Source organism: Paenibacillus endophyticus (assembly GCF_014192395.1).
Classification (GTDB): domain Bacteria; phylum Bacillota; class Bacilli; order Paenibacillales; family Paenibacillaceae; genus Pristimantibacillus; species Pristimantibacillus endophyticus.
In genome coordinates this window covers 1-54,035 of record NZ_JACHXW010000009.1, presented here as the reverse complement: position 1 = coordinate 54,035, position 54,035 = coordinate 1, and the positions used below count along the sequence as shown (strand labels likewise).

The following is a 54,035-nucleotide window of genomic DNA, read 5'->3' as shown; positions in this document are numbered from 1 at the left end:
TTATACTTTCCTATATTTCAAGCGTAAACGGCTGTCGCCATCCTTTGGCGGCTAAGCTTACGTTTCGCGTAGAAATATAGAGAAAGTTGGCGAATTGGTATACTTTCCTATATTTCAAGCGTAAACGGCTGCAGCCGTCATCGGATGGCACAAGCCCGTTTCGCAGCACAATATAAGAAGCCATTTAAGTCATCTCACTAATGTATTCTTATATTTTTTTAAAAAAAGCGAATGTACGCAATCAGCATGATTCGAAGCTGGCATTCGCACATTTAAGGAGGATATGGAAATGTTGTTGAAAAACAAACGCTTTGGCATGATGCTGCTCCTTACTCTCGCATTGGTACTAGTAGCGGCAGGCTGCGGCGGAACGAAAGGCACGAATAACGGTACGACAACGGGATCAGACGGCGGGAATGCCGCTACCGCCACAAACCCGCCTACCGAAGCACCTGCTGAAGACGGCCCTGCGCTTCTTGGATCAGACAAGCACCCTGTCGTAACGATCCAGCTTAGCAATGACAAGATCATCAAGCTTGAGCTTTACCCGGAGGTTGCTCCGAATTCCGTGAACAACTTTATTTCTCTTATTAATAAAAGCTTTTATGATGGCGTTATATTCCACCGCGTTATCCCAGGCTTTATGATTCAGGGCGGCGATCCGGATGGAACGGGAATGGGCGGCCCTGGCTACAGCATACCCGGCGAATTCAACAGCAACGGCTTCGAAAACAAGCTAAAGCATACGCGCGGTATACTGTCCATGGCTCGCACGCAGGATCCGGATACCGGAGGCTCGCAATTTTTCATCATGGTCGCAGACGCGCCTTCGCTCGATAACGAGTATGCAGCCTTCGGCAAAGTAACAGAGGGCATGGAGGCGGTTGATGAGATCGTTAATCAAACGACCGGAGCAAACGATAAGCCGGAATCGCCAATTTCCATGAAAAAGGTGACGGTCGATATGCTCGGCATGACTTTCGAGGAACCAAAGAAAACGGAATAAAAACGAACGACTCTAAACGGGTACCCATAGCCAAGACACTAACTAAAGTGTTCAGGCTGTAGGTACCCGTTTCGTTTAAGCCGTCCTTTTTATAGTCCATGCCTCAACATTTCATTTCACGCCGCGGCCAAGCCCGTGTCGCATACCCCCTGAGCAGGGTGGAGGCATGTTACCGAAATTTCGTCATATGGTGAAGTATAAGTCCGCCGCAAAGGATTGGTGAATCATGTACGGTTATGGGCCTGCCAGCGTAGTCCATGTTGCGAATTCACTCACTCATTCGCTGCAAGGAAAATATTTCGTAGGAGAAACGGATCAATTGAATCCGACTGACGCCAACCGCACTTGGGGAGCGCTAGTCAACCCGCTGCATTCCGATGTTCATCTATACTTAGACCTGTATGTCCTTAGCAACTTATCGGATGACAAGCTCGTTTCACAAATATGCTTCTGTTCAAATCTGCCCTCACATGGCATGCAATCGCATGAGGTAGCATCGGCGAACCTCACCCTGCATCCCGCGCCGCTGCCGCTCGGGCAGATCCAATTCGGTAGCGGCCTCGACACTACTGCACTTGCCGCAACGCCTGTTTCCACTCGGGTAATCCCCTCTTATTCAAGCATATCCAGCGAAAAAGCCGGACACTGGATTATCGGACCCGGCAAGGCGATCTTATTCACACTAACGAGCGCAATGAACCACCCTGCGCCCGCGGTCATTTCGATCGGCTGGTGGGAAGAGCGGCATAACCTGTATTAGCCGTTCAATCTTCTCCATTGACACATTCATGATTAGTACTATATAGTACTAATCATGAATGCCAAACCAAAAAACGCTAACCGCGAAATCGCGCTGCAAGCTGCAACGACCCTATTCCTAAGCAAAGGCTATCTCGTCACAAGCATGGATGATATCGTCACGGAGAGCAAAGTTTCCAAAACGAATATCTATTATTATTTCAAAAGCAAAGAAGAGCTGCTCTCCGCTATAATCGAAAGGTTAACGTCCCGATACGAAGCCCTCATCGCCCATATCGCATCCAAGACGGAGCTGCCTGTCATGGAACGGCTTATGAGGTTGATGCAGGTGCTTATCGAGCAGGACATCGATTGTCTGGGGGGCTGTCCTTTCTTAACGCTCTACACACAGACGCCTCTTGATTCAGGAGCCGTCCGCAGCCAAATCAGCTTATTCTTCACGAAGCAGCTGGCCGTTCTGGAGCAGCTGCTTGCAGAAGGCAAAGAGACCAAAGAATTCAACGATAGTCTGCAGCCGCAGCAGACGGCTGCTTTAATCCTATCTACGATCGAAGGCGGACTTTTCCTGCAGCATGCCCAGCCAGAATCAAAAATAATGCAGCAATCGCTTCATACTTTAGCTTCCATGCTAAAGTAATTTTTTTAACCTAATTAGTACTGATTAGTACTAAATAATCGAAAAGGAGCTGAAACGCCATGGCCCATATATTCATCACCGGAGGGACCGGCTTTGTCGGCACTCAAATCATTAAGCAACTGGCAGCGAACGGTCATCAGATCTCCGCCTTAATGCGCTCGACTCAGCGGCTATCCGCACTCCATGACCAGTTGGACAAAGAGGCCTTCCGCTTGGTAACTGCCATAGTCGGAGATTTAACACAGCCTGGGCTAGGGATATCCAAGGCCGACCATCAAACCATACGCCAAGCCGACATTATTATTCATGCTGGAGGCTCGATGGATATTATGCTGGGCGAGCTGGAAGCCAAGCAGGTATTTCTAGATGCAGCCGATTTTTTGAGCCAGCTTGCCTCAGATGCCTACATAAACGGAAAGCTGCGGCATTTCATACATGTCGTCGGCTTCAAAAGTCCCGTTACCGATCAGAATATGGATAATCCCGCTGCCATCCAAAAGCTGCTTGAGCACGAATCCCCCTATGAACGCATGAAAATAAGGGCTGACCTTCATATTCGGGAACAAGCCAAGCTGAACGGTTATCCACTCTCCGTTGTCAACCCCAGCGTCGTCATCGGAGACTCCGCGACCGGCAATACCGAGCAAACAGGCGGACTCGGCATTCTCGTCGCTGCCGCTCGGCGGAAGCTAATGGGGACCGTTCCCGGAGGCGGCAGCTGTTGGCTCCCGCTCGTCCACGTCGACCACGCCGCAGCATTTATTACAGCCCTCGTCGACGAGCCGCAGCCCGTCAACGAAACGTACTACCTGTTAGACGAGCAAGGCAGCAGCCCTAACATGACCGAACTGATTCAAGGAATGAACAAGGAACTTCGCCTACGAGCGCCTATCGGTTCGATCTCCCTGCCCCTACTGAAAAGACTGTTGGGCGGCCCATTGGGAAGCAAGCTCGGCATCCCGCAGCAATCGCTTAGCTTCATTGTGAATGCAGATTTTCCCACAGAAGCGACAAAGCGCATGCAGCTCGCACACAAGCTGCACGCCTCAATAAATGCCGACATTCTCCCCTATATCGTAGCCGATCTCGATTATCGACTATCGCATAACGAATCTATCCATCCCGGCTTTTCGCGCGGAAAGCGCGGTCCGCTCGCTACGCTGGAGAAAAAGGGAAGCGGCAATCCGATACTGCTGCTGCCCGGCACCTTCAGCGGAGCAGATTGCTTCATGCCGCTCGCATTAGAGCTCCATGAGCGCCATATCTGGATCGCTGATTTGCCTGGCTTTGGACGCAGCCCCTATCATCACCATTCCGAGGGCGTCATTGAGGGCCATGTCCAATCGATTATAACAGCGATTACCGAGCATTCTCAGCCCATTACGCTAGTCGGACATTCTTACGGCGCCCTGCTGGCAGCGAAAGTGATGGAGGCTATCCCGGAACGCATTCAGTCCATGCATTTGCTGCAGCCCGCGCTGCATCCAACCTACGCACGATATCGGCTGCCCGGCATAAACCGGTTCATGCTCTCCAAGCTGTCCCGTCATGCTTTGAATCATTCACTCATTAATCAGGGCTGCTTCGAGTCTCATGAGCAAATCCCTGTCGGCTATACGAACTATATATTAGATGAGCTCAAGTCTCCGCGAGTACGGGCAACGCTAGCTGATACGTTGTCCGCTTTGACCAAGAGCGATACCTTCAAGCTCCAGCCAGCCAACTGGAATACCGTCCCAATCCACATCACTTGGGGCATTCTGGATCGCTATTACAAGTTGCCCCAAGCATACAGCCGTCTGCCCGTTATACAATTAGAGCGTGGTCATCATTTTCCAATTTCACATCCAGCCGAGACTGCAGCGCTGCTGCGCCAAGCCGGATTGTAATGTCCCCTATTCGTTCATGCAAGCGCAAACGGCTGAAGCCGTCCTCTGGCGGCTAAGCTTACGTTTCGCGTAGAAATATAGAGAAAGTATGGTGAAATGATATACTTTCCTATATTTTAAGAAGAAACGCCTGACGGCGTCCTTTCAATAGACGCCATCGTTTCAGCGAAACGCATAGAGAAAGTAGGAGCAAACCCATATCCTTTCCTATACGTCAAAAAAGACAGCTCCACAAGGTCTATTCAGACCTGAGGAGCCGTCTTCTCGCTAGCAGTGCTTATCCGCTATTGGCTTTCGAGCATATTCATAATAACGGTAATCGCATCCGCTCTCGAAGCGGTAGCTTTTGGCGCGAATACGTTGCCAGTCCGCCCTTGTATGATGCCTTTGTCGCTCACGGCTTTCACAGCGCTCATTGCCCAAGCAGGAATTTCCTTGTTGTCGGCAAAGCCTGTAATTGCATCTGGGTCTAGGGTTAGCTTCGATCCCTTGGCAATCATCGACACCATCTCCATCCGCAATATATTAGCGCTCGGACGGAATGTATCGTCCGGATACCCGCTAATAATACCCGCTTTAACCGCTTGTGCAACCGCATCTTTGGCCCAAGCCGCAATGCTCGCTTGATCGGCAAACGCAAGCGTCTCGCCTACGCCCTCCGCTTTCAATGCGCCCATTAGCATAACGGAGAACTCCGCACGCGTAACGGTATTGTTCGGCTTAAAAGTTCCATCCACATACCCTTTCACGATACCTGCAGCAACAGCCTTTTGAATAGCCGCTTCTGCCCAGTGTCCGGATACGTCTGTGAAGCTCGCTCCTATTTCATCTACCGCGAATACGGCAAACTTCGTGAAATGATCGGTTTTCACGGTAATGATGTTTCCACTCACCGTTCCGCCCATTTCTATCCACTGCTTCTTCGTCTCATCGTAGTAGAACACGGAGGCCTTCTTGCCTTCCTTAATGAGCGTCTTATCAAATTTAAAGGTTAATGTAGCTGGAATAATGAAATTGTCCGGAATGGATTTCATTATTTCGAATAGCGGAGATAACAGTTGGCTCGTTGAATCCACAATTCCGCCAGTGCCCGCCAACTTCGTGATGGACAGCTTCATTTGTTCCTTCGTCGCTCCGGCAGGTATAGTTACCGTTACGCTGTCATCAAGGCCTAGCGTACCCGAGCTTCCAGCGCCGATCGTAACCTCGCCCGAATTGGAGACGGCGCCAGAGCCGCCGTTATTCTCTTCTGGAGTTGTAGGCGTTGCAGCCACATCCACAGTAATATCCTGCGTGCCCACCGTCTCGAACCAACCCTTCACGGTTTTGAAATCATTCGAGAAGGCCAATGACAACATCAACATGATGCGTGCATGCTGCGGATTGAGGTTATCCCCGGCAATAATGCCGTTGCTGCCGCCCGTTATCGTACCGGAACCCGTTCTCGTTGTCGAAACGAACGTGACGCCATGATCTTTAATGGCTGCAGCACGCGCGGTGCTCATCTTGGACGAAATGCCCGCGGCGCCAGTACCCGCTGTAACGATGCCTTTTGCGCCTTCCTCAACCAATGCGCGAATCGCTCCGCCGCCTGCCTCTTGATAACTGTAAACAATTTCAACCTTCGGCAAGCTATCCTTCGAAATCGTTTTGAGATTAAACGGCGATTTCCAATCCGCTTCCCCAGCTTTTAACGCCCGAGCATTCATGCGGTAAATGCGTACCGCCGGATCGTCAACATAGCCAAGCGCGCCGAACATTGGCGTTTCAAACGTATCCATCCGGTGCGCGTTGCTTTTGGTTACCTCACGCGCCGCATGAATGACATCATTCAGCATGACAACCGTACCATACCATTTCGTCTTATTGCTTCCTGCAACCTTAATGGCTTGATAAAGGTTAGCGGGCCCATCCGTTCCGATGGCATCCCAAGGCCGCATCGCCCCCGTTACAACAACGGGTTTCTCGCTCTGCACGGTCAGATCAAGGAAATAAGCGATTTCCTCCATCGTATCCGTGCCTGTTGTCACAACCGCGCTGTCGTATATTTCTAGCGCCGCATCTACCGCTAGCGACAGATCATAAAGCTCTTTCATCGTGTACCCGCCCGATCCTTTGTTGCCGAATTGGAAGGTGGACACATCTGCAGTTTTATGTTTCGGAAGCTCTGCTACCATATTCGCTATCTTATAAGTGCCAGCAGCGTAATTTTGAAAATTGGCAGGGTCTTTGTCTCTCACCTGACCGGCAAGCGTGCCTCCTGTCGCCACAACAATGACATTGGGCAGCGCGGAAGCTTTATGCTCCGCAGACAAAGCCGGAATGTCGAAGGTCGGGAGCACCGGCGCTTCCTCCGCACGAGCTGAGCCAGCATAGCCGATCAGCAGCGTACTGAGGAGTGCCGCAATGAGGAGAGGAACAAAAATTTTCTTCGTTGTTTTCGAATGGTTTATTATGTTCATAACCGTACTCCTCTCCGAATTTATGGCGTCACCGGTACTGTTTCAGTCGTTGGCTCTGTTGCAGGCTCCGTAGTTGGATCAATTGTGGAATCTGCTGTTGGTGCTGTTGTCGGCTCCGTTGTTGGAGAAGCAGTAGCCGTTGGAAGCACAGCCTCCGGAGTAGGTTCCGTTACGATCGGCTCTTCCACGGAAGTGCTCAATACCGTATTCTCATCAACGGAAATTTCCACATCCTGCGTACCGAAAGTCGTAAACCAATTTCTGATTGTACTCACGTCATTCGTAAATGCAAGTGATAGCAACAGCATCATGCGGGCATGCGCCGCATTAAGATTGTCCCCGCCAATTACATTACCGCTGCCGCTGTCATAGATGGAACCCGAACCCGTTCTCGTCGTCGATACAAACACGACACCTTTATCTTTAATTGCCGCTGAACGCGCTGTGCTTAGCTGCGAAGAAATGCCGCCAGCACCCGTACCTGCTGTTACGATACCTTTTGCCCCATCTGCTACAAGTCCGCGAATCGCGCCGCCGCCAGCTTCTTGGTAGCTGTATACGATCTCTACGATAGGCAGGCTGTCTTTCGAAATCGTTCTTAGATCAAACGGCGATGCCCAAGTGGATTTGCCTGCTTTCGCCGCTCTTGCAGGAGCACGGTAAATGCGAACCGCCGGATCATCTACATAACCAAGCGCACCGAACATCGGAGCATCAAACGTATCATTGCGGTGTGCATTCGTTTTTGTAACTTCACGCGCCGCATAAATCACATCATTCAGCATGACAACGGTGCCGAACCATTTTGTTTTGTCGCTGCCTGCCACTTTAATCGCTTGATATAGATTGGCAGGTCCGTCTGTTCCGATAACATCCCACGGTCTCATGGCACCTGTCACAACGACTGGCTTCTCGCTGCGTACCGTTAGGTCCAGGAAGTACGCAATTTCTTCCATCGTATCCGTACCTGTCGTTACAACAGCGCTATCGTATATTTTGAGCGCCGCATCTACCGCTAGCGATAGATCATAAAGCTCTTTGATCGTGTATCCGCCTGATCCTTTATTGCCGAACTGGAAGGTGGATACATCTGCAGTTTTATGTTTCGGAAGCTGGGCAACTAGATCAGCCATCTTGAACGTACCCGCTGCATAGTTTTGGAAATTGGTTTTGTCATCGTCTCTCGCTTTACCAGCAAGCGTCCCCCCTGTTGCTACTACAATAACATTAGGCAAACTTGATGTTTGATGTTCAGATGAAAGAGCCGGAATATCAAAGGTTGGCAGTCCCGGCGCTTCCTCAGCACGGACATAGTTGCTTTTCGCCAGCACGCCTACCATCGCCGCTAACAGCGAAAGCACCAGCAATGGGACGAGCACTTTTTTAGCTAACTCACTCTTAACAATTTGTGTCATGTTATTCTCCTCCAATGTTATATATTTCTCTCTTTTCTACTCAATCAGTCTATTTCACGTTATGTTTTATAACAAGTTAAAAATAGTCCAAAAAATCGCATACATCTTCTTTTACCTTCATTTTACCTCTAATTTTACCGATTTCCTCACTATATTAGTTGATACAATTGCTAGATCATCTTCTTAAATTTAGAAAAAAAGGTCATTCGTCCTATTCCGCTAATACTATATTAATACTGTTGATATACCGTTTTATTTATAAATGTATCTGAATATATTTCCCTATTATCCCTTGTCTTTCCGATGAAAGAGAAGAGATTTCCGAGCCTTCCATACCATAAAGTAATTTTAGTAAATATTAGGAAAATTATTATCAAAATATGATTTACATTATATCTAACAACTGAATATATAACATATATGTAACATACATATATGCCTCCAAATCCTTTTCGCGACAATATCGTCCATTCCATACACTACAGTATTCGCCTCATTCCGGTTGACACCCTCATTCCCCAATGCTATGGTGGACGTGAGCAGGCATTCCGCTACTTTGGCGGGGTGCCTATCTGTCTATTTGGAAATGAAGGAGGAGAGAAGTCAGCATGATTCAAGTGAAAGAATTTATTGATACGGATACGGTATTTGCCGAGAAGAGAGCCAACGAGTTTCTAGCGGAGCTAAACGATGATCAAGTCATTAATATTTGTTACGGCTCCATGATCAAGACCGCTACGTCCGGCAATACCTACCAACGGAGCACCATTCTAGTCATATATAAGCAGCATGCAGAAAAGTAATAAGGAAAGCGGGTGATCCATCATTAAGCCCCGTCAGGATCATTTTGAGCCACAAAAGACGCAGGGGAACGAGGAACAGGACATTCGAGGCATCCAAAAAGATAAGTGGGAAGTTTTCTTTCGACTTTTATCTTATACGGCAGCAGTCGGGCTGATAGCGGCAGCGATCGGCTACACCGTTTATCTGGTTATTAAACAATAAGCACGCTGTCATGAAGATGTTAACACTCACTGAAGCTCGGAGGTTAGCCATGAACGACACTACTAACGATAGACTGTTTATGTTGAAAAGCGGAATATTCACAAAGCCATAGTCCCCCTCCCCCTTTTTTAGAAATGCAAAAAGCAAGCTGCTCGTGCCCTTAAGGCACTAACAGCTTGCTTTTTGCATTGCGGCCCTATTATCGTTAAGCATGCCCCTGTACGGCAAGGCGTGCATGACGGAAATGACCTTCAGCCGGATGCTCCAAGCCGAGATGCTCACGAAGCGTATTGCCCGTATAATCCTCTCAGAACAAACCGCGCTCTTGCAAAATCGGCACAACCTGATCCACAAAATCATCAAGTCCGCCCGGTAAAACAGGAGCCATAATATTAAATCCGTCGCAGCCGTATTCCTCGAACCAATGCTGAATCATATCTGCCAGCTGAACGGGCGTCCCAACGAATTGAAGATGCCCCCGTGCCCCCAGCATTCTTCTGCCAAGCTCCAGCATGGACAGCTTTTCATTACGCGCCATATCCATCACAAGCTGTACTCGGCTTTTCATCCCATTGGACGCTTCGACGGGATCCGGAATATCGGGAAGCTGTTCATCCAGCGAATGCTTATCTTCCCGTTCATCCTGCCATTATACATGGAAATACGATGGGCAGTCATTGCTGCTCAACAAGGCGAAGCGACTGTCGCCGTCCTTTGGCTGCGCGGCGTCTTTTCAATCAGACGCCATCGTTTCGACGAAACGTATAGAGAAAGAATGAGCATACCTATATTTTTCCTATACGTCAAAAAATGCTGCCTGAAGGGTCTTTCCACCCATTCGGACAGCATTTTTATTCCGACTCGTTACTTCACGCCCAAGCGCATCCTGTAGCTAAACCTTACGTCCAAGCTTCTTCCTGCAAAATAGTGCTCAACACTGCTTTGGAATTGCCGCAGCTGCTCTTCCAGCTCCGTCGAGCCCAGCTTGAACACCGTCTGAATGCCCCCTTGGCTAACGACTAGCCCAACATACCTCTTGGCGTCGCAGGTCTCCAAGTTATGGAAGACAATTTCCTTCGAGAAGCGGAACAAGCCGCTGTTGTGGATATGCGTCAAATGTTTTTCCTTATCGCGCTTGCTCGCCCGATCCTTCTCCGGCACATGCTTATTGATAATTTCCTCTGATCGGTCAATAAGCTTTTTATATTCCGCTTCGACTGCCCAGTGCAGCGTTGGCGGCCAGTCACAATCGTAAGCTGCGAATATCCCCTCAGGCTTAAGCACACGGGCGAATTCCCGCAGCGTGCTAACCGGCTCCATCCAGTGGAAGGATTGCGAGCAGGTCAGCACGTCAACGCTCTCCGCATCCAAAGAAAGCTTGTCCGAATAACCTTTGACGAACGATATGGACGCTTCGCCGCCTTGCTCCGGCAGCCTCGAAATCGCTTTGCCTCTCATATCGTCATTCGGCTCAAAGCCGATGATCCGATCGGCATGGCCCAGCCACACGTAGGATGACAAGCCCGTCCCGCAGCCGACATCGGCCACCAAGCTAGGTGTACGGCCGAGATAGCCCGTCAAGATATCAATGACGGCTTGCGGCGCTTTCGGCCGATGCTGATCATAATCATTTTCGAAGCCCGAGAATCGGTCTACATTATTTTGCGAATGGCTTCCTGAAGTCATGGCACTGCCTCCATTCCAGCTAAAGGGAGTTAGGCGATTTATTGCCCACTAGCCATAATGATAGCATTAAATTCCGAGTCATGCGCTAGCAGGAAGGTAGCAGCATCCGCCAAATAGTCTGCCTCGACATACAATGCGCCTTTTTCCAATATAACGGTGCGTTTGGCATTTACCTTGAGTGTCAGCTTCCACGATTGCTTTGCAAGCTGCACTTCCTGCGCAGCCGCGTTCCATTTGACCTCCGCACCCCAAGACGCGAATACCGCCCTAACTGGCAAATACGTCTTATCGCCTTTCTTAAACGGCTTTTGGGCGTTCGCGAACTCGACCCGCTTGCCTTCCAGCCATACCTGAACATCCTTGCCAGCAGGGAGCAGTTCAGTACCCTCCACTAACTCTTGTTTGGTGAGAATCGGTTTAAGCGTCTTCGCGTCAACTTCAAGCCGCTTCACGCTGTCGTTCAGCGTGTCAGCAATGTATAACTTGCCTGCTGAATAAAGCAGCGAGGAAGGCTGATTGAATTGCGCAGCGTCTGCGCTCCCAACCACGTTGCCAGGCGCGCTTTGGCCAGCAATGGAAATAACTTTCCCCGCCCGTACGGCCCGAATGCGGTTATTAAGACTGTCCGCAACGTATAACACGCCATCCGCATACGCGAGCCCTCTAGGACGATCGAAACGCGCATCAGCGCTCGTGCCGTTCACGTAGCCGCCTGCCATATAACCTGTGGTTGCATCAACCGTTGTCGGTTTGCCGGCAACCGTTGTTACTTTGCCATCCCGAATATAACGAATCAAATGATTGCCGCTGTCCGCAACGTACAAACCGCCTTTCTCATCAAAAGCAAGGCCCATCGGCTCGTTGAATTTGGCTTCAGCCGCGCCGCCATCCTTGTAACCGCCCGCTTCGCCAGCCGCTCCGGCGAAAGTCGTCGTTACGCCTTCAGGGGAGATCATACGAATGACATTGTTGAGCGTATCCGCTACATAGACATTATCCTTAGTGTCTATCGCAAGGCCAGCCGGGGCATTGAACTGCGCATCACCGAATTTGCCGTCCTTATAGCCAGGCTTGCCGTCACCGGCAGCCGTATACACCCTTTCCTTCGCCACCCTGCGTACTACATGGTTATCTGTATCACTCACATAGATTAAGCCTTTGCTGTTCACCGCGGAGTATGACGGATGGTTAAACGCAGCATTAACCGTCGTTCCATCCAAATACCCGCTTGCCGTCTGTGTCGTAACCGCAGTCAGCTTGTTATCCTGCCACTTGCTGATTTGGTTGCTTCCTGCACTCACGACGATCAATCCGCCGCCTTCTGCCTCGGCCAGCCCCCAAGGCTGGCTGATTTTCCCGATGGCTTGAACGATCATCGCAGCGCTCGTCTGCTCGGTTATTAAGGCTGGCTCCGCAGCGGTCGCCGCATATGCACTTCCATTAAGCAGGACCAATGCCGTCGCAAGCGCCGTCCCTGCTGCTAATATACGAAATTTCGTTTTCATCCTGTTGCTCCCTTCCTTTTGTCAATCGTTATACTAGAGGTATCTTTACATGAATTCCTAAGTACAACCGGGTCTGCCCCGACTCGCTATCCATAATGGGTATGGAAAGCTCATACCACCCCGGTTGAACATTTAATGCGCTAAAATATTCAGCCAATAATGTCAGTGTTTTTATATCCCCTTCACCCGATATCGCATAGACGCCGTTCAATTCATAAGGCGGCTCAAATTCGCTTTCTTCGGATAGCATATACAGTTCCGGCTGCCCTATTTCAAACCCATAGGTGTTAATCAATACTTCTTTATCCAACTGATTCGGATCTTCATGGACAAATTCGACCTCTCGCGTTAACAATGCTGCTTTATGGGTCATAGAAACCGACCGAAATTCCTTCTGCACGTCAAGTGTCTCGGCATTCATTAGAGATTCAGCAGCAATCGTTACGGATAGGACTGTGCCATATTCCATTTCATTCTCCAATTTCACAATAAGCTGCGTGGCATCGCTCGGGTCAACAAACACGCTCTCAATGTCAAGCTCAATGGCAGAACCCTCTATCGGCCCTTCGCTTCCCGCAATCAACGCAGGAGGGAACTCTTGCGAATCCGGCATTACAATTACGCTAACGTCGGAATGGTTAATCGGCATACCATCAGCTGATGCAATGTTCGACGTAAAGGGTAAAATCAACGTGCTGCTATCTGGCGTGTACGCCATATACTCAATCGGTACAGGAGGCTTCTTAGCGACGATGTTTATAACTCGCGTTACATAATGCGCTTGGCCTCTATTATCTTGAAGATTAATAATGACCTCATATCTTGCCGGGTCTAGCAATTGGAAGTTCGTTATATTAAGAGTAATGGCCAATCGGTTTGGCCCAACCATAAAAGTGTTCATCACATATTGCTCTAGCTCATATTCAAACTCAGAGCCGCAGCCTTGTTCGTAATACCGCCCTGGAATCGGGTACTCCCCTGTCTCCGGGCACACTTTATTTATTCGAATATCAGCTCCAACTTCAGAATCGTAAGGAATTTGATATCCGAGCGTGTACAACTCTACAGCTACCAGCCCTACTCCGTCATCCGAATCGTCCTCATGCTTATACTCCCTTTCAAAAGGTTCCTGTTCGAATATAAATTCGATATCCTGGCCAGATTCGTTATGGCTCGTAACCAGATCATCTTCTTGAATAACATTCGTTTCTGCATTCTTCAGTTGGCCAGCTAGAATTGTAAATCTAATTTTTGATCCATATTCAATCGGCTCCGATAGCTGCACGTGCAGCTGCTTCGGAGAAACCGAGCTAACAGAAACCTTATCGACGATGGCTCTTTCTTCGAAACGCTCCATTTCATCATCAAATACTTCTAGCTTCACAATCCTCGAGCCGTCCTCAGGAAACGAGCTGTTAGGACCGTTGTAAGCAACCGAGGTTGTAAAAGGCAAATAGAACGATTTGTCATTAGAAATATAGGATTTAACCCCTCTATATAGTGCATCCAGATCCAGCAATGGAGGTACTGGCTCTTCTGTAGGCGTCGGCGGCTCTGTCGCTATCGGCGTTGCTGTAGGTGTCGCCGTTGGCGCCGGTGTTGGCGTTGGCGTTGGCGCTGCCGTCGGTGCCTGTGTCGGCACCACTACGCTGCCTCCCCCGCCAATTTGGCTCGAACCGTCATCGTAAACGATTTTGGTGTCGCCTGGTTTACTTCCGTTTTCCTTCAAGGCAGCAGCTGCTTCCTCTTGCTTTTTAACCGCAATCAGCTGTTTAACCTGCTCGATTAGCGATTTATCTGCCTTCGCATCCTTCTCCAGCAGGGCAAGGTAATGCTCCAGACCAACTAAAGGAAGATCACGATAATCCAGCTTCTCTTTATCGCCGCCATTCGCATCCAGCCCCAGCTGTTCGTTCGGGTTAACGATCGTCTCTTCCTCGAGCTGTTCGCCGTGCTTCGTCTTCACTGCTCCTTCAAAAACACCGACGTAGCTTTCGCCTTCTTCATATTGCACTGTAAATTGCGTCCCCATTACGCCCATGATAGCGGTTGGCGTCTCAATCTCGAAACGCGAATCCCCATCCAGCTTTTTCTTGATCGTAATAAGCACTTTGCCCTTCAATAGGCTCAGGCTCGTCTTACCGCCCAGCGCCTTCGCGCTTTTGACCAGCTCGCTGATCACAAGCGTCGTGCCGGAACCAATCGTAACCTGCTTGTCGCTGTCCAGATCCAGCGTAATTTTGCCGTCACTGCCCGTTATAACCGTATCGCCTTGCGTTAAAGCCATGCCTTTGAACGCATTAAACTTTTTCGAGCCGCCGCCCTTTTTCACTTCCGCTTTGCCCGCAGTCGCAGTAATCTTACCTGCCTTGTCCGTGTCCTTCGCCATGACCGTCGTTGGCATAACGATAGCCAGCACTAGCAGCGAAATAAACAGCAGCTTTAATGTCCTCATTGTATTCCCTCCAGCTCATAGATTGTAATGCCCTGCTCCTTGCCCTTTACCTTGATCTCGCCTAGCGGGGCCGCATGAATTCGTCCCTTCACCCTTTGGTATACGGCATCGCTCACAATAATTTGGCCAGGCTTCGCGTTGCTCTCCAGCCTCGCCGCCGTATTCACCGTGTCGCCTATCGCCGTGTAGTCCATCCTGCTCTTCGAGCCGATATTGCCAAAGACAGCCGGTCCAGTATGGATACCAAGACCAAACTTCACGCCAAAGCCGAATCGTTCAATCAGCTTGCGCTCCAGCGCAGCCGAACCTTCCTTCATGGCCCATGCCGCTTCTACCGCACGCATCGGATGGTCCTCCAGAAGCAGCGGAGCATTGAAAATAGCCATGGCCGCGTCCCCTATAAACTTGTCCAGCGTGCCGTCGAATTTAAAGATGCAGTTAGCCGCAAGATCGAGGTACTCATTTAATATTTCTACGATTTCCTCCGGCTCCGCCTTCTCCGAGAGCGGTGTGAAGCCGCGGATATCAACAAACAGCACTGTTAACTCCCTGCGCGTACCGCCTAGCTTAAGGCCATCCTCGCCGTTTTTCAGAATCTGGTTTACCACCTCTGGCGCAACATACCTACCGAATATATCGGTCACACGGCGGCGCTCGAACAGCTCTTCCACATAATGAAAGCCAACGACGATTATGCAGCTAACAACAAGCAGCGGAACGACGTAGCCGACCGAAATAATAATGCCTTTTTCATATAAATATCGGCCCCCAAGCACGAATACCGCAATGATGACAGCAACCGCCGAGAAAGAAATAACCATATTCCATTTCCGGAACAGGAAGAAAGCTAGCGCTGCCGCAAGCAATAGAACAAGCTCGTTCCACTTCCATTCCAGCTTCTGCTTCAGATCCTCATCCAGCAGCGCTTGAATAATATTGGCGTGGATTTCCACCCCATACATGAGGCTTTTTACCTGCAGCGGCGTAAGATAATCATCCTTGAATCCCGTTGCATAAGGGCCAATCAACACGATCCTATCCTTGAAATATTCAGCAGGAACATCGCCGTTCAGTACCGCTGAATAAGGAATGGCCTCGTATTGTCCGGGGCGGCCCGTGTACGAAATAGGAAATTGGCCAAATGAGTCCAGCGGAAGCATATCCGCATTCACCGTTTCTCCGAGCCGTTCCATAAACATACGGTAGACAACCCAGGAAAAGCTCTCTACCCGCTCCCCTTCATCCATGAAGCTATATAAGGAATTGCGTACGACGTGGTCTCGATCCGGTATCGTATTGATATGCCCGACTGCTGCTGCAGCCGCCTTAAGCTCCGGGAAGGGCTCGGACATTTCAAGCGCCTCGATATCCCCCTCTTTGGCAGAGGAAGCGAATGTTCCGTACACAGGCATGACCACATTGCCCGCATTCTTAGTTGCGCTAATCAACGCATCATCCGACGAGGGGTCATCTGCAGAAGGCGCTGGGAACGTGACGTCGAACGCGATGACCGCAGGGTCACCCGCATCGAGCGTTTCAATAAGCTGCGCATGAACATTCCGGTTCCACGGCCAGCTGCCATACTCCGTTACGCTCTCGTCATCGATTGCGATAATTGCGATGCGCGTATCAATATCGCCTTCCTTCTGCATAAAGCGGTCTTGGAAGAAATAGTCCATGGTGTCCAGAGAGCCCCGATACATCAGGAACATGGATAAAGCGGTCAAGACCGCAATAATATGGATCAGCTTTATTTTCATCAAATTCACCCCTCGCTGTTACGAAATAAGACCAAGCCACATCCAATAAGGCACGCTTAGAGCCGCAGCCAGCAGCACAGCCAGCCCATACCATAAAGCAACCCTCTGCGCCTGCCGATGCGAGAACGCTTTTCCCTCCGTACTGTAGTAAGCTGTTAAATAAGTCGGAGACTGATAAGCAAAGAAAAACGGATCGGTTGCCAGCAGAATTACAAATACGAGCACCCAAGGGTGAATGCCAACCACTTCACCCAAGGGGACGAGCGCCGTTACCAGCAGTATAACTGCCGGATCGTCGCGAATAACAAACGTTATGACAAAGGAAACCAAAATAACGGCTGTAATAAACAAGACGGGACTGGCCATAAAAACGGACATATGCACGCCAAGAAATTCCGACAGCAGCTCAGCAATGCCAAGCTGTCCGGCGACTCCCGCAAAGCTGAATGCCGCGCCGAGGAAGAGCAGAAACGTCCAATCGATGCCCGTCGCTATCGTCTGCTTATCCAGCACGCCACTTGTAACTAGCACCGCGAAGCCAATCAGCATAATCCACGTGCTGTCCATGCTGTGAAGCGGCTGAAGAACCATCAGCCCAATACAGCCTATAACCGTCCACATGGACACCCTCTCATCCTTCGTAAGAGGACCCAGCAAGCGCAGCTGTTCATTCAATACCTCGCCCGCGACTAGCTTGGCAGGCTCCAGCTTGCGGAACAAAAAGCGAAGAATGACAAGCATAACGATGCCAAACACGATAAAGGCAGGCAGCGCATAGAGCAGCCATTGCATCCAGGATATCCCTTTATCCGCCTTCGCAAGGCCATAGGCCATTACATTCGTATAAGAGCCTGTCAGGACAAAGGGAGCAGTGAAGCCGAAGAAGATCATGGCAACGAGCCCAAGCCCCGCGGCTCCTTTGCTTTTCTCGCCATAGCCAAGCGACTCCGCCAGCGTCTGCGCCATCGGTACGCCGATCGAAACTTTGGCGGAAGAGGAAGGAAGCATCGGATTCAGCAGCACGCCTCCAGCAACGATGCCCCAGAGCTGGCCGCGATAGCTAGCCGGAAACCGTTTGAGCGCATGCAGCGCAAAGCGGTAGGATATGCCCGACTTTGTAATAACCGCACTGATCGCCATGATGAAGATCATGAACAGCCACGAGCTTGAGCCGAAGCCCGACAATGCAATCTCAGGCGAGGCTACCCCGCCCAGCACCCATAACATAATCATGCCGAGCGCCACTACATAATCAGGCAAGACCGGCACGATCCACATCACGACCGCCGCCAATGAAATGCCAATAAATCGCATTCCCGCTTCAGATAATCCACCGAACGGTTCAAGGATAAAAGATAAAATAATACATAGAATCGATAGGATAACGGCTGCTGCCTCTGCGGCACGGTTTCCTTTGAGCAGCCTTCCGGCACCCTGAACAAGCAGGTCACTTCGCTTTTTCGCCAACTTTTGCTTAGCAAGCCCATATGCCCGGTCCGTGTTCAGCGCTCCGCCTTTTGACGAGAACGTGCCCGCTAGCGTGTCAGCAAGATGCAAATACTCCAGCGCCTGATTATTTCTGCCTGCTGCCCTGCAAAGCTCAGTTCCGCACTCATACAGAAATAAAAGCTCCTGCGGCTGGAAGACATGCCCATGATCTAATGCCGCTTCTACAACGGACAAGCCCGTTTCAGGAGCGTTTCTTTCGCAATATTGCAAAAAATGCTGGAGAACAGGATAGTTAACGGCTAATAAATCCCTCGGGCAACGGTTAATGGTACGAAATAGATCCGTTCGTTGCTGGTCGGCCACATCGCCCGCTACTCGTGCATACGTATCCAGCGCTACAGGCCAATTGCCCTTGTCTCCCTGTACAATAATAAAAGCGACCCAGTCATTCTGCGCCACGTACCAAGACACCGCTTTATCAACCCAAGAAGCCATCTCTTCATAACCGTAGCGTTCCTTGCTAATATCGTTCAACACGGGCTTAAGTCCGTTTGTTAGAGCAAGCCATTCTGATGTTCTTGGATGGTCTTGAAAGCATTTCTCTAGGAAGGGATTGTGCAAAAGTTCGTTGTCTATTGAAATTTGGAAGGTATGCTCGGCAAGCCTCTTGCTAACAAGTGGAACGTGAGCGCACCACAGCAGAAACCGGGATGTCTGTTCGCGCATTTGGCTAAGCTCATGGAGAACGCGTTCGGTTTCGGTCTTTTTGGCGGCTTGCAGCCTACCGTTTGTCGAAATTAATCGCTGTGAGAGCAGTTTAATAAAGTAGGCGGAAAAAACGGCATTCTCCGCAACTAGTCGCTCAAACATGAGGCTGTCAATGACATAAAGCACGGATGGCTCCGCAGTTATAGCTTCCGCAGACCTCGCTTCACCGGTAAGCAGCGCCATCTCTCCGACGACCTCGCCCGCTCCGAGTACCGCAAGGGATCTCCTCACCTGCCCGTCTACATGCGAGAAAAGCTCAATCGACCCACTTTCTACAATATACATGCAATCGCCAAGGTCGCCTTGGCGGAACAGCCTCGTGCCGGCGGCAGCCTCCTGTTTCTCCATCATGCCGAGAAGCTTCGCCAGCTCCATATTCGATAATCCTCTAAACATATCAATGCCAGTAAGATTCACCTATTAATCTACCTCATATCAGCTAAACTAGTACTTTAGTTTCATAGGCCTATTATATATGAATAGTGAAAATAATGGATAGTTGTCGAAAGTTATCTAAAAATAATTTTTATCAGATGTCTTGAAATACCTGTTGCTAAATGTTCAGCCATTCACTACTATAAATTATATAAATCCAATACGGAAAGTTGGTATTTAGATGAAAGAAATTCCGATTCCTTACGTCCGCAGCAATCAGACAGGCATTGTTATCTTTCTGCTTATTGCAATTGGACTGCAGCTGCCTTGGCTCATAGAGGTCTTGTTTATAATCCAAATCATCGGACTCCTTGCAGGCCCGAAAGCAAATGCTTTCATTCTAGCAGCCCGCCCTTTCCTCACTCGCTTCTTGCCCGCAGCGCAGACAGAAGCAGCCGAGCTGCAGCGCTTCAACAACTCGCTCGGCGTAGGCTTTCTCACCTTGTCGCTGCTTAGCTTTGCTTTCGGCTGGACTGCAGCCGGCTATATTTTTGCCGGGATGATGGGCGCTGCGGCTCTTGCAGCCATTCTCGGCTATTGCATCGGCTGCACGATTTACTTCCAGTACAAGCAATTTCGCGCGCGACGCTTGAAACGAGGCTAACGCTGCCTGAACCGCAGCCCCAGATGCCGCAAATCCATATTGACCGATATCTCTCTGCTACAGCTTAATAATAACCCTGCCGCTGGACCGTCCAGCCAGCAGGGCATCGACATGAGCACTTACCTGCTCCAGCCCGATTTCCGTGAATAGTTCGCCCAGCACGCTTGGTTTATATTCGCCCGCCAGCAGCTCCCAAACCTTGAGTCGCTTATCCATGCCCGCCATAACCGAATCAATTCCAATCAATCGAACCGCCCTAATAATGAACGGGAATACCGTTGCAGGCAGCCCGGAGCCTCCGGTCAAGCCGCTCGCCGCGACAACGCCGCCGTATTTCATTTGCGATAGAAGCGCTGCCAGCGTCTCGCCGCCGACGCAATCAATCGCTCCCGCCCATCGCTGCTTGTCCAGCGCCTTCTTCGCGCCTGCCCCAAGCTCCTCGCGCGCGAGAATACGTTTAACGCCTAGCTCCCGCAGATAGCCGCTCTTATCCGCTTTCCCCGTACTCGCGGCTACCTCGTATCCGAGTTTGGCCGCAATGGCGGCAGCGACGCTTCCTACTCCGCCCGTAGCTCCCGTTACCAGAATAGGGCCATCCTCTGGGCGAATGCCGCTCTGCTGCAGCTCGTATACCGACAAGCCTGCCGTAAAGCCCGCCGTCCCCAGTATCATCGCTTCTTTCATTGTCAGATTTTCAGGCAGCTTTACCGCCCACTCAGCAGGCACTCTCGCGTATTCGCTGTACCCGCCGTAATGGATGACTCCGAGACCATAACCCGTCACTATAATTTGTTCGCCAGGCCGGAATCCGTCGTCTTCGCTTGCGACAATCGTACCCGCAAGGTCAATGCCCGGTACGAAGGGATAGCTCTTCACAACGCCTCCGCCTGCCTTACACGCCAGCGCATCCTTGTAGTTCACGCTTGAATACGCTACTCGTATGAGCAGCTCGCCTTCAGGCAGGTCCTTAACCTCCAATCGTTTGATGCCAGCAGCAACTTTTCCATCTATATGATCGATGACTAACGCTTTGAAACCAGGCATGCGCATTCCTCCATCCATCTATTCAGAGAGCTTCCCTCCGAGTTGTTCACTCATCTTCGTTCACTCTACAGTAGCAGTTTTCATAGCGAAATGCGACTTGCCGGATACGCACGCAAAAGGATGCCGCAGCCGATTGGCAGCGAGCATCCCTAACATGCGTTATTTTTCTATTCAGCGAAAAACAGTGGCAAATAGGCCTTGTTCCGCCCCAGCATCTCATCAAGCATAAGCTGGGCGTCATTCGTCGAATCCACTAGCGGATGATGCGCCAGCGCCAGCAGCGCAGTGTCCCTATTGCCCGTAACGGCTGCCTCAATAGCAAGCTGCTCATACACCTTGACCGCATGGATAAGCCCTTTGGCAGCGGCAGGCACGATCGCTACCTTCTGCGGAATCGGCCCTTCCTTGGTCACGATGCAATTCACCTCGATGCATGCGTCATCCGGAAGGAAATCCAGCACGCCTTGGTTCGGAACGTTCAACGTTTGAATATCGCGGCTGTCATTGTACAGCGAGTTCATCAGCTTAACCGCCGCCTCAGAATAATAAGCCCCGCCGCGCTGCTCAAGCTGCTTTGGCTTTTCCGATAAATTCGGGTCCTTGTATATGTCAAACAACTCGTCCTCAAGCCGCTGAACGGTCTCAGCGCGCGTCTCCCCTTTGGCAGCCGCAGTCTGCTGCTCCGCCAATATTTCACGCTTTAAGTAGAAATATTTGAGGTAATACGAAGGAATCGCCCCCAGCGAACGAAGCAAGCTGCCATTCCATGCGTATTGCGGTACGTTTTTAGCCGAATAGCCGTCCTCGTTGTTCAGCAGCTCCTCCAGCTTGGATTCTCCGTTCACCGTAATGGTGCTGATCCAATGCAGGTGGTTAAGCCCCGCAAACTCGCAATAAATGTTTTCGATCGGCACTTGATACACATTTTTCAGCCATTTATAGGCCGCGATCGGGGAGTTGCATAAACCGACGGATTTAATTTTCGAATATTTGTGAATCGCTTCCGTAACCATTCCCGCTGGATTCGTGAAATTAAGCAGCCACGCATTCGGGCAAAGCTCCTCCATATCCTTGCAAATCTCAAGCAGGACGGGAATCGTGCGCAGTGCCTTCATCATGCCTCCGGCACCAGTCGTCTCTTGTCCGATCATCTTGTACTTAAGCGGAATCGACTCGTCCCAGCCGCGCGCCTCCAGCCTGCCGACCCGCATTTGCGTCGTGACGAAATCAGCGCCTGCGAGCACCGATCGCCGATCCAGCGTCAGATTCAGTTTAATCGGCAAGCCTGATTTTTCGATCATTCGAATGGCCAGATGCCCTACAATCGCCAGCTTATTGCGGCCCGCTTCAATATCAACCAGCACAATCTCCGTAACCGGAAAGGTTTCATAGTTCAAGATAAAGCCCTCAATTAATTCCGGCGTATAGGAAGACCCGCCACCAATCACAACTACTTTTAGTCCAGCACCCATTCTACAGGAGCCTCCTTCACAGCCAGATACTTGTACAAGCTTGCGTATACGGACTCTTCGATAGCGGGAGCCGTTTTTTCCATGGCTAATAAAATAGCGCCAGCTGCAGGTTCCATCGTCAATACGGACAGGCGGCAATTTGGGGCAGCCTGCTGTGCGCTTCGCGCAATAAAAGGAGCAATATAGCGACTGTCGCCCCGAGTGAGCACACTGCCGACCATCACAAGATCAAATACGTCATCCTGCATGCTTAGCTTCCGAATAACGGCACTGGCTGCCAAGCCGAGCTCCTCGCCCTGCCGTTGCAAAATCATGCTGGCAACCGTATCCCCTTGCTCAGCCGCTTCGAATAAGAGCTTCGCAAGCATATGGGGAACGTGCCTGCTTTCATCGAGGAAATCATGGAACATAAGCTCTACCGATGCATAATTCAGCATGCGAAGCGTCAAATCCGTCAGCAGCGTCGCCTGCTCCCGGCCTTCCCATGCCCGAATAACCGAGCGAAAAACCTCTACCGCGAGATTGCTGCCCCCGCCAAAATCACCATAGGCATAACCAAATCCGCCGCACTGAACGTGATCGCCATGCTTGTTAATCCCGTAGCTGTTCGTACCGCTTCCGCAAATGACGACAACGCCATCAGGCTGCTTCGTTCCAGCCCTTAAACCAATAACCGTATCGCATACAATGTCATGATGCGAAAAACCCAGCTGAGCAATCATCGGCCGCAAAATTTTAAAATCCGCCTCGCGATCCGCTCCCGCCAGTCCAAAAACGGCATATGCAATGTCCGCTTTTACAACTGCTGCTTGCCGCAATGCTTGCATCACAGCAGCTTCAATATTGTCTTTTGCCAGCTCCACGCCTAATTGATGATTGCCGCAGCCGCTCTCGCCAAGCCCAATGACGCGCCCGGTCTGATCCGTTACGACAGCAATCGTCTTGCTTCCTCCGCCATCAACACCCAAATAATATGTCAAATATGATCGCTCCCATGTGAATGCTTGGTTTAGAAGACTGCCCACGTTCTCCTTGCAGGGAGCACGCCTTGCAGGAGCAATTCCCCGCAAAGCGCACAGTCTCCAAACCATTGCAGCAGATTGCATTTAGCGCGTAGCGCTGACTGCTCGTTTGATTATTTCAGCTTGCTTACATTTTCTTGCCACTTCTCGGTTTTGTATTTCAATAGGCGCTCATAGCCCGCTTTTTGCGCATCTGCCTCAGCCTTGTCCAATATGCTCGCCACTTCTTCATCCGAAGCTGCGTTCATAATGGCTTTGGCTCTTGCTTTCTCGTAAATATCATGCACGCTTTGGGCTACGATGCCTTCATCCGTATCACCCGCTGGATCCAGGTTAACGAATTCCGTCGTATTGTACTGCGTCTTCCACGTAATCTCCGATTGCCAGTACGTTTCCCAGCTGCGTTTCTCCGCAGGGAGCGTGGACTCGAATTTCATTTTGGAATTATCTACATAAACGGTATTCCCATTCCATTGGAAGTTGACGGTAGCTGCCATAAGCGCTTCGCGCCCTTCAATGTCCGATGTGAATTTCTCAGTGAATAACGGCACCTCGTCCGCATCCGCCCCGTCCCAGTACAAACCTTCAGGGCCCCACATAATGGTACGTTGGCCTTCCGGGCCCGTGAACCAATCCAAGAACGCGAAGATAGCTTCCGGATCTTTGGCTGCTTTCGTAATCACGCTCACGTTCCAACCAAGCTGCTTGTAATCGCCTGGGAAAATTTTGTTTTTATCAAGTCCCGCTTTATGAACCGGCCATACCATAATGTAGCCTGCACTTGGATCTGCCGCTTTAAGCAGCGCATTCCCCTTCGCACCGAACTCCGTTGGGCTGGATGCAGCGTACACCGCAATTTTGCCCGTTACGACCTTCTGCTCAACCTGCTCCAGCTTTTGCGTGAACGAATCTTGCGAGATAAGCTTCTCGCGATACAGCTTGCTCGCATATTGAATCGATTCGCGGTAAACGGGATCCGTGAAGATCGAACCCAGCGTATCGCCATTTGGTACGGCCTTCATCGCATTATACGTATAAGGACGATTCTCGCCGAACGCCGACACCAATATATCGATACCTGATGCGCTTTGCCCTACTTCAAGAGGCACAACATCCGGGTATTTCTCCTTAACCTGTGTCAAATATGCATAAAGGTCATCTGTTGTTTCAAGACTAGGAGAGCCAAGCTCCTCGTAAATCTTCTTGTTTACCAGGTACCCAGCGTTGCCGTTCGGCTGCGTGGTGTACCAGTTCGGGAATTGGTACAGCTTGCCGTCAGGCGAGCGCAGCATGTCAAGCGTCGCTTCCCCTGCCCATTTTTTCAAATTCGGGTATTTATCCAAATAGTCATCAAACGGAACAAGCAACCCTTCAGAGCGAAGCTTCTCTACATCCGCGTCGCGCTCCATCCAGATTACGTCCGGAAGCTCCTGCGAGACGATCATCGTGTTCAACTTCTGCTTGGCAGCGCCGCCAGAGCTGACCGGAACCACGTTTACTTTTTTATTGTCTTGAATCCACTTTGTAGCGAGATCCTCGCCCCAAGGCGGCATCGTGTACCAGTCATAGTGCCCGTAAAAAGAGAATTCGAGCGGCTGCTCACCCAAAACATATGCGGCTGCGGTGGACTCTGGGGCGTTGTTAGCTCCCTCCCCTGATTCCGAATTTGCCTCCTTATTGCTCGCGCACCCCGTTAATACCAGACCCAAGACAAGTGTGACTGACAATGCCGCTTGAAACGTTTTACTGAATTTAGTCATCGCCCAAACTCCCTTCCGCCTATTTATCTATGGTTAAAGCTAACGCCTTGAACCCGTGGTTATTCCTTCAAGGAACCGATAAGAACACCTTTCACGAAATACTTTTGCACAAAAGGGTACACGCATAGGATAGGGACAGTCGCTACCATCATCGTAGCCATCGAGAGCGACTTCGTCGTAACAGCACGCATCGAGCTCATTCGTCCCTGCGCTGCCGAGTCCATCTGAGACATCTGCTCGAGCATAATATTGGAGTTTAATATTTGTTGAAGCTTGGTCTGAATGGGAAGCAGGTCAATGTTGGAAATGTACAGGCTCGGCGAGAACCAGTCGTTCCAGTGGTACACCGCCGTGAATAAGGAAAGCGTTGCAATAACAGGCCCCGATAGCGGAAAAATGATTCGGAACAGGATGCCCCAATTGCTGGAGCCGTCAATCTGGGCCGATTCCTCAAGACCGCCGGGAATGCCCATGAAGAAGGTTCGGAATATAATCATGTTCCACACGCTGATTATCCCGGGGATAACCATAACCCAGAACGAATTCATCAGATCAAGCTCACGAATGAGCAAATAGCTCGGGATCAATCCACCGCTGAAATACATCGTCAATATGCAAAAGACCATATAGAACTTTTTGCCGATCAGATTTTTCTTCGTCATGCCGTATGCGAAGATCGCCGTGGCCGCAATGGACAAGACCGTTCCGACAAGCGTGCGAAGCACCGAGATGATGAAGCCATTAACCAGTCGCTTATCCTTGAATACCACCTCGTAGTTGTCCAAGGAGAACACCCGCGGCCAGAAGGTAATGCCGCCGAGCATCGTATCGGTTCCCGCGTTAAACGAAATGACCGCAGCGTTCCAGAAGGGATAGAAGGCAGTAAAGCCGAGTATAAACAATAGAAGATAGTTGACCGTTACAAAGGTTTTATCGCCAAAGGATAATTTCATCGCTGCGCCTCCCTTTCACTCTTTACCACAAGCTGTTGCCCGACCTGCGAGCCATATAGTTCGCGCCTGCCAGCAAGCCTACGCTGATTACGGCTTTGAACAAACCGGCAGCTGTTGCATAGGAGAATCGGGAATTCTGGATGCCTACCCGGTACACATAAGTATCAATAACGTCGCTCACGTCACGCAGCACGGGATTTCCCGCAAGGAGCAAGATGTCCTCGAATCCGGCATTAAGCAGATTGCCGATCGCTAGGATGGAGAAGACGACGACGACAGGCAGAATGGACGGAATTGTAATCGAGAAAATCTGCCTCACCCTGCTTGCTCCGTCTATCGAGGCCGCTTCGTACAAATGCGGATTAATGCCGGCTATGGCAGCCAAATACACGATGGAAGCAAATCCGATTTCTTTCCAGACGCCGGTTGTGACGAGAATGGCCCAGAAATATTCAGGCAAGGATAGGAAGTTAATGGGCTCTTTAATGAGATGCAGCGACTCCAGCAGAATATTCAAGCTGCCGTTGTCCGTCGAGAGCATCGATACGACAAAGCCGGATACGATAACCCAGGATAAGAAGTGAGGCAGATAGCTGATGGTCTGTACGATGCGTTTGAAGGTACGGTTATGAACCTCGTTCAGCATAAGCGCGAGCAGAATCGGCGCCGGGAAACCGATGCCAAGCTTGAGCAGGCTGATGATCAAGGTATTCCGCATAACCGTCCAAAATTCAGGAGCATTGAAGAACATTTCGAAATGCTTGAAGCCCACCCAAGGGCTGTTCAGGAAACCTTTGAAAATACTGTAATCTTGGAAAGCCATCAGCACGCCGTACATCGGAATATAGCTGAATACAAAAATGAAGAGCAGCGCGGGTATGACCATGAGTTGAATATCCCATTGCTTAATGAATCGTTTCGCGAGCCCTGGCTGCTTGAACACATGCTGTAGTTTTCTAATTTCAGTCTCGAGCATGGTACCCCCTCCTTTTCATGTTAGTTTCGTTAACCTATCGCGTCATGTTTTTACTATATCTTTATTTTAGCTTGCAGCCTGCGTGCATTCTCCTCTTAAACGATTGATAACTGGCACTATCTTACTGTTTTCATCCTGAAATGCTTCTTGAGATTTTGGGAGAGGACCCGATATGCTTTTTGAATAATCGATTGAAGTTAGACAAGCTGCGAAAGCCGCATTCCATGGCAATGTCCGTAATTTTCATGTCGCTGGTCTCAAGCAGCGTGACTGCGTGCTCTAGACGGATATGGATCAAATAAAGCAAAGGCGGCGTGCCCACAGCCCTTCGGAAGAGATCGCTAAACCTTGAAGGACTTAAATAGACGAGTCCAGCCAGCTCTTCCAGCGTCCATGGATGGGCGAAATTCCGCTCCATATCGTAGATCACCTTGCGCATTTTCTCCAGCTGCCTTGCACCCATGCTGTCCTTCTCCTTGCCTACTCCTTCCCTGCGAAAGTAACGATTCACGCAAGCCAGGAAACGAAGCATATTGGCGAATACAATTGATCCGTACGAGGCTTCGCCCTTGAGATGCTCATCTTGAAGCTCCTTAAGCAGCCTTCTAAGCTCATCGATATGAGGCTCATTCCTGTCGAGCAAATTGGTGAAATGAACGCCCATATCCTTGAAGGGGCACAGGATTTCGGGATCATAACGAAGGGCATTCATGAACCAATTGGCATCAAAGGAGATAACCTGCATGACAAGATCCTTCGTCTCATATGCGCAGTGGAGATCATTCGAATTAATGAGGAGAATGTCCCCTTCTTGAAATTCGAACGTTTGGCCGTTAATGATGTAATAGCCCGTACCTGATTTGATCCAATTAATCTCGAGCACATCATGCCAGTGAAGCTTCTGATAATAGGCAGAGACACCTATCGTATCCACCACCTGAATCGGATAATTTTTGGCCAAAGCAAGCTTTTCTCTCGGAATATCCGAGCCCCGCACAACGGTCATAACAACCTCTCCTTTTATCAAAAGTATGTAATCTATCAATCCCTCTCCCAAAACCTCACACATATATTCCGCAATATTCGATAATTTTCTTCTCTTTTTCTCATATTACCTCATTATATGTCAAATAACATCACACAACTTTCGAGTGTTTTCCACAAAAAAACGCCTTCTCCTGTGTATATCAGGAAAAGACGCTCCTGCCCTATTGACATGCTTGGCGCAGTTATTAGTATCTAATGGTGCCTAATCCGATTCTGCCTGCAATACCCGTATACTCGTGTTGGCCGCCCTCGTCCCACCAGGCATCCCGAACAGATAGGCCCCGCAAATACTCAAAATCGGGGTACACGACCAAATCCTGCAAATAAGCAGAGATCGTACTGTTCTCTTTTCGCATGCGATTCAGCGCTTGAATAATGTCCTGGCCTGTTTCAATGCCGATCCCATGTCCGAAATAGAGATTATCGTCCAACATGACGACATTCTCCCCCTGCCACTCAGGCGTCTCCGGATCATGCTCCGGGTTTTTGAAATAAAGCACGTCGCCGGGATACGCTTCGTTTTTGTTATAGGCCGTAATTAAGCTTAAATCGCGGTCATACTGCCAGTCCCTTAAAAACAGGTTTTTAAAGTAAGCATTAAAGACGGCATCGCCAACCGTATCAAGCACCGCTTTATACAAAATAATGATGATTGCACCCGCGCATTCAAATCCGTATAAATGCCCGTTTTCGAATATATCGTTGATGCCTACAGACGGCAGAACGCCTCCTTTCAATTGAAAGCCTCCGTTTTCCGTACGCGTCCAGAACTGCTCATTGCACTTTGAACCGGCAAAGGTCGCGAAGCTCACGCCGCTGGCATAGAGCGATTTGCCCGCCTCTACGATATGCGTTCGCGTCTTCAGCTCAAACTCCAGGGCATCTACTGAAGGGTAGCGATATACGACCTGGCTTTGCCGCTTATCCTGCAATATTTTACGCTCCAGCTCCGTTAACGTCAGCGGATTCATGGAGAACATTTGATTGCCCGCAATAAGTATCATCCACATGCTCCTCCCTCTCACTCATCATGTACCTGGGTTATTGTACGTGTAAAAATATTTTTTGTGAGTCGTGATCGAGATGCTTCTGCCTGTCCTGTAACGGGGCAAGAACAGCTGCGGAGCAGAATGCCGATGATTAAAGCAACGCTGCTTTGCATAACCCAAACGTGCCTGCTGAATTGAAATGAGAGAATTCTCCGTCTCAGCTCTTTTTTTCTGTATCGTCATGCCTGCCTCGTTTCCTGTCGAATCCGCGATTCATCTTCTGTTGTTTGTCTGACCGTGTTATAATTTGTCCACATCCCCAATGAAAGGTAATCCTAATGATGAGCTACTATTTCTCGGCATGTTCCACAGTAAACTATCAGGAAACCTATATCAGCTTTTTGCTTGAGCATTATGAGCACTTAAACCTCCCTTATTCCTTTCAGACCTCTCTCGGCTATATTTCCAGTCCTATTCTAATGGGTAAGGACAGCATCATCATTTGGAATGCTCAGGATGAGCCTGCGGGTGCAATCGGTTTTATTCACGGCACTGGCGATCATAGTTACGAGGATCGAAACATCATACAGATTCAGGTACTATTTCTCAAAAAAAGCAGCCGCAGCGGAAGGACTTTCCTTCGATCCATGCAGTTTCTAGGCCAATACCTGGCACAGATAAACGAGCCTGTCACAGAGCTGCGCTTCTGGATTCCAGCCCAGTCCGCGCTTCAAAAGCTGTGTGCCAAATGGGCCGTGAAAAGCCAGTCACAAGCGACAGAGTACGGCGATATCGAGGAATATCGGATGGACTATGCCCTCTGGCATGCCGCTGTAATGAGGTATCCTCATGAACTATACTATTAAGCGCAGAAGGAGCAGACCTTAACATGATGCTTACCGTTTTGAAATACATGGCAAGCTGCATGCGTGCTTACAGATCGCTAGCCGCATTGTTTTTCACTCTGCTGCTGCTCGACCTCGCATTTATATCACTTGCCCCTTTAAGCTTCCAGCTGCTTATTGATCGGGCCATTCTACCAAAGGACATGAATGCCTTTGCGATCATTCTAACAGTGCTTGCCGTCAGCGGCGTCCTTTGCTTAAGCGCAGGCGTGGTCAGCGACCGCATTCTCGCCAAGCTGAGCGCACATATCCAGCAGGATTTGCGGAAGCGTCTTTTCGAGCATATGCAGCAGGTTAATATGGGCTTCTTCGAGAAAAAGCGGTCAAGCGAGCTGCTTTCTTATTTCACCGTTGATTTGCCTTCAATTGAAAGGGCTATGAACGCTATAATGACCATTGGCATGCAGTCCATAACGGTCGTATCTATCAGTACAATTGTCTTATTTTATTTGCAATGGAGCATGGCGCTGGTCATTGTCTTGGGAGCCGCTATTATATTTGCGGGTCCTTACCTGCTAGGCCGCCGTGCTGAGGCCATCAACATTAGCCATAAGGAACAGCTGGACCTGTTGGTCGGCGATATTCAAGAAAACATTAAAGCACAGAAGGTTATTAAAGGGTTCAATCTACAGCAGGCGATGACGAACAAGTTCGCCAAACGTCTGCAAGCCATGTTTCTGATCCATTATCGAAAAAACGTAATCGGCTCGCAATTGGAACGCCTGCCTATGATTAGTCTGCTTCTTGTTAATTTGTCCATTATCGGTTTCGGCTCCTATCTGGCGCTTCGCGGTCATATTACGCTTGGCGCCTTGGTGGCTTTTTTCACCATGTATACGTCTATGGGCAATTCCGTATTCAACTTAACCTTTATCATCCCGGTATTCACGGATGCATCCGTCAGCATAGACCGAATGAACAGCCTTCTCCATGCCCCCAAAGAAGCGTCAGGCAGTCTCTCTTTACCAGCTGGCATCGATTCAAAACCCGACATTCGGTTCTCGGATGTTTCATTCCGGTATAACGAGGAGCAGGAAGCGCTCAAACGGATCGACCTGCGCATTGCCGCAGGCACGACTGCCGCATTCGTAGGGTCAAGCGGCTCAGGCAAAAGCACGCTCGTTCAATTGATACTGGGATTCTATCAACCAAGCTCAGGCCACATCGAAATTAACGGAATTCCGATGCAAGATATAAACCTCGGTTCATATCGGGAGCAGATCGGCTCCGTATTCCAAGAGAACTTCCTGTTCCGCGGAACCATTCTAGACAATATTCGCATCAGTAAGCCGAGCGCAACAAAGGAAGAGGTTATCGAAGCAGCCAAAAAAGCGGAGATTCACGTGTACATTATGACCCTCTCCGGCGGCTATGACACCATGGTGCAGGATGAAGGCTCTAATTTCTCCGGAGGCCAGCGGCAAAGGCTCGCCATTGCCCGCGCCATATTGAAAAACCCGCAAATCCTGCTGCTGGACGAAGCCACGTCCGCGCTGGATCCGATATCCGAGGCTTCCATTAACCGAACCTTTAAGGAGCTCTCACAAAACCGAACAGTCATTACAGTTACCCACCGGCTTGCTTCCATAACACACGCTAACCAGATTTATGTATTCGATAAGGGCGAGCTGGTAGGCAGCGGCCCGCATCAGGAATTGCTGGCAGAAGGCGGCTATTATAAGGAGCTATGGGACAAGCAGAACGGCATGCAGGTTTCAAGCAATGGACGGGAAGCTGATATTGACGAGGAAAGACTTGCGAAGCTGCCTTTCTTTCAAGGCGTGGATACGGAGATTCTGAAGGAAATACGCAGTCTCTTCAATACAGAGAGCTTTGCTGCGAAGCAGCAGGTTATTCAAGCCGGCGAGCAAGGCGAAAAGTTTTACTTGATTGCACGGGGCCGTGTCGAGGTATCTCGCAAAAACATCGATGTCGAAGGCGGCAAACAGCATTTGGCTATCCTGGAGGACGGCGATCATTTCGGCGAAATCGCACTGCTTAACAACGTGCCGCGGACAGCCGACATAACAGCCTTAACCCCCTGCGTGTTTTTGACGCTGCAGCGGAAAGGGCTTCATTACGTGCTGTCGAAGCATCCGGAAATTAACGACCGTGTAAGAAAAACGCTGCAGGAACGCAAGTAAAGGGGGTTGGAATGGACCATGTCTGCGCAATTATACATATGTCAGACGGATGCAGACCGGGCGGAATTTGTCCGTTACTTTATCAAGAACCGCTCTGAGTTCAACAACGGCTTCTCGTTATCAGATACGCTGTTGCATGCACTTGAATCCATGGAACACTCAAGGATCATGCTCATTAAGGGAGATCAGAACGAAACCGTTGGCTGGGCATTTTTCAAATATGTCGACCACAATTACGATCATAACCCTCAAGGTGAAATTGTTCTTATCGATTCCGCGATTATGAATCGTTCCTATCGCGGCGGCGGATTATTTCTTCGCGGTTTTCGGCTATTGGCGAATGAGATTGAGGTGGATAACCCTAACGTCAAAAAATTTGAATTCCACGCTCTCGAGAGCGATGCCTATTTAAATAAGCTATATTACAAATTCGCCGATGTTATCGGACAAACAGAAGGCAGCCACGGGACAGAAAACATCTATTCAACTGACTTTTCTTTGCTGCTTCGTTTTTTAAACCGGACAAGAAATGACAATTGACTCCACTTTATTCCATATGTTACTGTAAAATCTATCAATCTAGTAAAGGAGGCCTATCCCATGGTTCCAATATCACCCGCCATTAACAAGGGCAGCAGCGGTTCGAAAATCATTAAGTTCACTGATTTGTTGAAGCTGAATGAACAAGCCCGTGCAACTGCAACTAAATAACTTCGAATTTGCACAAAGAAGAGCGCCGCAGACGATTCGTCCACGGCGCTCTTCTTTGCGTGAGCAGGTATTATTTCCGTATATTTCCGCCAGCACTACCTGCACTGCTTGAGCTATACGGATCCGAGTACTCCGTATTTGTTCTCTCCCACACATCTGCGTAAGAAGGATGTCTTTTGAACTGCGCAAGCGCATAAGAGCAAGAGGGTACGATTTTACGCCCCTTCTCCCTAGCCTCCTCGACTACGAAATCAAGAAGCTGCTTCCCTAAATCTCTGCCGCGGTATTCACCATCCACATGCGTATGATCGATTACCCAAGTGTCCACATCAACCATCGTGAACGTAATTTCACCGATCGTACCCTTCTTCGTGGTTAATACATAGCTGTTTCCTTGTTTTTGTGCCCGTATTTCCTCTTCTACCGCTCCATACATATCCTTATCCGAACTCATGCCTGCTTGCACCTCCTGGGAATAGTCATGAACCCTCTTCCGGTCAAGCTGCGGGTCTACTTCTTCTTACCCCAACGAGCAAACTATGAATCCAAGGAGAGTTCCGCAAGCGATTTGATAATGGGATTAGTGATAACGGGATAGTCGATCGCCCTAGAAGCATTTCAGCTCCCGTATAACAGAAGTAGCGGCAGCGCATGACGTAAATAGTCGTCCTGCACTGCCACTTCCGGATTACTGTTTTTTGGCGACAGGAATCCATATTTCGCTTCTATAGGCGGGTGAAGAAGTATCCTTGCTCTCATTCCACAATATTTCCGGTCCCTCCGCTTGCTCATAGCTTGCATTCATGAACCATTCCGAATAAATCCGCCCCCATACGTTCTGCAGCGTCTCCGGAAACGGACCAACCGCTTCGAATACGGCCCAGGTTGTTGCAGGAACCTCAAGCACCGCGAACGTCCCAGCCTCCGTCGCGGGCGCAGTCGTCGCGGCACCGATATAATGATCCAGCTCACCCTTCTCCTCCATGCGTCCCTCAGAGAAATGGATGGAAGCGCTAATGAGTCCCTGCGGCTCAACATTAGACAGGTTCTTCCACACCCCGATTGTCTCTGCGTCTAAGCTTTGCCACATGGCGGCAATCTCAGGATTCACGCCTTCAAAAACAATGGCAACACGCTTCTTTAAACCGACAATGCGGAATGCCTCTTTCTCTACAATCCGATAGTTCAATGGAATGCCTCCTTTAATGGATAAATGAAAGGTTATCCGCGGATAGGCTTTCAATAAATAGCTGTCGCTTCTCGCTTCCGATGGCGCTGCACCATGCATAGCTTGGAAAGCCCGTGCGAAGGAATCAGGCGAGCCGTAGCCGTATTTAACGGCAACATCGATAACTTTTTCTTTGCTTTGAATGAGATCAAAGGCCGCTAGCGTTAGGCGTCTGCGGCGCACATATTCCGAGGGCGAAACTCCTGCAAGAAACGAGAACATGCGCTTGAAATGATATTCGGAGCAAAGCGCATGCCTAGCCGCTTCCTTGAAATCAATCTCATCCGTTAAACGCTCCTCCATGTAGTTCAGCGCATCGTTTATTTGATGTAGCAAATCCACGAGTATAACCTCCTCTCTTCCTAAAGATAGCTGAATGCATGCAGGGGAGTCCGACTATTTGTGCACGCTTTTGCAGGGTAAGCTATGCACCGGAATTCATTTTTGCCTTGTTATGGTCATATAGGCTAATGGTCGACCATAGGGCTGCGCATAGCAATACGGCTGCAAGAATGCCGATGATTCCTGCAAGCTTATATCCGGCAATAGCCGACCAGACGAGCATCAGCGGCAGCAGCAGCCAAAACCGGGATAGTATGGCGGCCTTACGAGCGTCTGTCTTCGACCACGGAAACTGCGCAATAAAGGGTTCTGCAAACCATTGCCTCCATTGCATGTGCAGCCAAGACATGCCGATTGCCGTTAAAGCCGCGACGAGAAACAAAGCAATCGGGCCGGGAACAAGCGATACGGCATAGGTTGCAGCCGACATAAAACCAAGCCATACGCGAATATGCGTCATGCCGCGCAGGAAGGCTTTGATCCTCAGCTCTGCCAGCATCGTTGATGCGTTCGACTTGTGGAATAGTCGCTGCGAGGCGCGAAACAGATAAGGCCGTTTCAGGCGGACAACTGGCTTTGACTCAATTACCTGGCTCATGAGCAGCTCCGTGCTTCGAAGACGCGCCGCATTCTCCGTTTTCACCTCTGCTTCGAACTGTATAGGCGTTCTCAATCCGGCCCATAGGAGCACAAGCATCAAAATCGCTGCTGCTGCAAGAGAGAGACCTAAGAGGCTATCGTTCTGCTCCCATCTCATCATGGGCGTCAAATATAGCGCGCCAAAGAAAAGAAAACCGAATATTTCAAATGCCCACTTGCGTCGCCCCTTCAGTTTGCCGTTCGCCAGCTGAATGCTAAGAGCAAGCACCATACCCATTACGATCGTGAAGCCATAGGCAAGCACCACCTGTAACCAAGACATCGACTCTGCATGCCTTAGAAAAGGCAGCAGCAGCAAATACGGAAGGGCCACCACTATTAATTTTTTAATCAGCGTAAAACCGATTCCATAGCGCTTAATGCTTTGCAGCCACTCAGGCCGCTGCAGCAGAAATAAGCGGTCCGCCTCCTCGACGAAAATGCGGATCTGCCCCATGAACAGAACAACTAACAATACAATCGGATATAACGTCGACCACGGCAGCTTCATCGCCCACTCCGGCATGTCCATTAATACTTCACGATATAGACCGCCCCCAATAAATAGGCCGGGCAGAAGCAAGTAGAGCCATACTGTCCAATCGAGTACGCTGTTCCAAGCGCGAAGCTGGTCTCTCTGGTTGCGTTTCAGCCTTATCCAAAATAATTGGCGAGGTGTTATCATGCCATTCCTCCCCCTATGTCAATGCGTGAAAGCACTCGAATAACGTCGCTTCCTTCGCACAGCCCGCATCGTTTCTCACATCATCCAAAGAGCCCCGCGCCACGACCGAACCATTGTTTATCAGCACAAAACCGGTGCAGATACGCTCAGCGGTATCCAGAACATGCGTGGACATAAGAACACCCGCTCCACGCTCCCGTTCACCCTCAAGAAGCTTTAGGAAATCTGTCGTTGCACGCGGATCCAGTCCGACAAAAGGCTCGTCCACGATATATACATCCGGCTCAAGCAGAAAGGCGATAATCAGCATGAGCTTTTGCTGCATGCCCTTGGAGAAATGCGATGGATAATGATGCTTTTCCTCCGTCAATCTAAAACGCTCCAGAAGCTCCTCTGCTTTGGCGGCAAATTGCCGCTCCTCGATCCCAAATGCCGATGCAGCCAAATGCAGATGCTCCCACAAAGTCATGTATTCATAAAAGATCGGCTGCTCCGGCACATAAGCATACCGTTTGTTCTTACCTCCGAGCATGATCTCCCCATTCACATGAGTCATTAAGCCAAGTATCGTTTTGATTGTCGTACTCTTGCCCGCTCCGTTTGGCCCGATGAGTCCAACCAGCTCTCCCGGCGCAACCTCAAGCACAATCTGGCGGATGGTCGGCTTATCTTCTTCATATCCAGCTTCCTTTATCGCTGCCCGCAGCACAAAATCCCGGTTCTCCATCTGTTGCTGACCGCCTCTCATGATCGAATCATTCGTATGTTTCTACGACTCAACCGCCATCCATGTTCCAGCTATTCATGGCCAAAGAGCGTTCATTAGCCAGCCGGTTTTTGAAAAAAGCCGATACCGCAGCATGCGATATCAGCTTCTTTCCACTTTTTATTTTTGCACAAATACACACAAACCAAATCACAGCTTAACGCTCTAAAAGGCCTGCTTTCACCAAGCCGTTGCGAATGCCCTGCTCATCGACATGCGTCGTCACGTAATCCGCATAAGGCAGCAGCTCAGGGTGAGAGTTGCCCATGGCAACGCCGAAGCCCACCGTCTCGAGCATCTCTTTATCATTAAGACCGTCGCCAAAAGCAACCGCATCGGCCGCCGTTAAGCCGAGCTTGTCCAGCAGCGCTTCAATGCCCTGCGCTTTCGATCCGCCAGCCGGAAGCACATCAATGGCCTGCGGATGCCAGCGAATCAGCTTCAGCTCCGAATGCAAGCCGTCATAGAGATGCTCCTCATGACTCTCGCAGTGAAGGAACACTTGGTAAATGCCGTCTGTTTTCCAGAATTCCGGGTTGTAGCCTGGAAGATCAACCTTCAAGGAATTAACCGAATCGATAATAAAAGGATGATCCTCTTTATCGGCGAAGAAGTTATGCTCGCCCTCGAAAACAAGTCCGTGATTATGCTCGGCTGCAACCTTAACGAGCGCCTCCAACCGGTGTTTCTCGATTTCGCGTTTGTAGAGAGGCACGCCTTTGTAGACGACATAGCCGCCATTCAAGCAAACGAAGGACTCAATGCCAAGCTGCTCCGCAAGCGGTTTAATGAAATAAGGCGCACGTCCGGTCGCAATAACCGGCTCTACCCCGCTTTCCTTCAGCTCCGCAATCGCTTTAATGGTATCTGCCGGTATTTCCTTCTGTTCATTGATTAACGTGCCGTCGATGTCAAAAAACACAATTTTATAAGCCATTATTATTTCTCTCCTATCCCTTGCTGCAGACGTCTGCCGCCTGTCCTTTTCTATTAGTATAAAGAATCAGGCTCCGAAAAGAAATCATTACGGTCTCATTGATTAAAAATGTGCATCCGTGATCGGAAATACCGCTGTTTAATAGGCCATTCGGTGCTTGACTGCGATTGGAGGCTTCCTGTATATTAATGGAAGCATCACAATAAGAACGGCTTACGATGGAAGCACCCGTAAGAGATGGCGTTTTACGCCTATCTTGCAGGTGCTTTTTTTGCATTGTTCGCCACAATCAAAGGAGGCTTCATTATTCATGAGAACCGTTCCAAGGCTTTCCGTATTCTGGCTTGCTGTCATGCTCCTGTTCGCAAGTCCAAGCGCCATTTCCGCCGCGTCTTTCGAGTTCAGCGTCACCGCCAAGACCGCATTCGACAAAATGAGGGGAGCAGCGGATAAGTCGACCGCGGCCAAGCTGTCCGCTCAATACTCGGAGCTGCAAAGAACGCAGAAGCTGCTTATCGACTGGGATACCCGCATCGATAAGCTGCACTATCAGAACGAGGAAGCCATGCTCGCAACGCGTAAAGTCATCAAGGAAATCGACGCGGACAAGCTGTTGAAGCTTGAATCCGCCATCGAGCAGGCAAAGAAGAAATATGTACCTTTGTTCCAGCTTTATGATTCATTGAATCAGCAGCTCAATATTGCGAAGTCTTTCAAAGACAAGCTTTCCGTAAGCATATTGAAGCCGCAGGTTGAAACGACCAAAGCGGCCGTGCAGCTCGCTAAGCTGGATATCCGCAGCAAGGAGGCCGCGCTTAAATCAGCCAAGTCGAACACTGCCGGCACGATAAAAAAGCTGCGGAATCAGCTTAGCGGCATCGATCCCCTTAAAGTGAAAATAAAAGCGGCAAAGAGCACCATCAGCACCGTTAAAAAACAATTTTCCACCGAGATATCCCTTCTGAATCAGGCTGTCAAAAAAGGCGATGCAGCGGGTACGTCAAATTCCCTTGCCCGAATGCTAGCCTATATCAAACAAATCAATGAACAAAAGCAAAAAACCTATTCGTATGAGCAACAAACGATGGAAATCATCGCAAAGGTGGATGCTCAAATTCTTTCGTTAAAAAAATAATGTGCTGAAACGGGAACCTTTTACCTACAATGCGGTCTAATGGACAGAGGTGAACGCATTGGAGGACGGAATGGATTATTTGAAATATTTGGCGCCAGGCTATGACAGGGCTGCCGTATTGCGTGATTTAATGGAAGCGTTCGGCCAAGACGTATGGAGCTTCGCCTTCTTTCTAACCCATAAATCCGAAGCCGCAGACGATATCTCGCAAGAAGTATTCTTGGCGGCATTCAACGGGTTGTATGGCTTTCGCGGCGAGTGTACGATAAAAAGCTGGCTGCTTACCATTACGCGGAATAAAGCGCTGCATTATTTGCAAAGTGCCTTTATCCGCAAAGTAACCCTTACCGATCGATTGATTAGAGGCGTCTCGCCAGCGGCAGAACAGATCGTATTTGACCGTCTGGATAACCGTGACCTATGGGATACGGTTATGCGGCTGCCACGCAAATATAGGGAAGTATTGGTGCTAGACTACCATTATGGCCTTAAAGTGAAAGAAATAGCACAATTAATCCGTATTTCGGAAGGTACCGTTAAATCAAGAGCGCATCGGGCAAAGAAATTAATGAGCAAGCTACTAACCAATAATGATGAGGAGGCGTTAGGTTATGAGTGAAGAAAGGCCGACCTGGGCAAAGCAAATGGACAACTCGCCTTTCCGCAGCAGCCATTTCTCAGCGGAGCTGAAGCAGCAGGTGCTCAATCGCGCCAAAGCTACCCGTCGTACGTTCAGGCTCCCCCGTATAGCAGTCATTATTGTGCCGTTCGCATTCGTATTGCTTCTGGTCGGTGTGTCCCAGCACCTGAATTGGCATTTTCCTTTCCGTTCTTCTTCTATGGGCAATGAGCCAAATGCGGCAAATATGGAACGAACAGCCTATTATAAACAGGATTGTTTATTGTTCACCGTTTATCCGCAGCCTGATGTCAGGGCAGGGGTAATGGCAGGATATATCTTTCACTTCGAAGAGCCAATAGATGCCTATATGGGGAAATCTATGACGATTCAAGCGCAGCATATGAGATCGGGTCAGCGGGAAACCATTTCATTGGGTAAGATTGCGGGACCAAGCAGCGGCTATGAGAGTCTTGAGCGTTTGACCGCGCGTTTTGCGCTGCCGCTCGGAGGGATTTGGACACTGGAGATACTGCTAGATGATCAAAAGTATGGCAATGTGGTGCTTTCCTTGCTCGACCCTTCGTGGGAAATCAGCCCCGAGTTCCGATCCGGTTCCTATTTAATGCGTGGCGTTAGCAATCAGATCGGCTTCATAGATGCCGGATTTCTGGCAGGAAAATCGCAAAAGTATATGTGGCATTTTTGGGGAAGCGACGAGCAATTAAACGGTCCATTCGACGTCAAAGCCGTGAAAGAAGGCTCTGATCGTATCATCGACGTATTCTCCACCAATCCGCTGCTCTCATCGAACGCCTTGAGCGGCAAGTTGAACGGAGCTGACCGAAACACCGTTACGTCTATGAAATTGCCGGAGAAGGGTGTTTGGCGATTGCTGCCTTATGTACGCGGGCAATTATTGGATACCATCGTTGTAGAAGCAAAATGATCGACAACAAGCCGCAAGGACCGGTTAACCGGTCCTTGCGGCTCGTTATCGTTACGCGTATTTTTGTTATAATTTATTCGCGAACTCGGTAAGCTTTTCGGACATTGTTTTTATTTCTTCGATAAAGGTTGAGGTATGCTGAACCGAATCTGCCTGTTCTTGGCCAATCGCCGCTATTTTTTCTATGGAAATAGCCATTTGGTTCGTAACGTCCTTGATTTGCAGCATCGTTTCATTTATGTCTTGAGTCGATGCTACGGTTTCCTTTGAGAATCTCCGAATTTCTTTGGCAACGACCTCGAAGCCTCTTCCTTTCTCCCCTGCATGCGCTGCTTCTATAGCGGCGTTCAGCCCGAGTAGATTCGTCTGGTCAGCCACTCTTTTAATAATGGATAAAACCTCTGTTGAATTTTCTACATCCTTGCCAGCCTGGTGAGATTGAACAAGCAGCTGCTGAGAGAACCCCGCAAGCGATTGCGAGCCATTAGAGATGCTGCTGATTTGCTCATTAGCTTGCGATAGGGAGGCTGCAATCTGCTCTGCGATGGCTTTTAGTTCACTTTGCCTCCGAATTTGAACAGCTATTCCGCCTATGACATGGCCAGCCTCATCATGAAGAGGCGTTGCCGTTCCCGTGAACTCGTAACCATAGAAGCTCGCAGGCACATCCGATCTGAGCGCCCGGTTGTCCCGCAAGGCTAAGAAAAGTGGCTCCTCCTTATGTAAAGGCTGTCCTTCTTTAATATTTAAGTTAATGGTATCTCCGGGGAAATACGCAACAAATCGTTCCAAATCGCATATCGCTATTGATAAATCAGCCGGTATCGCTGATTTGATAATAGGAATGAGCGAGACAAGCTTGTCCAAAGAATCAATGTTATTATTCACAGTAATCAAGTCTCCATTTCTCTAATCCCTTTTTAAAAGCAAAGCCAAGCTCGTCCGACGTTTCCGTCTTTATAAACCATCGCACTTCAAATACACAAGAAAAGAAAAAGCCAAGCGAAGTACAGGAGCAATCCCTGTCTTTCATTCGGCTAATAACAAGAGAATCATTCATTCGTTTTGGGCAGCCAAATCTCAACGGTGGTGCCTGTCCCAAGTTCGCTGGAAACGACCAGCCGACCATCATGCGAGGAAATGATTTTGTCTACAATCATCATGCCAAGTCCGTTCCCGTCGCGGCGGGTCGTATGGAAAGGCTGTCCAATGCGGCGCTTGACCTCATCCGTCATGCCTACGCCGTTATCCTTGAACAAGATTCTTTGATAAGAATCAACCATATCCAATTGAATGCTTACCTCTCCTCCGAAAGGCAAAGCTTCCATAGCGTTTTTCAAAATGTTCAAAAACACCTGCTTGACCTGATCCCGGTCGCAGCGAATGATCGCCATTTCTTTATATTCGGTCCGAATAATAATGCCATTCATCTCGAATTGCATTTCAAATACGGATAAAACCTCCTGCAAAATATCGGCACACTGCTCTTCTTTATATTGGAGCGCCTGCGGCCTCCCCAAAATTAAAAACTCGCCTACGATCGCGTTCATGCGATCCAGTTCGGACATCATCACATTGTAATAGTGGGGATTCGTTGTTTTGCTCGATAGCTGCAGCATTCCCTTTACCGTTGTCATCGGATTGCGAATTTCATGCGCGATGCTTACGGCAAGCTGGCCTGCGAACCCAAGCTTCTCGGTGTTTCGCAGCAGCTCTTCGGCCACCTTCATCTCGGTAATATCCCGCAAGCTTCCGACCACTCGTATCAGCATATTCTCTTTGTCATAGATCGGCACCACATCGAGCATATAGAAATGGTGCTCATCCTCAATCTTGACCGATACCTCGATGCCGACGCAGGTCTCGCCATGCAGGATAAATCTTTCAAAATAAGGTCCAATGATCCTCAAATCAAAGACCTTCTCACCGATGCAGTTACGCTTTTCATTACTCGCATTATTTAATATGACGGCACTGTAATCGTTAATTTCTAATATTGTGCCCAACGCATCCGTAATAATGACACCGTAGTAGTTCGTTTCCAGCAGCACTTGATTCAGAATATGCAGCTGCGTATTATGCTTGCGGAGCAACAGCTCACGCTCGATAGAATCAACAATGGTGCATAATAAGGCTAGCAAATGCGGATGCGCGGATCGGGTGTCTGTCATAATCGAGAGCGTTCCCAGCAGCTGGCCATCACTTTCCAAATGAAAAGGGGCCGTATAGCAAGCAAGCTGGTGCAGAACACGATGATAATGATCCTCTCCCTTAAGCTCAACCGGACTATTGATGCGCAGAGCCATATCGATCGCGTTTGGCCCCAGCTCCTCGCAGAAGCGCACGCCTTCGGTAATTCCCAATTCGCGGGCTGTGCTTATGATTGCGGGGTTGCCCCTAAACTCAAGAATATGTCCTTGATGATCGGTAATCGCAGCGAAGAAAGGATCATCCGCAACAGAGGACAGAAATTTATCTACAAATACGCTTATGACTTCAATAATGTCTTTGTAGTGGTTTTGCTGGCTTGCCAGCGCCTCGCTTGAAAGCCATTCAGTATATATAGGGAGCTCATCCGGATTCAGGCCTCGCAACCGACATTGTTTATGTGCTTCTGTGATCATATCGTTTTTTATCATGTTGTTGTACCAATTAACCTTTCAGGGATGGCTTGTTTCCATATTGTTGGACAATATCCTTTATTCTAGCTGTAAGGCTCACAATCCTTCCCATTTTTATTAAAAACCGTTTATATTATCAAAAAAATAAATAAGACTGTACTTCAAGGTCGATAACCTCGAAGTACAGCCTCTCATGTGCGTAGTGCTTTTCACTGCTTTTAAGCTGGCAGCTCTCTGCTTCGAATTTATTGTTTAGGCAGAAGCTTCACGTTCATGTTATCCAGATATAAGGTCGTTAGTCCCTCATAGCCGGAATCGCTTCCTATAATAACGTATAGCTCGCCTTTTTCATTGGTTTTGAGCACTGCCGAATATTCCATCGCAACCGGTTGAAAGCCCGTCAGGTCACTGTTTGGCTGTACCATGTTTCCAACGATCTTCATATCTGCGCCTTCCGTGCTTTGATTGCCCTTGTCGACATTCACTTTATAATACAGGTGGCCGCCTTCATTCACTTGCGATTTGGCAGGCTCCTTGCTTACAAAACCGGCTTTGATGCTGACCGCTTCACCAGGTGCGCCGCCCACTCCCATCATACCGCCTGATTGGTCGGTATAAAGCTTGAACGATAATGAAGCCTCATACGTCGTATTCGGTTTTAAGCCTTCCAGCTTCTTCGTCACATACATAAACAAATCATCGCTGCGGTTCATACCGTTCAGCTTCAATCCGAAGTTTGTCTTGTTCGCAGTGGTAGGAAGCAGCTCTCTTGCGTATTTCAGCTCGTAGATCGCTGGATCGTAGTCTACTGGCAGATCTGCGAAATCTCCTTTCCAGCCATCCTCCCCTTGATCAAAGTTAAATTGAAACAATTGCGCACTTTCTCCCGCTTGCAGTGTGATCTTCTTCTCTTTTGCGTTCCAAAGGGTTGCGGCTCCAAGAAGCTGTGCCACGCTTTTGGCAGGAACAAAGGTTGTGCCCTTCACCGCGGTTACTTTAGCCGGCAGCTTCACGTTTTTAATATAAGTGCCAATGACCGCATCGCTATTCAGCGTTACCGTAACCGTTAAGCCATCCTTCGCTAAAGTGATTTTTTTGGTCGCCGAATCCAAATGAATGGAAGCTTGAAGACCTTCAGCCAAAGCTCGCACTGGCACCATCGTTACGCCATTCAAGATGTAAGGAGCTACAGCCAACGTGTATTCCCCGCGATAGTCCGTTGCCTTTTTGCTGCCGATTTGGAATTGAAGCGGAGTATTCGCAGCTCCTGCCGCTCCGTAAGAAACGGCTCCCGGCGCTACAGCGCTAAGAAGCACCGCTGTCGTTAAAGAGGCCACCATTATATTTTTGTTCAATAGCTTCTTGAGTTTCATATGTCTACCATCCTTTGTTGTTAGAAGTATTGTTGCATGTACACTCCTAACGAACCCAAGATGGTTTAAGTTGCAATACGATTGATGGCCTCAGCCTATCTTAATATTACCAAATCCGCTCAAACCGCTTATTCCGCCAAAGCCTGCTCCAAATCCGCGATCAGATCCTCATGGTCTTCAATACCGACGGAAATACGGACCAATCCATCAGTGATGCCGAGCAATGCCCTCCTCTCCCTTGGGATGGAAGCATGCGTCATTCTTGCCGGCACGGATATGAGACTCTCTACAGCTCCCAGGCTTTCAGCTAGCGTAAAGTATTTCAGCCTTCGGATCATATCCGATGCCTTCTCGCCGCTGCCTACATCAAAGGAGACAATGCCCCCGAAGCCGCGTGCCTGGCGTTTAGCAAGCTCATGCTGCGGATGGCTTCGCAATCCCGGATAATGAATGCTTTCAATCGTATCCAGTCCCGACAAATATTCGACAATAGCAAGAGCATTTTCCTCATGAGCCTCCATCCGCAAGCCGAGTGTCTTCAAGCCTCGCATGAGGAGCCATGCGTCCTGCGGGCCAAGCACGCCGCCTGTTGCGTTTTGCACAAAATGCAGCTCCTCGCCCAGCTTGTCGTTCTTCACGACAGCCAGGCCTGCCACCACGTCGCTGTGTCCCCCGATGTATTTCGTTGCCGAATGCAGCACAATATCCGCTCCTAGCGCCAGCGGGTTCTGCCAATAGGGGGTGCTGAACGTATTATCAACAACGAAGAGCAGCTCCTCGGCTTTACACCATGCGGCTAGCACTGCAACATCGGACACTTTAAGCAGCGGGTTTGTAGGCGTTTCGACGAACAGCGCTTTCGTATTGGGCTGCAGCGCTTTTGCAACCTCATCCAAGCTTGTCGTATCCGCAAAGGTATTGTCGATCCCTAGCCGATTCAGTACTTTTGTGACGATGCGATACGTTCCCCCATATACATCGTCGGTTAGAATGATATGATCGCCTGCGCTCAGCAAAGAAAATACGGCATGGATCGCAGCCATTCCCGAGCTGAACGCAAACCCTCTTGCCCCCTCCTCCAAATCAGCAATATACTGCTCGAGTGCATGGCGCGTCGGATTGCCCGTACGTGAATATTCATAGCCTTTATGCACGCCTATCTCGTCCTGCTTATACGTGCTAACTTGATAAATCGGAACGCTTACTGCTCCCGTTTGAGGATCAAACGGGCTACCGCCATGGATAAGCTTTGTTTTTCGCTTCAGCCTAAACACCCCCCGCCATAAATCTGTTTGCTCAAATACCGCTCGCTGCCGTCTGGGAAAACCGTAACGATTCGGCTGTTCGGCTTTGCCGTCGCCGCTTCAAGAAGTGCCGCATGCAGTGCCGCTCCCGAGGAGCTTCCAACCAGCATCCCCTCTAGCTGCGCCAGCTCCTTCACTCTTGCAAAAGCCTGCTCATCCGTCACTGTATGGATAGCATCGAAATATGCGATGTCCATGAACGGCGCGAGCTTCTCTACGCCGATTCCTTCCGTCCGATGCGGTCCAACAGGGCCTCCGCCCAGAATGGAGCCTTCCGGCTCGACAATCACCGTCTTTATATTCGGGTTGCGCTCCTTCAAATAACGCGCCGTTCCCATAAAGGTGCCGCCGGTGCCCGCACCAGCGACAAATATATCGATTTCGCCAATTAGCTCATTCCAAAGTTCGGGACCTAACGTTTTGTAATACGTTTCGGGATTAGCCGCATTGGAGAATTGCCTAGGTGAATAAGAGCCCGGAATGGACTTGAGCAGCTCCTCTGCCTTCTCCACCGCGCCGACGATCCCAAGCTCAGACGGCGTATTCACAATGGTCGCTCCAAGCGCCTTCATAAGCTGCTGCTTCTCAATGCTGAATTTCTCCGGTACAACGAACAACATCGAAACGCCTCGCCCAATTGCCGCCAAAGCAAGCCCGATCCCTGTGTTGCCTGCCGTTGCCTCGATAACCGTACCGCCAGGCACCAGTTGCCCGCTGGCAAACGCATGATTCAGCAGCTCAACGCCGAGTCGGTCTTTAACACTGCCTCCCGGGTTTTTATATTCCAGCTTTGCATACAGCCTTACTCCATCCGGCAGCGCATAACTTTGAAGCTCGACCAGAGGCGTATTGCCAATAAGCTCATGGATATGTTGAAACCTAGCCATTTGCAGTCCCTCCCACGATATGCGATTGTTTGACGCATTTCCTTAATGGGTCTATACCCTGCATTATATGAAGCAATCCTGCGTTGTGCTTGCGCCTGCCGCCATCTGAGTGCAGGATTACTCCGCTTTTCCTCGTCTCCAAGGCGAGTGCAGCCACAAATCGTTCTATCGCTTAATACAATATTTCAATAATAATAAATTATTCCGATATGTTATATTGGATTTATAGTTATAACTTATTCTAGAACCCATCCGAATGTGAAAAATAGGAGGTGAGCGATTGTCAGCAGGACTAACCGAAAAGCTTAGTAAACCGATTATTGCCAAACCGTCGTTTTGGCCTGCTTTAGCGACACTCTTCTTCGGATCGTTCGTTGGCATGTACCATGTCGTTTCATTGAATGTATCGCTGCCGGGCTTCATTGGCATTTTCCATACGGATTTAGGAAAGGTTCAGTGGATTATCACCGGATTTTCACTCGCCTGCGGCGTCATTGCGCCAGCCAGCGGCTACGCGGGAGATCGTTTCGGGGTTTCTTATTTTGCCTGGCGGGCATTACGGTTACCTCGGTGCTCTGCGCCTTCTCTTGGAATATTTACGCGCTTATCGCCTTCCGCATTTTGCAGGGTGTATTCTGCGGACTGATTCAGCCGGTCTCTCTGGCATTGATCTACCGGACCGTTCCAGCCGACAAGCAACCCCTTGCAGTTAGTGTCTGGTCGTTCTCTACTATACTCGGAACGGCGCTTGCCCCATCGGTCAGCGGCTGGCTGCAAGGCTACGACTGGCATTATATCTTTCTCGTAACGGTGCCTGTCGGCATTCTTGCGCTCGTAATCGGCAGCCGAATTCTCCCTGCCAATTCCGTTGACAAGGAAACCAAGCTGGATCGTCTCGGACTTGCGCTTGCAGCCTCGGGCAGTCTGTCGCTGCTGCTTCTTTTTGGGAATATATATGCCTGGGGCTGGCAATCCGCTGCTTTTTGGGTGTGCTTGACCGTCGGGGTTGGTAGTGCGGTTTGGTTTGTTATTCATCAGCTACGAGCAAAGACGCCATTGCTGCAGCTTCGTTTATTCCGCAACCGTACGTTTACGATCAGCTTGGTTGTTTCCCTAATCCTATCTGTTGCGCTCTACTCAGGCGTTTATTTTGTGCCGCTGTATTTGTCGGAAATTCACGGGCTCAGCTCTTTTCATATCGGGCTGTTATTTCTGCCGGGAGCCGCTTGTTTAACTTGCGCAACCTTCTTCTCCGGCAGGTATTATCATAAATTCGGACCGGCTGTGCTCGCCATTATCGGCACCTCCATCCTAATCGTTACCACTTTCTTGTTCAGCAGGATGCAGGTTAGCACCAGTCTGCTGGCTATTATGATTATTATCGCGATCCGCAATACGGGAACCGGCTTGGCATTGACGCCTGTGACCAATGCCGGCATGATGGCCATTCCCAAGGAGTACTCCGGCCACGCCTCAGCGCTCATCAACTGGCTGAGGCAAATATTCAGCGCGATGGCGCTCGGTTTGTTTACGTCGTTATTTTATGCAAGGCTAGCCATTCATCAAGAGCAGCTTGGGAAAAACGATACGGTCTATCCCTCGGCTTATACGCTAAGCATTAACGACGCTTTCTTATTCTCCGCTATCATTATTATGTCTGCTCTGCCGCTGGCCTTGCTGCTTCGTAAGCCGAAAATGGGAGGCAGCATCGGGAAAGTCTAATGTTGGAGCCAATTGAACTGGTTGGCGATTACATGCAGGCTGCAGATATCCCATTTGAACACCCGTATAATTTTCTTCATTGCGGAGTAATACCAAATACTACTTAGTGTTATTATATATAATTATTATTCATTGCTAGTAGATTGCAGATGAGCTCCTATGCCAGCTGCGCATGAGCGAAAGAAGTGTTCCCTTGCTTCCCGTTCGGACTTTCTCATCTCCTTGAGTTCAATGATTTCTTCATGCTTGCTCAGCTTCTATGAGATTCGGTTCCCGGCTGTTTAAGTGGCGCAGCAGATCGAGACGTCACGCGGTTCCCCAGCGCTTTCAAATTCTGCATCCTTCATTAATCAACTAACGTTTCACGTTAGTTGAACAATTGATTAGCAATTTTCCAATTACATAAGGGTTTATCATCCCAAATTTGTACTTCTATATATCGTTCTGGTCCTTTATTACCGTCGAAATTCCACACTTGAGGTAACCCAAATTCATTTATTACTTTTCTTATCTCATTCAATGTATAAACCTGTTTACGATATGGCTTTCCATCTTGGTATCTCATAGTAGGAAATAAATCGCCGTAAGTAAAACTTATGTTGTCCGTTTCAAATTCATAAATTGGAATTTCAAGTTCTTTACCTAATGGATACCAATCTAAAAGCCAAGGACATTTCCCAAGAGTCATATAATGGGGATGGCTTCGACTGGGTTTACCTCCCTTCGAAACAAATATTTCTCTTGCCTTTAATTCGAGACTGCGACGAATTTGCAGACAATCCATAGACCTTTTACTTGCAAATCCCTTTTTATTAAGTCGAATATTACTGAGAACTCGTTCTGCTTCATCAACTTCTAGGTCAGATAAATTAACGAATGGACCTGTTGATTCATCGTAGTAATGATAAAGTAACTCTCTCATCATATATCCCACCGATACATGGATTTATTTCTATATTTAATTATATCTCTCTCGAAAGCTTTATTAAACTAATCTGCCATTTAGCTTAACGACAACAGGAGCAGCTGCCGCGGCGGCATACTGCTCCTGGATTGCTGGACTATCGTTACCCTCCCTCGGCTTAGCTTAGTAAGGCTTCGCTATCGCTTTCCTACAAATTCACTTTACTGACTCCGCAATTCCGAGGAGCACATCCGCTGTAACTTGATTCCCTATCCGACTATCTACAGCCAGACGGTACTGCCATCCGTTTTTTTCAAACACTAAAATATTGAAGCCTCCCCTAGCCTTTGGGGTTTTAGTTGTAAAGTACTGTGCTTCACTTCCATCTTTGAGTTTGTATGTTTTTCTATCTCTCTTGAACATCCCAAAGACTAATTTCTGTTCAATAGGTCTTACATCAATATTATAGTGGTTTCTGCTCTGAGCATTATGTAGGTATTCTATTTGAAACTCATCGTTATTATTTTCCTTGTCGTTTACACATCTACCCAAATGATGAGTAAATTCCATAGGCGGCAATTTAATCGGCAATTTCAGTTCTCTTTGATTAAACGATTCGCATTCTTTTAATGCTTCCCCAACCGACTTATACCCGATTTCGATATAAGGCTCTTCGAATTGAGGAACATCTGTACTCGAACAAACCACTTCAAATCGATCATACTGGCTGCCTTCTCCTGATGATTATTGCGTTATCGTTTCCCGTTTGCGTAATCTACTATTGGAGACAAGGGTTATCTAACCGTCTGGTAAACGAGGCTTATGGCTCCAGAATCAAATGTCTTGTTTTTGATAAGTTTAAGATTGATCTTCTCCTTGAGACCTTGGAATAACGGCAACCCACTTCCGATCAGGACGGGAGAAACCGTAATTTTATACTCATCTACTAAATCAAGCTGCATAAGGTAGTGTGCGAACCTGGGACTGCCGAGGATGACCATATCCTTGCCCGGCTGCTGTTTAAGGTTCTTGATCTCTTCCTCGATATCTTCTTTCACGAGTCTGGAATTATTCCATTCGACTTTCTCCAGCGTCGTGGAAAAAACGATTTTGGCTGTCTTTTCGATCCACTCGGCATGATCCCTTTCATGCTGCGAAGCTGACGGGTTCGAAGGCACAGATGGCCAGTAACTGTGCATCATCTGATAAGTCCCACGTCCCCAAATGACAGTGTCGGCAGTACTCAGAATTTCTTTCGCGTGTTTCTCCAAATCAGCATCGTAGGAAACCCAGCCAATGTCCATTCCACCGTTCGGCCCTTCAACAAAACCGTCAAGCGATGCGTGCAGAAATAGAACGAGTTTTCTCATGTTCGTTTCTCCTCCGATTTCGAATTTATTTTTTCGTTTTTTTTGGCCGTTGGCCCGCGTATCATCCTGCTGTTACGTTCATAATAAATCATTACGTAACGTAAGGTTCAAGTGGGAATCTGAATTTTTTTGAAGACACAATGTTGCGCAAAACTGCCAGTTAGCGTAATGACCACTTCCGCTTAAAAGCTTTTATTGTTCTATCAAATAGTAGTCCTACAAAAAAGAATGTTAAAACATGAAGTATATACGCTTTTATTTTCGTATCAATAGTTGCACTCTGTACTGCATGGTTTAAGCCATCAAAATCTAACATCCAATGTTTGAATGGATATAATATTGAAACTCCCATAAATAGAGTCAATGGTGCATGATAAGATGTCCACATATCATGTACACAAATTACAAAACTCAGCATCGAAAACCAAAACGAAAACTTACGGGTAAAATACATTTCTTAGCTCCCCCCATCCAACTCACAACCGAGCCGAGTAGCAGTAACATTGGATTGAACAAAGCTACCTCGTCTTCCTCACCAAAGCGGATACGAGATATAAAATTAGGACTAAATGACGTTTTATTGCCCACCTGAGCGTTGGAATGGCCATACGTTTAACCGGATTCGTATCCGTTACAAATAACGCTTTACACGAATCCTCACGGCTAGCCAAGTACTTCTTCAGCCACACTTTACACTCCGTTGTAAAGTAAATTGCTCTCTGCTTTGAACCTTTCCCATTTACAATAGCTGAGCATTTTACCCAATTTAGATCTTCAATGTTTATCTTCTCGACCTCACCAATACGGCAGCCTGTGCTGTAGAGAAACTCGAGTAGTGCCTTTTCCCTAGATGTCTGACAGGATATCTTGAGATGAATTACATCTTCCTCCATCAAAAACTTAGGAATTCGCTTATCCATTTTGGGCTCTCGTAGCTTGAGTGAAGGGTTGGTGGGTAGAAATGTTTCTTCATATGCAAAGCGGAAGAGGGAACGAACAAAACGAATGCGGTGCCCTAGACTGCTTTGCTTCAATCGTTCGGACTGCTTAGCTAGGTATTCCTTAAGCAGAACCAAAGTTATTTCAGAGATATCTAAATCCTCTAGTTCCGTAACCAGCATCTTAAGATGAAGGGAATAGGCTTTCAATGTATTTGGACTAAACCCTTGGATTCGCTTATCCGTCTCATATTGACGCCATAGTTCGCTTAAAATCATTAATAAAACCTCCTATTAGAGCAATTAATACTAGTTTGCTTCTAATAGAAGGTTTTAGACTTATTGATTCAATTAGCGTTCGACGTTAGTTCAAAGAACAGTTCATCAACAAATTATCACTTCACTCTTTCGGAAATATTTTTACTTATTTCTTCAGGATTTTCAACACCAATGATCAACTTTGATATTTTGAACTTACCAACTTGAAAGCTATTCAAATCTAAATGAAGAGTTTCAAGCTCATTTTCAAAAAAGTGCAGTTGATAACCACCATTTGATCTAAATAACCCACTTCTCATTTCTCCTAATAAAGCACCATATAGTTTAAAAGCATTTGGTATCGGTCTACCTGTTGTTATTCCCTTGATTGAAGAGTATGGAATTTGCAACCCTTTATTTAATTTTAAAAAGGGTGAGTTTCCAAGGTCGATATTTACGTAGGTTTCCATTAGTTGAATTTTACCTTCCATATTTTGAATCCCCCATTTTCAAATAATCCATTTATTTCACAACTCATAATTACATATATTACTATAAAAACCTCTTTTCTTCATAAGAGTCTAAGCTCTGCCCGTTAACGTAGCGAAGGGCCGCCTGCGTGGCAGCCCTTAAACATTGTGCTATCGTTTCACGTTAGCTCAATAGTCAGAGCGTCAATATGGTGTTAGTCGAAGGAAGTTCTGGAAGCAGCCATTGCATTTAAGGCGTTCTCAAAATACCTATATACTTCATCAGCAATTCCCAGAAACTCTTCAACAAGTACATTATTACTATCCAAGTAACAAGCATACAGATAATTAACTAAAGCGGAGTCAATCTCACAATAGTTTAATATGGCATCCTTCATCTTAATAATGTCATCTTGCCATACACCAGTATCTTCTAAAATCAAAGAGTATAATGCACGAATTAATCTCTTAGAGTAACCTTTAATATGTCTAGTTTTCAATGTGTTATCACTAGCATTAGAAATTAAACCTCTATGTACACGACCTACTTCCTTCTTGGTCTCTGTATTTAAGTCTAAAATGAACTCTGGAGAAATAATTATCGGTGGTACTTTTTCACCAACGTCATGACCATATATGCAAACACTAATTATCTTTACCCAAAAACCCCAATCATTTGGTTTACTTAATACATCGTCAATCGAGCAAATTGTCGTATCAATCTTAGTTACTACTGGATATTCTTCCAAAAGCCTGTCTTTAATATTTGACAATCTTTCGTAATCAATTTCTTTGGGATTTACACATACAATAGTAAAGTCTGCATCTGACTTAAAAGGTATAGCAGTTCCTTTTGGAATCGAGCCACACATATAAATGCTATGAATCTTACCTTTAAATTCGGTAAGTATACTATCTATATACTTATCAACAAAATCCTTATATTCACTTTGTATTACAATTCTATTTATAACTTTTTCTAATATCATATAGACTCCTCCTAAACTAAGAACTTCTTTCGGCTAACGTCTTTTTTGTGACCTTCGTAAATTAGCTCAATATCCAATTAACCCAAAAATCCCATGTCTTAGCACGTAATTGTTTCCCATGCCCCACACCATCAACTACCAAAAGCTGTGCGTTAACATCATTGCTTTCGGCGATTAATGAGTTATAGAATCGCTCAGTATGATAAGAACGTATAGTGTCATCTTCTTTCCCGTGTATTAATAGCAATTTACGGTTAACTAGTTTCGTAATATGTGATGGTGGATTTAATAGAGAATTGCCAACTAAAAACTCATTCCATTCATTTTCATCTATATCACGAAACACATTTTCCTGGCACCGCTTTAAATAGGACAATAATGTCGTTAAGTCACTTTCAGGTTCAGTCAGTTCTGCATTTTGTTGTGCTGGTTCAAGCAAAGGACAAAATAAGACAGCAGAATCGGCTAAATCTGATACAGCAAGAGTGCAGGCAGCTACTGCACCGCCATAACTATTCCCTACTAATACAAGACGATTAAGTGACCATTCGACTATTTCTTCAGTCGACAAATCTATAGTACTTCCCTTCGAAAGAAGTTCTAAGCTCTGTATTGCCCCCTCAATTGAAGAAGAAGGACCGAACTTGCCGTAGCTTTGCCAGCTTCCAGGATACCTCGCCTGTAATACTGTAAACCCCGCGTTTGAAAGTGGAATAGACATATCCTCTGCTGTTGGTGTATTCGGCAAGCCAGGACACCAAACGATTCCTACACCATTGGCTCTATCGCGTTCGGGTAAAAACAGGTCTCCAAGAATGTTTCCATTCCTTACAAAGGCTTGCATGTGATATACACCTCATCATTATTTATTTTTCTAATACTATTTCAGCAAATATTTAAAAACGTCTCTAGATATATTCAACCACATATTGGAGGTATCCTGCCCGTTCGTATTATGAGGTCACCAGATCTTTCTGGTAGACCTCATTTTTGTGTAGTCGTAAGATAGCGGTAGCCGGGGATAGAACGTACCTGCCCGTG

At 48.4% G+C, this 54,035-nt stretch carries 47 protein-coding genes; 14 read left to right on the top strand and 33 right to left on the bottom strand.

Features of this window, described 5'->3' with window-relative positions; genetic code table 11:
• Positions 1-289: 289 nt before the first annotated feature.
• From FHS16_RS16060 to FHS16_RS16045, 4 genes are all read left to right on the top strand, one after another.
• A complete protein-coding gene (locus FHS16_RS16060; RefSeq protein WP_183564382.1) occupies positions 290-1,006 on the top strand; it encodes a peptidylprolyl isomerase in 717 nt (238 codons plus the stop codon).
• A gap of 226 nt (positions 1,007-1,232) precedes the next feature.
• Positions 1,233-1,766 carry a DUF6143 family protein gene (locus FHS16_RS16055; RefSeq protein ID WP_183564379.1) on the top strand — a complete coding sequence of 178 codons (534 nt, stop codon included), beginning with the start codon at positions 1,233-1,235 and terminating at the stop codon, positions 1,764-1,766.
• Between the two features lie 54 nt (positions 1,767-1,820).
• Complete coding sequence (locus tag FHS16_RS16050) at positions 1,821-2,402, top strand: TetR/AcrR family transcriptional regulator (protein ID WP_183564376.1); 582 nt, start codon at positions 1,821-1,823, stop codon at positions 2,400-2,402.
• A gap of 59 nt (positions 2,403-2,461) precedes the next feature.
• Positions 2,462-4,291, top strand: a complete 1,830-nt coding sequence (locus FHS16_RS16045; RefSeq protein WP_183564373.1) for an alpha/beta fold hydrolase — start codon at positions 2,462-2,464, stop codon at positions 4,289-4,291.
• Positions 4,292-4,575: 284 nt separating this feature from the next.
• Here the strand turns inward: FHS16_RS16045 and FHS16_RS16040 are convergent, their stop codons facing one another.
• The gene (locus FHS16_RS16040) at positions 4,576-6,753 is read right to left on the bottom strand and encodes an asparaginase domain-containing protein (RefSeq protein ID WP_183564370.1); all 2,178 of its coding nucleotides are present in this window, start codon (positions 6,751-6,753) and stop codon (positions 4,576-4,578) included.
• Between the two features lie 20 nt (positions 6,754-6,773).
• Positions 6,774-8,168 (bottom strand): asparaginase, encoded by a 1,395-nt coding sequence (locus FHS16_RS16035; protein ID WP_183564366.1) that lies wholly within the window; start codon positions 8,166-8,168, stop codon positions 6,774-6,776.
• A 608-nt stretch (positions 8,169-8,776) separates the two neighbouring features.
• On the opposite strand from FHS16_RS16035, the gene FHS16_RS16030 reads away from it, so the two are divergent.
• The gene (locus FHS16_RS16030) at positions 8,777-8,971 is read left to right on the top strand and encodes a sporulation protein Cse60 (RefSeq protein ID WP_183564364.1); all 195 of its coding nucleotides are present in this window, start codon (positions 8,777-8,779) and stop codon (positions 8,969-8,971) included.
• Between the two features lie 509 nt (positions 8,972-9,480).
• On the opposite strand, the gene FHS16_RS31775 is transcribed toward FHS16_RS16030, so the two are convergent.
• The 6 genes from FHS16_RS31775 to FHS16_RS16000 all read right to left on the bottom strand — a co-directional run bounded on the left by FHS16_RS31775 (position 9,481) and on the right by FHS16_RS16000 (position 19,213).
• Positions 9,481-9,741 carry an LLM class oxidoreductase gene (locus FHS16_RS31775; RefSeq protein WP_246431782.1) on the bottom strand — a complete coding sequence of 87 codons (261 nt, stop codon included), beginning with the start codon at positions 9,739-9,741 and terminating at the stop codon, positions 9,481-9,483.
• Between the two features lie 296 nt (positions 9,742-10,037).
• Positions 10,038-10,859, bottom strand: a complete 822-nt coding sequence (locus tag FHS16_RS16020; protein ID WP_183564361.1) for a class I SAM-dependent methyltransferase — start codon at positions 10,857-10,859, stop codon at positions 10,038-10,040.
• A 38-nt stretch (positions 10,860-10,897) separates the two neighbouring features.
• Entirely contained in the window at positions 10,898-12,364 is a 1,467-nt protein-coding gene (locus FHS16_RS16015) for an NHL domain-containing protein (protein ID WP_183564357.1), read from the bottom strand.
• A 28-nt stretch (positions 12,365-12,392) separates the two neighbouring features.
• Complete coding sequence (locus FHS16_RS16010) at positions 12,393-14,819, bottom strand: FecR family protein (protein ID WP_183564354.1); 2,427 nt, start codon at positions 14,817-14,819, stop codon at positions 12,393-12,395.
• A complete protein-coding gene (locus FHS16_RS16005) occupies positions 14,816-16,579 on the bottom strand; it encodes a CHASE2 domain-containing protein (protein ID WP_183564351.1) in 1,764 nt (587 codons plus the stop codon). Before FHS16_RS16005 ends, FHS16_RS16010 begins: the two co-directional genes overlap by 4 nt.
• Positions 16,580-16,597: 18 nt before the next feature.
• Positions 16,598-19,213, bottom strand: a complete 2,616-nt coding sequence (locus FHS16_RS16000; RefSeq protein WP_183564348.1) for an SLC13 family permease — start codon at positions 19,211-19,213, stop codon at positions 16,598-16,600.
• Positions 19,214-19,412: 199 nt separating this feature from the next.
• Between FHS16_RS16000 and FHS16_RS15995 the strand changes: the two genes are divergently transcribed.
• Entirely contained in the window at positions 19,413-19,835 is a 423-nt protein-coding gene (locus FHS16_RS15995; RefSeq protein ID WP_183564345.1) for a DUF4395 domain-containing protein, read from the top strand.
• Positions 19,836-19,892: 57 nt separating this feature from the next.
• Here FHS16_RS15995 and FHS16_RS15990 read toward each other — a convergent pair whose 3' ends face one another.
• The 8 genes from FHS16_RS15990 to tgl all read right to left on the bottom strand — a co-directional run bounded on the left by FHS16_RS15990 (position 19,893) and on the right by tgl (position 29,113).
• Positions 19,893-20,879, bottom strand: coding sequence for an oxidoreductase (locus FHS16_RS15990; RefSeq protein ID WP_183564342.1), 987 nt, complete (start codon positions 20,877-20,879; stop codon positions 19,893-19,895).
• Between the two features lie 167 nt (positions 20,880-21,046).
• Positions 21,047-22,351: a 6-phospho-beta-glucosidase gene (locus FHS16_RS15985; RefSeq protein WP_183564339.1), complete on the bottom strand. Its 1,305-nt coding sequence runs from the start codon at positions 22,349-22,351 to the stop codon at positions 21,047-21,049.
• Positions 22,336-23,331 (bottom strand): N-acetylglucosamine kinase, encoded by a 996-nt coding sequence (locus tag FHS16_RS15980; protein WP_183564336.1) that lies wholly within the window; start codon positions 23,329-23,331, stop codon positions 22,336-22,338. The genes FHS16_RS15985 and FHS16_RS15980 overlap by 16 nt, the downstream gene beginning before the upstream one ends.
• A 155-nt stretch (positions 23,332-23,486) precedes the next feature.
• Complete coding sequence (locus tag FHS16_RS15975) at positions 23,487-25,133, bottom strand: extracellular solute-binding protein (protein ID WP_183564333.1); 1,647 nt, start codon at positions 25,131-25,133, stop codon at positions 23,487-23,489.
• A gap of 59 nt (positions 25,134-25,192) precedes the next feature.
• Positions 25,193-26,086 carry a carbohydrate ABC transporter permease gene (locus FHS16_RS15970; RefSeq protein ID WP_183564330.1) on the bottom strand — a complete coding sequence of 298 codons (894 nt, stop codon included), beginning with the start codon at positions 26,084-26,086 and terminating at the stop codon, positions 25,193-25,195.
• Between the two features lie 22 nt (positions 26,087-26,108).
• The gene (locus tag FHS16_RS15965) at positions 26,109-27,062 is read right to left on the bottom strand and encodes an ABC transporter permease (protein ID WP_183564327.1); all 954 of its coding nucleotides are present in this window, start codon (positions 27,060-27,062) and stop codon (positions 26,109-26,111) included.
• A gap of 130 nt (positions 27,063-27,192) precedes the next feature.
• Positions 27,193-28,068: an AraC family transcriptional regulator gene (locus FHS16_RS15960; RefSeq protein WP_183564324.1), complete on the bottom strand. Its 876-nt coding sequence runs from the start codon at positions 28,066-28,068 to the stop codon at positions 27,193-27,195.
• A gap of 226 nt (positions 28,069-28,294) precedes the next feature.
• Positions 28,295-29,113: a spore coat transglutaminase TGL gene (tgl, locus tag FHS16_RS15955; RefSeq protein WP_183564321.1), complete on the bottom strand. Its 819-nt coding sequence runs from the start codon at positions 29,111-29,113 to the stop codon at positions 28,295-28,297.
• A 323-nt stretch (positions 29,114-29,436) separates the two neighbouring features.
• On the opposite strand from tgl, the gene FHS16_RS15950 reads away from it, so the two are divergent.
• The 3 genes from FHS16_RS15950 to FHS16_RS15940 are packed head-to-tail and all read left to right on the top strand — an operon-like array spanning position 29,437 to position 32,687.
• Complete coding sequence (locus FHS16_RS15950; protein ID WP_246431781.1) at positions 29,437-29,964, top strand: hypothetical protein; 528 nt, start codon at positions 29,437-29,439, stop codon at positions 29,962-29,964.
• A 23-nt stretch (positions 29,965-29,987) separates the two neighbouring features.
• Entirely contained in the window at positions 29,988-32,147 is a 2,160-nt protein-coding gene (locus FHS16_RS15945) for an ATP-binding cassette domain-containing protein (RefSeq protein WP_246431780.1), read from the top strand.
• 18 nt (positions 32,148-32,165) lie between these two features.
• Complete coding sequence (locus FHS16_RS15940; RefSeq protein ID WP_183564318.1) at positions 32,166-32,687, top strand: GNAT family N-acetyltransferase; 522 nt, start codon at positions 32,166-32,168, stop codon at positions 32,685-32,687.
• Between the two features lie 241 nt (positions 32,688-32,928).
• Here FHS16_RS15940 and FHS16_RS15935 read toward each other — a convergent pair whose 3' ends face one another.
• The 5 genes from FHS16_RS15935 to FHS16_RS15915 form a co-directional block, all read right to left on the bottom strand.
• Complete coding sequence (locus tag FHS16_RS15935) at positions 32,929-33,312, bottom strand: GNAT family N-acetyltransferase (protein ID WP_246431779.1); 384 nt, start codon at positions 33,310-33,312, stop codon at positions 32,929-32,931.
• A 234-nt stretch (positions 33,313-33,546) separates the two neighbouring features.
• A complete protein-coding gene (locus FHS16_RS15930) occupies positions 33,547-34,428 on the bottom strand; it encodes an AraC family transcriptional regulator (RefSeq protein WP_183564315.1) in 882 nt (293 codons plus the stop codon).
• Positions 34,429-34,510: 82 nt separating this feature from the next.
• Entirely contained in the window at positions 34,511-35,752 is a 1,242-nt protein-coding gene (locus FHS16_RS15925; protein WP_183564312.1) for an ABC transporter permease, read from the bottom strand.
• Positions 35,753-35,765: 13 nt separating this feature from the next.
• On the bottom strand, positions 35,766-36,479 hold the full coding sequence (locus tag FHS16_RS15920; protein WP_246431778.1) for an ABC transporter ATP-binding protein: 714 nt from the start codon (positions 36,477-36,479) through the stop codon (positions 35,766-35,768).
• Between the two features lie 196 nt (positions 36,480-36,675).
• Positions 36,676-37,455 carry a Cof-type HAD-IIB family hydrolase gene (locus FHS16_RS15915; protein ID WP_183564306.1) on the bottom strand — a complete coding sequence of 260 codons (780 nt, stop codon included), beginning with the start codon at positions 37,453-37,455 and terminating at the stop codon, positions 36,676-36,678.
• A gap of 310 nt (positions 37,456-37,765) precedes the next feature.
• Here FHS16_RS15915 and FHS16_RS15910 point away from each other — a divergent pair, with 310 nt between their 5' ends.
• The 3 genes from FHS16_RS15910 (at position 37,766) to FHS16_RS15900 (ending at position 40,158) form a co-directional block, all read left to right on the top strand.
• Positions 37,766-38,590 carry a hypothetical protein gene (locus FHS16_RS15910; protein ID WP_183564303.1) on the top strand — a complete coding sequence of 275 codons (825 nt, stop codon included), beginning with the start codon at positions 37,766-37,768 and terminating at the stop codon, positions 38,588-38,590.
• Between the two features lie 70 nt (positions 38,591-38,660).
• Entirely contained in the window at positions 38,661-39,209 is a 549-nt protein-coding gene (locus tag FHS16_RS15905) for an RNA polymerase sigma factor (protein WP_183564301.1), read from the top strand.
• Entirely contained in the window at positions 39,202-40,158 is a 957-nt protein-coding gene (locus tag FHS16_RS15900) for a DUF4871 domain-containing protein (RefSeq protein ID WP_183564298.1), read from the top strand. Before FHS16_RS15905 ends, FHS16_RS15900 begins: the two co-directional genes overlap by 8 nt.
• A gap of 66 nt (positions 40,159-40,224) precedes the next feature.
• Here the strand turns inward: FHS16_RS15900 and FHS16_RS15895 are convergent, their stop codons facing one another.
• The 5 genes from FHS16_RS15895 to FHS16_RS15875 all read right to left on the bottom strand — a co-directional run bounded on the left by FHS16_RS15895 (position 40,225) and on the right by FHS16_RS15875 (position 46,343).
• Positions 40,225-41,046, bottom strand: a complete 822-nt coding sequence (locus tag FHS16_RS15895; protein ID WP_183564295.1) for a methyl-accepting chemotaxis protein — start codon at positions 41,044-41,046, stop codon at positions 40,225-40,227.
• A 164-nt stretch (positions 41,047-41,210) separates the two neighbouring features.
• Positions 41,211-42,797 (bottom strand): ATP-binding protein, encoded by a 1,587-nt coding sequence (locus FHS16_RS15890; RefSeq protein WP_183564292.1) that lies wholly within the window; start codon positions 42,795-42,797, stop codon positions 41,211-41,213.
• Between the two features lie 227 nt (positions 42,798-43,024).
• Positions 43,025-44,152, bottom strand: coding sequence for a copper amine oxidase N-terminal domain-containing protein (locus FHS16_RS15885; protein WP_183564289.1), 1,128 nt, complete (start codon positions 44,150-44,152; stop codon positions 43,025-43,027).
• 128 nt (positions 44,153-44,280) lie between these two features.
• Complete coding sequence (locus tag FHS16_RS15880) at positions 44,281-45,417, bottom strand: bifunctional cystathionine gamma-lyase/homocysteine desulfhydrase (protein WP_183564832.1); 1,137 nt, start codon at positions 45,415-45,417, stop codon at positions 44,281-44,283.
• Positions 45,414-46,343, bottom strand: coding sequence for a PLP-dependent cysteine synthase family protein (locus FHS16_RS15875; RefSeq protein WP_183564286.1), 930 nt, complete (start codon positions 46,341-46,343; stop codon positions 45,414-45,416). Before FHS16_RS15875 ends, FHS16_RS15880 begins: the two co-directional genes overlap by 4 nt.
• 280 nt (positions 46,344-46,623) lie before the next feature.
• Here FHS16_RS15875 and FHS16_RS31770 point away from each other — a divergent pair, with 280 nt between their 5' ends.
• Both FHS16_RS31770 and FHS16_RS15870 read left to right on the top strand, forming a co-directional pair.
• Positions 46,624-46,989 carry a hypothetical protein gene (locus FHS16_RS31770; RefSeq protein WP_246431802.1) on the top strand — a complete coding sequence of 122 codons (366 nt, stop codon included), beginning with the start codon at positions 46,624-46,626 and terminating at the stop codon, positions 46,987-46,989.
• The gene (locus FHS16_RS15870) at positions 46,914-48,065 is read left to right on the top strand and encodes a DHA2 family efflux MFS transporter permease subunit (protein WP_312890947.1); all 1,152 of its coding nucleotides are present in this window, start codon (positions 46,914-46,916) and stop codon (positions 48,063-48,065) included. The genes FHS16_RS31770 and FHS16_RS15870 overlap by 76 nt, the downstream gene beginning before the upstream one ends.
• Before the next feature lie 367 nt (positions 48,066-48,432).
• Here the strand turns inward: FHS16_RS15870 and FHS16_RS15865 are convergent, their stop codons facing one another.
• The 7 genes from FHS16_RS15865 to FHS16_RS15835 form a co-directional block, all read right to left on the bottom strand.
• On the bottom strand, positions 48,433-48,990 hold the full coding sequence (locus FHS16_RS15865; RefSeq protein ID WP_312890933.1) for a hypothetical protein: 558 nt from the start codon (positions 48,988-48,990) through the stop codon (positions 48,433-48,435).
• 195 nt (positions 48,991-49,185) lie between these two features.
• The gene (locus tag FHS16_RS15860; RefSeq protein ID WP_183564283.1) at positions 49,186-49,560 is read right to left on the bottom strand and encodes a hypothetical protein; all 375 of its coding nucleotides are present in this window, start codon (positions 49,558-49,560) and stop codon (positions 49,186-49,188) included.
• 203 nt (positions 49,561-49,763) lie between these two features.
• Entirely contained in the window at positions 49,764-50,339 is a 576-nt protein-coding gene (locus tag FHS16_RS15855; protein WP_183564280.1) for a dihydrofolate reductase family protein, read from the bottom strand.
• A 518-nt stretch (positions 50,340-50,857) separates the two neighbouring features.
• Positions 50,858-51,556, bottom strand: coding sequence for a tyrosine-type recombinase/integrase (locus tag FHS16_RS15850; RefSeq protein WP_183564276.1), 699 nt, complete (start codon positions 51,554-51,556; stop codon positions 50,858-50,860).
• Between the two features lie 116 nt (positions 51,557-51,672).
• Positions 51,673-52,026 (bottom strand): hypothetical protein, encoded by a 354-nt coding sequence (locus FHS16_RS15845; protein WP_183564273.1) that lies wholly within the window; start codon positions 52,024-52,026, stop codon positions 51,673-51,675.
• 194 nt (positions 52,027-52,220) lie between these two features.
• Positions 52,221-52,994, bottom strand: a complete 774-nt coding sequence (locus tag FHS16_RS15840; RefSeq protein WP_183564270.1) for a nucleotidyltransferase — start codon at positions 52,992-52,994, stop codon at positions 52,221-52,223.
• 61 nt (positions 52,995-53,055) lie between these two features.
• The gene (locus FHS16_RS15835) at positions 53,056-53,838 is read right to left on the bottom strand and encodes an alpha/beta hydrolase family protein (RefSeq protein ID WP_183564267.1); all 783 of its coding nucleotides are present in this window, start codon (positions 53,836-53,838) and stop codon (positions 53,056-53,058) included.
• Positions 53,839-54,035 lie beyond the last annotated feature (197 nt).

Bases quoted from the DNA above. Each gene is read 5' to 3' on its own strand.
- FHS16_RS15920 (WP_246431778.1), bottom strand. From the start codon at position 36,479: ATGGAGAACCGGGATTTTGTGCTGCGGGCAGCGATAAAGGAAGCTGGA.
- FHS16_RS16055 (WP_183564379.1), top strand. From the start codon at position 1,233: ATGTACGGTTATGGGCCTGCCAGCGTAGTCCATGTTGCGAATTCACTC.
- FHS16_RS15950 (WP_246431781.1), top strand. From the start codon at position 29,437: ATGATGAGCTACTATTTCTCGGCATGTTCCACAGTAAACTATCAGGAA.
- FHS16_RS15960 (WP_183564324.1), bottom strand. From the start codon at position 28,068: ATGACCGTTGTGCGGGGCTCGGATATTCCGAGAGAAAAGCTTGCTTTG.
- FHS16_RS15845 (WP_183564273.1), bottom strand. From the start codon at position 52,026: ATGGAAGGTAAAATTCAACTAATGGAAACCTACGTAAATATCGACCTT.
- FHS16_RS15855 (WP_183564280.1), bottom strand. From the start codon at position 50,339: ATGAGAAAACTCGTTCTATTTCTGCACGCATCGCTTGACGGTTTTGTT.
- FHS16_RS16030 (WP_183564364.1), top strand. From the start codon at position 8,777: ATGATTCAAGTGAAAGAATTTATTGATACGGATACGGTATTTGCCGAG.
- FHS16_RS16040 (WP_183564370.1), bottom strand. From the start codon at position 6,753: ATGAACATAATAAACCATTCGAAAACAACGAAGAAAATTTTTGTTCCT.
- FHS16_RS16045 (WP_183564373.1), top strand. From the start codon at position 2,462: ATGGCCCATATATTCATCACCGGAGGGACCGGCTTTGTCGGCACTCAA.
- FHS16_RS16005 (WP_183564351.1), bottom strand. From the start codon at position 16,579: ATGAAAATAAAGCTGATCCATATTATTGCGGTCTTGACCGCTTTATCC.
- FHS16_RS15850 (WP_183564276.1), bottom strand. From the start codon at position 51,556: ATGATTTTAAGCGAACTATGGCGTCAATATGAGACGGATAAGCGAATC.
- FHS16_RS16010 (WP_183564354.1), bottom strand. From the start codon at position 14,819: ATGAGGACATTAAAGCTGCTGTTTATTTCGCTGCTAGTGCTGGCTATC.
- FHS16_RS15865 (WP_312890933.1), bottom strand. From the start codon at position 48,990: ATGATGAGAGAGTTACTTTATCATTACTACGATGAATCAACAGGTCCA.
- FHS16_RS15940 (WP_183564318.1), top strand. From the start codon at position 32,166: ATGTCTGCGCAATTATACATATGTCAGACGGATGCAGACCGGGCGGAA.
- FHS16_RS15995 (WP_183564345.1), top strand. From the start codon at position 19,413: ATGAAAGAAATTCCGATTCCTTACGTCCGCAGCAATCAGACAGGCATT.
- FHS16_RS16020 (WP_183564361.1), bottom strand. From the start codon at position 10,859: ATGACTTCAGGAAGCCATTCGCAAAATAATGTAGACCGATTCTCGGGC.
- FHS16_RS15835 (WP_183564267.1), bottom strand. From the start codon at position 53,838: ATGCAAGCCTTTGTAAGGAATGGAAACATTCTTGGAGACCTGTTTTTA.
- FHS16_RS15925 (WP_183564312.1), bottom strand. From the start codon at position 35,752: ATGATAACACCTCGCCAATTATTTTGGATAAGGCTGAAACGCAACCAG.
- FHS16_RS15935 (WP_246431779.1), bottom strand. From the start codon at position 33,312: ATGAGTTCGGATAAGGATATGTATGGAGCGGTAGAAGAGGAAATACGG.
- FHS16_RS15875 (WP_183564286.1), bottom strand. From the start codon at position 46,343: ATGGCTAGGTTTCAACATATCCATGAGCTTATTGGCAATACGCCTCTG.
- FHS16_RS16015 (WP_183564357.1), bottom strand. From the start codon at position 12,364: ATGAAAACGAAATTTCGTATATTAGCAGCAGGGACGGCGCTTGCGACG.
- FHS16_RS15945 (WP_246431780.1), top strand. From the start codon at position 29,988: ATGATGCTTACCGTTTTGAAATACATGGCAAGCTGCATGCGTGCTTAC.
- FHS16_RS15885 (WP_183564289.1), bottom strand. From the start codon at position 44,152: ATGAAACTCAAGAAGCTATTGAACAAAAATATAATGGTGGCCTCTTTA.
- FHS16_RS15970 (WP_183564330.1), bottom strand. From the start codon at position 26,086: ATGAAATTATCCTTTGGCGATAAAACCTTTGTAACGGTCAACTATCTT.
- FHS16_RS15890 (WP_183564292.1), bottom strand. From the start codon at position 42,797: ATGATAAAAAACGATATGATCACAGAAGCACATAAACAATGTCGGTTG.
- FHS16_RS16035 (WP_183564366.1), bottom strand. From the start codon at position 8,168: ATGACACAAATTGTTAAGAGTGAGTTAGCTAAAAAAGTGCTCGTCCCA.
- FHS16_RS15985 (WP_183564339.1), bottom strand. From the start codon at position 22,351: ATGGGTGCTGGACTAAAAGTAGTTGTGATTGGTGGCGGGTCTTCCTAT.
- FHS16_RS16050 (WP_183564376.1), top strand. From the start codon at position 1,821: ATGAATGCCAAACCAAAAAACGCTAACCGCGAAATCGCGCTGCAAGCT.
- FHS16_RS16060 (WP_183564382.1), top strand. From the start codon at position 290: ATGTTGTTGAAAAACAAACGCTTTGGCATGATGCTGCTCCTTACTCTC.
- tgl (WP_183564321.1), bottom strand. From the start codon at position 29,113: ATGATACTTATTGCGGGCAATCAAATGTTCTCCATGAATCCGCTGACG.
- FHS16_RS31775 (WP_246431782.1), bottom strand. From the start codon at position 9,741: ATGAAAAGCCGAGTACAGCTTGTGATGGATATGGCGCGTAATGAAAAG.
- FHS16_RS15905 (WP_183564301.1), top strand. From the start codon at position 38,661: ATGGATTATTTGAAATATTTGGCGCCAGGCTATGACAGGGCTGCCGTA.
- FHS16_RS15910 (WP_183564303.1), top strand. From the start codon at position 37,766: ATGAGAACCGTTCCAAGGCTTTCCGTATTCTGGCTTGCTGTCATGCTC.
- FHS16_RS15975 (WP_183564333.1), bottom strand. From the start codon at position 25,133: ATGACTAAATTCAGTAAAACGTTTCAAGCGGCATTGTCAGTCACACTT.
- FHS16_RS15840 (WP_183564270.1), bottom strand. From the start codon at position 52,994: ATGATATTAGAAAAAGTTATAAATAGAATTGTAATACAAAGTGAATAT.
- FHS16_RS15900 (WP_183564298.1), top strand. From the start codon at position 39,202: ATGAGTGAAGAAAGGCCGACCTGGGCAAAGCAAATGGACAACTCGCCT.
- FHS16_RS15990 (WP_183564342.1), bottom strand. From the start codon at position 20,879: ATGCCTGGTTTCAAAGCGTTAGTCATCGATCATATAGATGGAAAAGTT.
- FHS16_RS15965 (WP_183564327.1), bottom strand. From the start codon at position 27,062: ATGCTCGAGACTGAAATTAGAAAACTACAGCATGTGTTCAAGCAGCCA.
- FHS16_RS15915 (WP_183564306.1), bottom strand. From the start codon at position 37,455: ATGGCTTATAAAATTGTGTTTTTTGACATCGACGGCACGTTAATCAAT.